The 57,671-nt window shown below is 37.7% G+C and carries 57 protein-coding genes, 12 tRNA genes, 1 rRNA gene, 2 pseudogenes, 1 riboswitch and 1 other annotated feature (1 of these 74 running past the window's edge); of the genes and pseudogenes, 15 read left to right on the forward strand and 57 right to left on the reverse strand.

The genetic code is table 11. The features are described 5' to 3' along the window. The 14 genes from F7888_RS11770 to F7888_RS11835 form a co-directional block, all read right to left on the reverse strand. Nucleotides 1-312, reverse strand: a 16S ribosomal RNA gene (locus F7888_RS11770); the annotation flags it as partial. 80 nt (nt 313-392) lie between these two features. Continuing rightward, nucleotides 393-466: transfer RNA gene (locus tag F7888_RS11775), tRNA-Gly, on the reverse strand. 18 nt (nt 467-484) lie between these two features. Continuing rightward, a tRNA-Pro gene (locus tag F7888_RS11780) sits at nt 485-561 on the reverse strand. Nucleotides 562-571: 10 nt separating this feature from the next. Beyond that, nucleotides 572-648: transfer RNA gene (locus F7888_RS11785), tRNA-Arg, on the reverse strand. Between the two features lie 84 nt (nt 649-732). After that, nucleotides 733-819 (reverse strand) — tRNA-Leu (locus F7888_RS11790). 8 nt (nt 820-827) lie between these two features. Beyond that, nucleotides 828-908 (reverse strand) — tRNA-Leu (locus F7888_RS11795). Nucleotides 909-944: 36 nt separating this feature from the next. Then, a tRNA-Lys gene (locus F7888_RS11800) sits at nt 945-1,020 on the reverse strand. Between the two features lie 217 nt (nt 1,021-1,237). Further along, nucleotides 1,238-1,312, reverse strand: a tRNA-Gln gene (locus F7888_RS11805). A 93-nt stretch (nt 1,313-1,405) separates the two neighbouring features. Continuing rightward, nucleotides 1,406-1,481: transfer RNA gene (locus F7888_RS11810), tRNA-Asp, on the reverse strand. A 14-nt stretch (nt 1,482-1,495) separates the two neighbouring features. Beyond that, a tRNA-Val gene (locus tag F7888_RS11815) sits at nt 1,496-1,571 on the reverse strand. A 54-nt stretch (nt 1,572-1,625) separates the two neighbouring features. After that, a tRNA-Glu gene (locus tag F7888_RS11820) sits at nt 1,626-1,697 on the reverse strand. 12 nt (nt 1,698-1,709) lie between these two features. Continuing rightward, a tRNA-Ser gene (locus F7888_RS11825) sits at nt 1,710-1,800 on the reverse strand. A 3-nt stretch (nt 1,801-1,803) separates the two neighbouring features. After that, nucleotides 1,804-1,878, reverse strand: a tRNA-Asn gene (locus F7888_RS11830). 138 nt (nt 1,879-2,016) lie between these two features. Beyond that, complete coding sequence (locus F7888_RS11835) at nt 2,017-2,475, reverse strand: SprT family protein (protein WP_191779731.1); 459 nt, start codon at nt 2,473-2,475, stop codon at nt 2,017-2,019. Nucleotides 2,476-2,676: 201 nt separating this feature from the next. On the opposite strand from F7888_RS11835, the gene cmpA reads away from it, so the two are divergent. Further along, nucleotides 2,677-2,790, forward strand: a complete 114-nt coding sequence (gene cmpA, locus F7888_RS11840) for a cortex morphogenetic protein CmpA (protein ID WP_191779733.1) — start codon at nt 2,677-2,679, stop codon at nt 2,788-2,790. A gap of 50 nt (nt 2,791-2,840) precedes the next feature. Here the strand turns inward: cmpA and F7888_RS11845 are convergent, their stop codons facing one another. Beyond that, a complete protein-coding gene (locus F7888_RS11845) occupies nt 2,841-5,018 on the reverse strand; it encodes a Tex family protein (RefSeq protein ID WP_191779734.1) in 2,178 nt (725 codons plus the stop codon). A 214-nt stretch (nt 5,019-5,232) separates the two neighbouring features. Here F7888_RS11845 and F7888_RS23160 point away from each other — a divergent pair. The 3 genes and pseudogenes from F7888_RS23160 to F7888_RS11860 all read left to right on the forward strand — a co-directional run. Continuing rightward, nucleotides 5,233-5,343: pseudogene (locus tag F7888_RS23160) on the forward strand (IS1/IS1595 family N-terminal zinc-binding domain-containing protein); the annotation flags it as partial. 180 nt (nt 5,344-5,523) lie between these two features. Next, a pseudogene (locus F7888_RS11855) lies at nt 5,524-5,913 on the forward strand (IS1595 family transposase); the annotation flags it as partial. Nucleotides 5,914-5,940: 27 nt separating this feature from the next. Then, nucleotides 5,941-6,357, forward strand: a complete 417-nt coding sequence (locus tag F7888_RS11860; RefSeq protein WP_191779736.1) for a DUF4304 domain-containing protein — start codon at nt 5,941-5,943, stop codon at nt 6,355-6,357. Nucleotides 6,358-6,469: 112 nt separating this feature from the next. On the opposite strand, the gene F7888_RS22575 is transcribed toward F7888_RS11860, so the two are convergent. The 6 genes from F7888_RS22575 to acpS form a co-directional block, all read right to left on the reverse strand. Beyond that, nucleotides 6,470-7,657 (reverse strand): class I SAM-dependent methyltransferase, encoded by a 1,188-nt coding sequence (locus F7888_RS22575; RefSeq protein ID WP_225228757.1) that lies wholly within the window; start codon nt 7,655-7,657, stop codon nt 6,470-6,472. A gap of 103 nt (nt 7,658-7,760) precedes the next feature. Then, on the reverse strand, nt 7,761-8,111 hold the full coding sequence (gene ndoA / locus F7888_RS11870; protein ID WP_191779738.1) for a type II toxin-antitoxin system endoribonuclease NdoA: 351 nt from the start codon (nt 8,109-8,111) through the stop codon (nt 7,761-7,763). Nucleotides 8,112-8,115: 4 nt separating this feature from the next. Further along, nucleotides 8,116-8,397: a CopG family ribbon-helix-helix protein gene (locus F7888_RS11875; RefSeq protein ID WP_078543053.1), complete on the reverse strand. Its 282-nt coding sequence runs from the start codon at nt 8,395-8,397 to the stop codon at nt 8,116-8,118. Between the two features lie 215 nt (nt 8,398-8,612). Continuing rightward, on the reverse strand, nt 8,613-9,770 hold the full coding sequence (alr, locus tag F7888_RS11880) for an alanine racemase (RefSeq protein ID WP_191779740.1): 1,158 nt from the start codon (nt 9,768-9,770) through the stop codon (nt 8,613-8,615). A 144-nt stretch (nt 9,771-9,914) separates the two neighbouring features. Next, the gene (locus tag F7888_RS11885; protein ID WP_191779742.1) at nt 9,915-10,928 is read right to left on the reverse strand and encodes a LolA family protein; all 1,014 of its coding nucleotides are present in this window, start codon (nt 10,926-10,928) and stop codon (nt 9,915-9,917) included. A 245-nt stretch (nt 10,929-11,173) separates the two neighbouring features. Then, entirely contained in the window at nt 11,174-11,533 is a 360-nt protein-coding gene (gene acpS / locus F7888_RS11890; protein ID WP_191779744.1) for a holo-ACP synthase, read from the reverse strand. A 137-nt stretch (nt 11,534-11,670) separates the two neighbouring features. Here acpS and F7888_RS11895 point away from each other — a divergent pair, with 137 nt between their 5' ends. Next, nucleotides 11,671-12,270, forward strand: coding sequence for a rhomboid family intramembrane serine protease (locus F7888_RS11895; protein ID WP_191779746.1), 600 nt, complete (start codon nt 11,671-11,673; stop codon nt 12,268-12,270). A 25-nt stretch (nt 12,271-12,295) separates the two neighbouring features. Here the strand turns inward: F7888_RS11895 and F7888_RS11900 are convergent, their stop codons facing one another. From F7888_RS11900 to F7888_RS11930, 7 genes are all read right to left on the reverse strand, one after another. Further along, the gene (locus tag F7888_RS11900) at nt 12,296-13,753 is read right to left on the reverse strand and encodes a PH domain-containing protein (RefSeq protein WP_191779748.1); all 1,458 of its coding nucleotides are present in this window, start codon (nt 13,751-13,753) and stop codon (nt 12,296-12,298) included. Further along, complete coding sequence (locus tag F7888_RS11905) at nt 13,746-14,222, reverse strand: PH domain-containing protein (RefSeq protein ID WP_191779750.1); 477 nt, start codon at nt 14,220-14,222, stop codon at nt 13,746-13,748. Before F7888_RS11905 ends, F7888_RS11900 begins: the two co-directional genes overlap by 8 nt. A gap of 144 nt (nt 14,223-14,366) precedes the next feature. Beyond that, nucleotides 14,367-15,332, reverse strand: coding sequence for a UV DNA damage repair endonuclease UvsE (gene uvsE / locus F7888_RS11910; protein ID WP_191779752.1), 966 nt, complete (start codon nt 15,330-15,332; stop codon nt 14,367-14,369). Nucleotides 15,333-15,467: 135 nt separating this feature from the next. Then, on the reverse strand, nt 15,468-16,961 hold the full coding sequence (locus F7888_RS11915; protein WP_191779754.1) for a DEAD/DEAH box helicase: 1,494 nt from the start codon (nt 16,959-16,961) through the stop codon (nt 15,468-15,470). Between the two features lie 554 nt (nt 16,962-17,515). Continuing rightward, a complete protein-coding gene (locus F7888_RS11920) occupies nt 17,516-18,886 on the reverse strand; it encodes a UDP-N-acetylmuramoyl-tripeptide--D-alanyl-D-alanine ligase (RefSeq protein ID WP_191779756.1) in 1,371 nt (456 codons plus the stop codon). Nucleotides 18,887-18,961: 75 nt separating this feature from the next. Then, nucleotides 18,962-20,050: a D-alanine--D-alanine ligase gene (locus F7888_RS11925; RefSeq protein WP_191779757.1), complete on the reverse strand. Its 1,089-nt coding sequence runs from the start codon at nt 20,048-20,050 to the stop codon at nt 18,962-18,964. 180 nt (nt 20,051-20,230) lie between these two features. Next, a complete protein-coding gene (locus F7888_RS11930) occupies nt 20,231-20,632 on the reverse strand; it encodes a rhodanese-like domain-containing protein (protein WP_318246273.1) in 402 nt (133 codons plus the stop codon). Between the two features lie 328 nt (nt 20,633-20,960). Here F7888_RS11930 and F7888_RS11935 point away from each other — a divergent pair, with 328 nt between their 5' ends. Beyond that, nucleotides 20,961-21,395: a VanZ family protein gene (locus F7888_RS11935; RefSeq protein WP_191779762.1), complete on the forward strand. Its 435-nt coding sequence runs from the start codon at nt 20,961-20,963 to the stop codon at nt 21,393-21,395. A 25-nt stretch (nt 21,396-21,420) separates the two neighbouring features. On the opposite strand, the gene F7888_RS11940 is transcribed toward F7888_RS11935, so the two are convergent. The 4 genes from F7888_RS11940 to F7888_RS11955 all read right to left on the reverse strand — a co-directional run bounded on the left by F7888_RS11940 (nt 21,421) and on the right by F7888_RS11955 (nt 25,788). Beyond that, nucleotides 21,421-22,200 (reverse strand): amino acid ABC transporter ATP-binding protein, encoded by a 780-nt coding sequence (locus F7888_RS11940; protein WP_225228759.1) that lies wholly within the window; start codon nt 22,198-22,200, stop codon nt 21,421-21,423. Between the two features lie 18 nt (nt 22,201-22,218). Continuing rightward, nucleotides 22,219-23,424 carry an amino acid ABC transporter permease gene (locus tag F7888_RS11945; protein ID WP_191779763.1) on the reverse strand — a complete coding sequence of 402 codons (1,206 nt, stop codon included), beginning with the start codon at nt 23,422-23,424 and terminating at the stop codon, nt 22,219-22,221. A 10-nt stretch (nt 23,425-23,434) separates the two neighbouring features. Then, nucleotides 23,435-24,610, reverse strand: a complete 1,176-nt coding sequence (locus tag F7888_RS11950) for an amino acid ABC transporter permease (RefSeq protein WP_191779765.1) — start codon at nt 24,608-24,610, stop codon at nt 23,435-23,437. 92 nt (nt 24,611-24,702) lie between these two features. Continuing rightward, a complete protein-coding gene (locus F7888_RS11955) occupies nt 24,703-25,788 on the reverse strand; it encodes an amino acid ABC transporter substrate-binding protein (protein WP_191779767.1) in 1,086 nt (361 codons plus the stop codon). Nucleotides 25,789-26,327: 539 nt separating this feature from the next. Between F7888_RS11955 and F7888_RS11960 the strand changes: the two genes are divergently transcribed. Beyond that, nucleotides 26,328-27,053 carry a ZIP family metal transporter gene (locus F7888_RS11960; RefSeq protein WP_191779769.1) on the forward strand — a complete coding sequence of 242 codons (726 nt, stop codon included), beginning with the start codon at nt 26,328-26,330 and terminating at the stop codon, nt 27,051-27,053. A 59-nt stretch (nt 27,054-27,112) separates the two neighbouring features. Here F7888_RS11960 and F7888_RS11965 read toward each other — a convergent pair whose 3' ends face one another. The 4 genes from F7888_RS11965 to F7888_RS11980 all read right to left on the reverse strand — a co-directional run bounded on the left by F7888_RS11965 (nt 27,113) and on the right by F7888_RS11980 (nt 30,778). Next, the gene (locus F7888_RS11965) at nt 27,113-28,081 is read right to left on the reverse strand and encodes a sugar phosphate isomerase/epimerase family protein (RefSeq protein ID WP_191779771.1); all 969 of its coding nucleotides are present in this window, start codon (nt 28,079-28,081) and stop codon (nt 27,113-27,115) included. Nucleotides 28,082-28,105: 24 nt separating this feature from the next. Further along, a complete protein-coding gene (locus F7888_RS11970) occupies nt 28,106-29,131 on the reverse strand; it encodes a Gfo/Idh/MocA family protein (RefSeq protein WP_191779773.1) in 1,026 nt (341 codons plus the stop codon). A gap of 143 nt (nt 29,132-29,274) precedes the next feature. Beyond that, a complete protein-coding gene (locus F7888_RS11975) occupies nt 29,275-29,997 on the reverse strand; it encodes a ThuA domain-containing protein (protein WP_191779775.1) in 723 nt (240 codons plus the stop codon). A gap of 22 nt (nt 29,998-30,019) precedes the next feature. Next, on the reverse strand, nt 30,020-30,778 hold the full coding sequence (locus tag F7888_RS11980) for a sugar phosphate isomerase/epimerase family protein (protein ID WP_191779777.1): 759 nt from the start codon (nt 30,776-30,778) through the stop codon (nt 30,020-30,022). 219 nt (nt 30,779-30,997) lie between these two features. Here F7888_RS11980 and F7888_RS11985 point away from each other — a divergent pair, with 219 nt between their 5' ends. Next, on the forward strand, nt 30,998-31,771 hold the full coding sequence (locus tag F7888_RS11985) for an AraC family transcriptional regulator (RefSeq protein ID WP_191779779.1): 774 nt from the start codon (nt 30,998-31,000) through the stop codon (nt 31,769-31,771). Between the two features lie 63 nt (nt 31,772-31,834). On the opposite strand, the gene F7888_RS11990 is transcribed toward F7888_RS11985, so the two are convergent. The 7 genes from F7888_RS11990 to F7888_RS12020 form a co-directional block, all read right to left on the reverse strand. Further along, the gene (locus tag F7888_RS11990; RefSeq protein ID WP_191779781.1) at nt 31,835-33,256 is read right to left on the reverse strand and encodes a polysaccharide deacetylase family protein; all 1,422 of its coding nucleotides are present in this window, start codon (nt 33,254-33,256) and stop codon (nt 31,835-31,837) included. A gap of 110 nt (nt 33,257-33,366) precedes the next feature. Then, nucleotides 33,367-34,458, reverse strand: a complete 1,092-nt coding sequence (locus F7888_RS11995; protein ID WP_191779783.1) for a metallophosphoesterase — start codon at nt 34,456-34,458, stop codon at nt 33,367-33,369. Nucleotides 34,459-34,495: 37 nt separating this feature from the next. Beyond that, nucleotides 34,496-34,990, reverse strand: coding sequence for a GNAT family N-acetyltransferase (locus F7888_RS12000; protein WP_191779785.1), 495 nt, complete (start codon nt 34,988-34,990; stop codon nt 34,496-34,498). 71 nt (nt 34,991-35,061) lie between these two features. Then, on the reverse strand, nt 35,062-35,943 hold the full coding sequence (locus F7888_RS12005) for an EamA family transporter (protein WP_191779787.1): 882 nt from the start codon (nt 35,941-35,943) through the stop codon (nt 35,062-35,064). A gap of 82 nt (nt 35,944-36,025) precedes the next feature. After that, nucleotides 36,026-36,727, reverse strand: coding sequence for an AraC family transcriptional regulator (locus F7888_RS22930; protein WP_191779789.1), 702 nt, complete (start codon nt 36,725-36,727; stop codon nt 36,026-36,028). 25 nt (nt 36,728-36,752) lie between these two features. Then, nucleotides 36,753-37,859, reverse strand: a complete 1,107-nt coding sequence (locus tag F7888_RS12015) for a threonine synthase (protein WP_191779989.1) — start codon at nt 37,857-37,859, stop codon at nt 36,753-36,755. Nucleotides 37,860-37,891: 32 nt separating this feature from the next. Continuing rightward, on the reverse strand, nt 37,892-38,266 hold the full coding sequence (locus tag F7888_RS12020) for a RidA family protein (RefSeq protein WP_191779791.1): 375 nt from the start codon (nt 38,264-38,266) through the stop codon (nt 37,892-37,894). Nucleotides 38,267-38,437: 171 nt separating this feature from the next. Here F7888_RS12020 and F7888_RS12025 point away from each other — a divergent pair, with 171 nt between their 5' ends. Then, the gene (locus tag F7888_RS12025) at nt 38,438-39,544 is read left to right on the forward strand and encodes a D-TA family PLP-dependent enzyme (RefSeq protein ID WP_191779793.1); all 1,107 of its coding nucleotides are present in this window, start codon (nt 38,438-38,440) and stop codon (nt 39,542-39,544) included. A 57-nt stretch (nt 39,545-39,601) separates the two neighbouring features. On the opposite strand, the gene F7888_RS12030 is transcribed toward F7888_RS12025, so the two are convergent. The 6 genes from F7888_RS12030 to F7888_RS12055 form a co-directional block, all read right to left on the reverse strand. After that, complete coding sequence (locus F7888_RS12030) at nt 39,602-39,916, reverse strand: DMT family transporter (RefSeq protein ID WP_191779796.1); 315 nt, start codon at nt 39,914-39,916, stop codon at nt 39,602-39,604. Further along, on the reverse strand, nt 39,916-40,257 hold the full coding sequence (locus F7888_RS12035; protein WP_191779798.1) for a DMT family transporter: 342 nt from the start codon (nt 40,255-40,257) through the stop codon (nt 39,916-39,918). The genes F7888_RS12030 and F7888_RS12035 overlap by 1 nt, the downstream gene beginning before the upstream one ends. Before the next feature lie 71 nt (nt 40,258-40,328). Further along, nucleotides 40,329-40,427, reverse strand: a riboswitch (guanidine-I (ykkC/yxkD leader). Between the two features lie 64 nt (nt 40,428-40,491). Continuing rightward, on the reverse strand, nt 40,492-40,887 hold the full coding sequence (locus F7888_RS12040) for a hypothetical protein (protein ID WP_191779800.1): 396 nt from the start codon (nt 40,885-40,887) through the stop codon (nt 40,492-40,494). Between the two features lie 169 nt (nt 40,888-41,056). Continuing rightward, nucleotides 41,057-43,459: an ABC transporter permease gene (locus F7888_RS12045; RefSeq protein WP_191779802.1), complete on the reverse strand. Its 2,403-nt coding sequence runs from the start codon at nt 43,457-43,459 to the stop codon at nt 41,057-41,059. Then, nucleotides 43,459-44,238, reverse strand: a complete 780-nt coding sequence (locus F7888_RS12050; protein ID WP_412096001.1) for an ABC transporter ATP-binding protein — start codon at nt 44,236-44,238, stop codon at nt 43,459-43,461. The genes F7888_RS12045 and F7888_RS12050 overlap by 1 nt, the downstream gene beginning before the upstream one ends. Next, nucleotides 44,231-44,809, reverse strand: coding sequence for a sigma-70 family RNA polymerase sigma factor (locus F7888_RS12055; RefSeq protein WP_318246274.1), 579 nt, complete (start codon nt 44,807-44,809; stop codon nt 44,231-44,233). Before F7888_RS12055 ends, F7888_RS12050 begins: the two co-directional genes overlap by 8 nt. 182 nt (nt 44,810-44,991) lie before the next feature. On the opposite strand from F7888_RS12055, the gene F7888_RS12060 reads away from it, so the two are divergent. After that, nucleotides 44,992-45,444, forward strand: coding sequence for an NUDIX domain-containing protein (locus F7888_RS12060; protein WP_225228760.1), 453 nt, complete (start codon nt 44,992-44,994; stop codon nt 45,442-45,444). 43 nt (nt 45,445-45,487) lie between these two features. Further along, nucleotides 45,488-45,874, forward strand: a complete 387-nt coding sequence (locus F7888_RS12065) for a DUF5412 domain-containing protein (protein ID WP_191779807.1) — start codon at nt 45,488-45,490, stop codon at nt 45,872-45,874. Here the strand turns inward: F7888_RS12065 and F7888_RS12070 are convergent. The 3 genes from F7888_RS12070 to abc-f form a co-directional block, all read right to left on the reverse strand. Beyond that, on the reverse strand, nt 45,868-46,263 hold the full coding sequence (locus tag F7888_RS12070; protein ID WP_191779809.1) for a nucleoside 2-deoxyribosyltransferase: 396 nt from the start codon (nt 46,261-46,263) through the stop codon (nt 45,868-45,870). The genes F7888_RS12065 and F7888_RS12070 overlap by 7 nt on opposite strands. A 71-nt stretch (nt 46,264-46,334) precedes the next feature. After that, nucleotides 46,335-47,093: a class I SAM-dependent methyltransferase gene (locus tag F7888_RS12075; protein ID WP_225228761.1), complete on the reverse strand. Its 759-nt coding sequence runs from the start codon at nt 47,091-47,093 to the stop codon at nt 46,335-46,337. Between the two features lie 214 nt (nt 47,094-47,307). Further along, entirely contained in the window at nt 47,308-48,948 is a 1,641-nt protein-coding gene (gene abc-f, locus F7888_RS12080) for a ribosomal protection-like ABC-F family protein (RefSeq protein WP_191779813.1), read from the reverse strand. 464 nt (nt 48,949-49,412) lie between these two features. On the opposite strand from abc-f, the gene F7888_RS12085 reads away from it, so the two are divergent. The 4 genes from F7888_RS12085 to F7888_RS12100 all read left to right on the forward strand — a co-directional run bounded on the left by F7888_RS12085 (nt 49,413) and on the right by F7888_RS12100 (nt 51,627). Then, nucleotides 49,413-50,183: a DUF817 domain-containing protein gene (locus F7888_RS12085; protein WP_191779992.1), complete on the forward strand. Its 771-nt coding sequence runs from the start codon at nt 49,413-49,415 to the stop codon at nt 50,181-50,183. Nucleotides 50,184-50,210: 27 nt separating this feature from the next. Beyond that, nucleotides 50,211-50,573: a hypothetical protein gene (locus F7888_RS12090; RefSeq protein ID WP_191779815.1), complete on the forward strand. Its 363-nt coding sequence runs from the start codon at nt 50,211-50,213 to the stop codon at nt 50,571-50,573. Nucleotides 50,574-50,695: 122 nt separating this feature from the next. Beyond that, nucleotides 50,696-51,283: a LysE family transporter gene (locus F7888_RS12095; protein WP_191779817.1), complete on the forward strand. Its 588-nt coding sequence runs from the start codon at nt 50,696-50,698 to the stop codon at nt 51,281-51,283. 17 nt (nt 51,284-51,300) lie between these two features. Further along, the gene (locus F7888_RS12100; RefSeq protein WP_191779819.1) at nt 51,301-51,627 is read left to right on the forward strand and encodes a YnfA family protein; all 327 of its coding nucleotides are present in this window, start codon (nt 51,301-51,303) and stop codon (nt 51,625-51,627) included. A gap of 72 nt (nt 51,628-51,699) precedes the next feature. Here the strand turns inward: F7888_RS12100 and F7888_RS12105 are convergent, their stop codons facing one another. From F7888_RS12105 to F7888_RS12125, 5 genes are all read right to left on the reverse strand, one after another. Further along, nucleotides 51,700-52,755 carry a DUF1835 domain-containing protein gene (locus F7888_RS12105; RefSeq protein ID WP_191779821.1) on the reverse strand — a complete coding sequence of 352 codons (1,056 nt, stop codon included), beginning with the start codon at nt 52,753-52,755 and terminating at the stop codon, nt 51,700-51,702. Between the two features lie 100 nt (nt 52,756-52,855). Continuing rightward, on the reverse strand, nt 52,856-54,292 hold the full coding sequence (gene proS / locus F7888_RS12110; protein WP_191779823.1) for a proline--tRNA ligase: 1,437 nt from the start codon (nt 54,290-54,292) through the stop codon (nt 52,856-52,858). 273 nt (nt 54,293-54,565) lie between these two features. Further along, nucleotides 54,566-54,777 (reverse strand) — a binding site (T-box leader). A 124-nt stretch (nt 54,778-54,901) separates the two neighbouring features. Further along, nucleotides 54,902-56,005, reverse strand: a complete 1,104-nt coding sequence (locus F7888_RS12115; RefSeq protein ID WP_191779825.1) for a 5-methyltetrahydropteroyltriglutamate--homocysteine S-methyltransferase — start codon at nt 56,003-56,005, stop codon at nt 54,902-54,904. A gap of 336 nt (nt 56,006-56,341) precedes the next feature. Beyond that, nucleotides 56,342-57,253, reverse strand: coding sequence for a LysR family transcriptional regulator (locus F7888_RS12120; protein WP_191779827.1), 912 nt, complete (start codon nt 57,251-57,253; stop codon nt 56,342-56,344). Nucleotides 57,254-57,268: 15 nt separating this feature from the next. Continuing rightward, a protein-coding gene (locus F7888_RS12125; protein ID WP_191779829.1) for a GNAT family N-acetyltransferase crosses the window boundary here: on the reverse strand, nt 57,269-57,671 show its 3' portion. The gene runs 71 nt beyond the window's last position; only the last 403 of its 474 coding nucleotides appear in the window; its start codon lies off the right edge, out of view — the gene reads right to left on this strand; it ends in the stop codon at nt 57,269-57,271.

Raw genomic sequence — 57,671 nt, forward strand, 5'->3', positions numbered from 1 at the left:
TCACCCTCTCAGGTCGGCTACGCATCGTCGCCTTGGTGAGCCGTTACCTCACCAACTAGCTAATGCGCCGCGGGCCCATCTATAAGTGATAGCCGAAACCATCTTTTAAAATAGAACCATGTGGTTCTATTTATTATCCGGTATTAGCTCCGGTTTCCCGAAGTTATCCCAGTCTTATAGGCAGGTTGCCCACGTGTTACTCACCCGTCCGCCGCTAATCTTAGGGAGCAAGCTCCCTAAGATCCGCTCGACTTGCATGTATTAGGCACGCCGCCAGCGTTCATCCTGAGCCAGGATCAAACTCTCCAAAAAGAGTATTGATTGCTCAATAGTTTGTTACTTGATAAAACGTTGACGCTTGTTTATTGTGTTCAGTTTTCAAAGAACTTAATTGGAGCGGGTGATGAGAATCGAACTCACGACATCAGCTTGGAAGGCTGAGGTTTTACCATTAAACTACACCCGCATATTTATATTTTAAAACTGGTCGGGAAGACAGGATTCGAACCTGCGACCCCTTGGTCCCAAACCAAGTGCTCTACCAAGCTGAGCTACTTCCCGCAAATTTATATGGCGCGCCCGAAAGGAGTCGAACCCATAACCTTCTGATCCGTAGTCAGACGCTCTATCCAATTGAGCTACGGGCGCATTACTTAAATTAGCGACTTTTCTATAATAACACCATCAACTCAGCAAGTCAACAAGTTTTTTAAAAAAGTTTTAAAGAGTTTTTGGTGCGGTCGAGAAGACTCGAACTTCCACGGGATCAACTCCCACTAGGCCCTCAACCTAGCGCGTCTGCCATTCCGCCACGACCGCGAGTAAAGTGCGGGTGAAGGGACTCGAACCCCCACGTCAAAGACACTAGATCCTAAGTCTAGCGCGTCTGCCAATTCCGCCACACCCGCATACTATGAAAGTTCTTTTTGCAATGTGCAAAAAAATGGTGAGCCATGAAGGACTCGAACCTTCGACCCTCTGATTAAAAGTCAGATGCTCTACCGACTGAGCTAATGGCTCAAAATAAAATGAATTTTGATGTAGTACTCGGTTTTGTTTTTATGTTAAAGAAAGAGCATCTAGTGACGTCCCACTCTCAGAAAGCTTAATCAAGCAGCAGCTCGAGTGGTACTCTGTAGAGTCTCAGTGAAGCATATTCATTCGTGCTCTACCGACTGAGCTAATGGCTCAAAATAAAATGAATTTCGATGTAATACTCGGTTTTAACGAAATAAAATGGCTGGGCTAGCTGGATTCGAACCAACGCATGACGGAGTCAAAGTCCGTTGCCTTACCGCTTGGCTATAGCCCAATGAAGATGTTTCATGTATTGCTTCCTCAAAACCAAGAAACTCAATATTACATTATTATACTCTAACTTTCAAGAAGTATTTTTTAGTAATAATGGCGGTCCCGACCGGGATCGAACCGGCGATCTCCTGCGTGACAGGCAGGCATGTTAACCGCTACACCACGGGACCAAAATATATATAAATGGTGGAGGATGACGGGATCGAACCGCCGACCCCCTGCTTGTAAGGCAGGTGCTCTCCCAGCTGAGCTAATCCTCCTAATATAGAAGAGAAATGGGAGGTGAGCAATGATCACTCACTTCCCATGATTTATGACCCGTACGGGATTCGAACCCGTGTTACCGCCGTGAAAGGGCGGTGTCTTAACCGCTTGACCAACGGGCCATATGAAAATGATGGCGGAGAAGGAGGGATTTGAACCCTCGCGCCGCTTACGCGACCTACACCCTTAGCAGGGGCGCCTCTTCAGCCACTTGAGTACTTCCCCGTATGGCTCCACAGGTAGGACTCGAACCTACGACCGATCGGTTAACAGCCGATAGCTCTACCACTGAGCTACTGTGGAATAATAAGTTGTCTTACTTAAGACTCTTTTTATTATAGAAACAGCTTACTATCTTGTCAAGACTGTTTATATATTTTTAAATCTGCCGTTTTATGCGACGGCTTATATAATTTATCATATGTTAAAGTCAGAGTCAACTCATTGTTTAATTTCTTTTAATTTCCCTTTACACTTCCCACAGACATATCTGCTAGTATCTACTTTTCTCTTTCTAACATACCTTTGATGACACGCACTGCACTCATAGAGATATTGTGTCATGACTCTTCTTTTAGTTACTGAATCCAACGGTTTACAAAATCGTGGTGCATCAACTTTCTTCATAAGCTCACGAAAATCTCGATCGCGGTGTTTGTAGCCTTTTCCTTCTATATGTAAATGATAATGACATAGCTCGTGCTTGATTATACCTATTAACTCTTCTTCTCCACGCTCTACGTAATATTTAGGATTTAATTCAATGTCATGACTTCCAAGAAGGTATCTTCCACCTGTGGTTTGCAATCTATTATTGAATCTTGCTCTATGCCTAAAGGGTTTATTGAAATCACGAATCGATATCATTTCAACAAGCTCTTGTAACATTTTTTCATTCATTACTATCCCTCCAAAACCAAAACAACTGATTAGTCTTGTCTAATCACAAACAAATTCTACTCTCTTTCCACATTAGAACGCAAATTAAAAATAAGAAGAATGATTCTTAACCAGTTGACAAAAAATAAATGAACGGGACATCCCGCATTTGCATACACTACATATACACATACCCATTTAACTAAAAGGAGGTATGATACAATGCCCTCTTGGCTAAAGAACCAGATGCAACGCGCGTATTATGAGAAAAATCGATATCAAATAAAATTACTTAACCAATGCTGGTACTTTTATAGAAAGAAAAACTGCTCATAACAGCAAGCAGTTTTTCGAAGTTAAAGCACTGCTCATAAGCAGTGTTTTTTCTATTCACTTGGTGGAATCATTGACAATGCCACTCTTCCTTTTTTGGCATCGACATCCTCAATCCACACTTTCACAACATCCCCAACAGCTACTACCTCTAATGGATGCTTCACAAATCCTTTTTTCAACTTTGAAATGTGTACAAGGCCATCTTGCTTCACACCAATATCAACAAACGCCCCAAAATCAACCACATTTCGAACAGTACCTTCTAATTCCATTCCTTTTTGGAGATCTTCTAGCTGTAAGATATCCTTCTTAAGTAATGGCTTTGGCAATTCATCACGCGGATCTCTTGCCGGGCTAATGAGCGCATCGGTGATATCCTTCAATGTAATTTCACCAATATTCAATTCTGTTGCCACTTCCTCAATCGATAGTGCCGATAAAGCTTCCTTCAGCTTCTCACTCCCGATATCTTTAGTAGTTGCACCAAGCTTCTTCAGTAAGCTTTTAACCTCCGAATAGCTTTCAGGGTGAATCCCTGTACGGTCTAACGGCTCATCACCATCAACGATTCTTAAGAAACCGATACATTGCTCATAGGTTTTTGCACCTAGGCGAGGGATTCCTTTGAGCTCTTTACGGTTCGTGAATTTCCCCTTTTCCTCCCTTTGCTTAACAATATTATTTGCCACTGCTTTTGATAATCCTGATACATATTGTAATAGAGAAGGAGAAGCTGTATTTACATTCACCCCAACTTTGTTAACAACCGTTTCGACCACGAAGGTGAGGGAATCATTTAACTTCTTTTGTGATACATCATGCTGATACTGACCGACTCCAACTGATTTTGGATCAATTTTCACCAATTCAGCTAATGGGTCCTGAAGACGTCTCGAAATTGAAACCGCACTTCTTTCCTCTACCTGAAGATTAGGGAATTCTTCTCTAGCAATTTCAGACGCAGAATAGACACTTGCACCTGCTTCATTGACAATCAAATAGAAGATGTCTCGATCGATCTCTTTTAGAATCTCTGCAACAAATTGTTCTGATTCTCTTGAAGCTGTTCCATTTCCAATCGCAACCATCTCAACTTGATACTCTTGTATAATTTTCAGGAACTTGTCCTTTGCTTCAGCCTTTTTATTCACTGGTGGGTGAGGATAGATCACCTCAATCTTCAGAACCTTTCCTGTTTCATCAACAACTGCCAATTTACAGCCTGTTCGATAAGCTGGGTCCAAACCTAGCACAATCTTTCCTTTTAGTGGCGGCTGTAATAAAAGATTACGCAAGTTTTCTGAAAAAATATGAATAGCACGGTCTTCTCCCTTTTCAGTCAACTCTTTACGTATTTCACGTTCAATCGATGGCTCGATTAATCTCTTATAGCTATCTTCAATCGCTTCAATAATATATGGAACGACCTGAGAATGATCATTTTTAATGACTTTTCTTCGAAGATAATTTGTCATTCGGTCTGCGGGTGAAACGATTGATACTCGCAGCACATCCTCCTTCTCACCACGATTTAACGCAAGCACTCTATGTGGAACAATCTTATGTATTGGCTCTTTGTATTCATAATACATTTCATATACTTGCTTCTCATCCTTTTCCTTGTCCTTCACGCTTGTTTCAATCGTGCCTTTTGAAAAGGTTTCTTGGCGGATATATTGTCTGAATGATGGCTCGTCCGCAATCCATTCAGCAATAATGTCCTTTGCTCCTTGTGTGGCATCCTCCACTGTTAATACTTCTTTTTCTTCAGAAATAAACCCAGCTGCATACTCTTCTACATTCGCGTTTTTCGGAAAAGTATAGAACCATTCAGCAAGTGGCTCTAATCCTTTCTCCTTTGCAACGGTTGCCTTTGTTCGTCTTTTCTGTTTATAAGGTCGATAGAGATCTTCAACTTGCTGAAGCTTTGTTGCTGCAACGATATCTTTGTTAAGTTCCTCAGTTAATTTCCCTTGTTCAGCAATAAGACGGATAACCTCTTCTTTTCTTGCTTCTAAATTCTGCATGTACTGCCATTTGTCTTGAATATCTTTAATTTGCACCTCGTCTAGTGACCCTGTCACTTCCTTACGATATCGTGCAATAAACGGGACTGTATTTCCTTCATTTAATAATGAAATAACATTTTGAACTTGTTTTTTAGTAATGTTTAACTCAGTAGCTATGATGTGAACAAGACGATCATCTTTTTCTAATGTTTGAACCAATCTAGTTTCCTCCTACTTAAATCAACTTTCAGCCTATCCTATTATTTTAACAAATGCTTCAATATATTTGTAGCTAAGTCAATTTTTTCAACAACTATCTCTTTTTTTATTGTTTGGCTCTGTTAAATTTAATTGTTGATTTTTTACTAAAAATAATTTTTAATTGGCTATAATCGTTATATCAAGGTACTGCGAGGAGGAGAGAAGCGCTTTAAAACAAAGCTTCGAGTGCCCTCATTGCTCTTCAGAACACGTTGTTCGATTGGGTAAATACAATGGTCGCCAACGCTACCGTTGCAAGTGTAGTATTAAGACATTTACAGATACTACTATTACTAAAACAAAGGCTGTTTTCTCAAAGTTTGTTGTTTTTTGAGGTGAATTAATTGAGAATAGATTTCTAGCAGACTGAATACACGGAGACTCCCGTGGGACTAGTTGGCTCCCACAGGACGCGGAGTGTATTCAGGCTGCGGGATCAAAAGCAACAATATATACGAAAACAGCCAAAACAAAAGTCGAAAAGATGATTGGCTCTAAACTGACACTAAACAATGTGCTTGTTACAGATGCTTGGAGAGCATATAAAACATACGCCAAAGAAAAAGGACTAGAACATTATCGGATTAAATCCAATGACAGGAAGCACGTTACTAAGGGTTTATACCATATACAATATGTTAACGGTCTCTATTCTCGTTTGAAGCAATGGATTGAACGTTTTAAGGGAGTGGCAACCAAGTATCTGGACAATTTTCTTGCCTTGTTCCTGTTTATTGATAACCACAGCAATGAAAATACTAAACACAATATTAAAGATTTCTTGCTGTCATCATTCGTATATGAAATGACAGATACATACAATAGTTTGCGTCAATCAAAATTCTCTGTTTAACTATCACCAACTAAAAGGAGCAATCAAATGTCTATATCTGAAAGAACAATGATGGTTACTGCCTTAAAACAGGTAGTAATACCAATTTTGAGAGAACAAGGATTCAAAGGATCCTTTCCTCACTTTAGAAGGGCCAATGAAAACAATATTGATTTGATTACCTTTCAATTCAACAAATGGGGTGGCTCATTTGTTATTGAGGTTGCAACGTGCCCTAAAGAAGGAACAACGATGTATTGGGGAGAGAAAATCCCGCCAAACAAAGTTACTGCCCACCATATAAATGAACGGTTTAGGTTAGGTGCAAAATCCGTAGAAGAGGACGGAATATGGTTTAGTTACGAAAATGCTCTAACTGAAGAAGATTATACGAAAGTTGCAGAACAAGTCTTCAAATTACTTAAAACATCCGATGAATCTTGGATTACGTCACTATTTCTATAAATTTTTAATGGGGAATTCCTTTTCTATGGAACTCCCTTATCCTTATAATTTTTTCAACATTACACTTTAACAGAGCCTATTGTTAAAAAAAGACCGGTTCCCCGGTCTTCGCTTATATCTTCTTAGCTACTATTGTATATGTTTTCGGTAATCCAATATCATGAACTTTATGATTTGGCTCTTCCTCTAGCACCTCCACATAAATCCCCGCTTTCGCGAAGGAGGTAATTACTTCTCCTATCGTCCACTGTCTTTGGTAGACCTTCGCCAAGTCCTTCTTGTTTTCTTCTGGCATATGCTTTGTGAAGGCAACATCTAATGTTACAAGCGTCGGGTCAAAATAATTTCCTGTTACCTTATGTTTTTTCCCGCTTGAGCTAATTAATTTTGTAGATATCGGATGAAATTCGTGCAGAATAAAGATTCCATCCTTGTCCAACAAGCGACTGACAATAGAAGCCAGGGATGTAAGACTGATGAAATAATGAAGTACACCTAGTTCCATTAGAACTACATCATATTGTTGACCGCTTTTTTCCTGTAATGACATCACATCTGAACGGATATACTCCATCGAAACTCCTGCTTCTTCCGCAACTTCACGCGCAAATCGTTCATTTTCTTTAGAAAAATCAACAATTGTTACCTCTGCTCCTAGCAAAGCAAGGGCAACACCCTTTACTCCATTTGAACCTAGCAAGTGAATCGCTTTTTTCCCTGACACATCTCCAAAGTATTTCCTAAATGGATGTAATCGCCATTCTGGATTTTCTTTGATTTTTCTAGCGGTTACCTCAGGATCTCCAAATCGATTCAACAGTGCCTGATAATTATTCTGATTCCACGCCTGTTCATTGATGACATTCATTTCCTGCTGCTTTGCTTCTAGATATGCCTCAATGTCTGCAGCGTACTTCTGATTATTCTCGTAAAGGTATGCATATAGTGATTTGCACCATACCTCCCCCCGCCCCGTGGAAACACTTATGCGATAAGGGTCGGTTTTTATCGTAGTATTGAAATGGCAGCTGATTGTTACTCGGGCACCGTTGTCCATAAAAGTAAAGCATGCTTGCGATTTAGCTCGTTCAATGGCGGAAGGATTAAAAGAATCAAATAACTTGTATGTCGTCTCTAATAAATCCCATTGAATCAGAATATTAATATGTTGTCTCTTTTCATTCAGTTGAACTCCCTGAATAATAAGTGCTGTTTGGTCTGTGTATTGATAAGGTATGTTGGCTTCGTCAAGTGATATTGCGAATTTCTCAACCGTATGTAAGAAAGTATTTCGATCCAATTCGACCATCCTCCGTTGCTGAATTCCTTAGATTTTCCCTGCATATACTAAAAAAAGCCACCCAATTGGCAGCTTCATCATGATATATTGAATAAAATAATACCTAAAAATCGATGAGTCCCAAACTAATCTGTAAGGCTTCATCCACTCTGTCCATCATCTCTTCGTCAAGATGGGTAATTTTGTCGGTTAGACGTTGCTTATCAATTGTACGAATTTGCTCTAGAAGAATAACTGAGTCACGCTCAAAGCCATATTTCTCTGCATCAATTTCTACATGAGTAGGCAATTTTGCCTTCTGGATTTGCGCCGTTATTGCTGCAATAATGACTGTGGGACTAAACCGATTCCCAATATCGTTTTGGATGACAAGAACTGGACGAACGCCGCCTTGCTCTGAACCAACAACTGGGGAGAGGTCAGCAAAATACACGTCGCCACGTTTAACAATCAATTGATTACCCCCCGCTAACTAAGCGTTCCACGGTGTGGTCTGCCTCAGATTCTGCTAGGAAAGCCTCTGATGCGATGTTTAGATTAATTTTGGCCATTTCCATATAACCACGTCTCATAGACTCACGAATATGACGCTTCTTTCTCTCACGAAGGTACATTTTAGTCGCTTGATAAATTAGTTCATTACGATTTCCATTTTCTTGCTTCACTAGTCCGTCTAATTCACTAATTAAGTTCTGTGGTAAACGAATTAATATTTCAGTTGTTGCGCTGGATTCAGACACAAACATACACCTCCACCATAACTACACACCATAATTATTCTATTCCACCTTCAATAATACCATTAAAATAAGGAGATGCAAAGCGAATTCCTTTATTCCCTCACTATTATCGACATCTACTCTTACGTTTTATGCATGAAACATAAAGATTAACACATTTTCATCAACTATATACCAAGATTTTTGTTAATACACTTTAATTGATTGAAGTCATCCTATAATAGGATTGTATTTCTCACTTCAATTATACTCTGTTTTTTCAAAAAAATACGAGGTACCCGAAAATTAATTGTGCATGGCACTTCATAGTTAATCGTTTCAAGCCTTGCTGCGACTTCATCAATCGAGATTGTTTCGTTCTCTTGAGTCCCAATCAGAGTAACCTGTGTACCAATTGGTAATTTTTTCGGGAGGCGTACCATTAATTGATCCATACATACGCGACCAATGATTTCACAGCGAACACCAGAAACTAACACTTCGGCTCCTTGATGCTTTCTAATCCAGCCATCAGCATATCCAATCGGAACCGTCCCTACCCATTCCTCCACTTCTGCCGTATATGTTGCCCCATAGCTGACCTTATCACCCTTAGCCAGCTTTTTGACATGAACTAACTTACTGTGAAGTGAAAATGCCTCTTTTAGTGGATAAGGAATGATTTCCTTCATCTCCATAGATGGCGTTAAGCCGTACATCGCAATCCCTAATCTAACCGCATTAAATGTTTTCTCAGGAAAACGCAATCCTGTAGCACTATTTCCAGTATGAACAAGCTCCGGTCTTACCGGTAAGGTTGAAAGCAGCTCATTAAACCGTTCAAACTGCTTGATAAAATAGGACAGATCAAGTTCATCTGCTGTTGCGAAATGAGTAAATACACCCTCTAAATGGAAATGTGATCCGTTCTCAATAACCTCGAAAATTTCCGAAATTTCCTGTTCAGACCTTACACCTAAACGGCCCATGCCACTGTCAATCTTCAAATGAAATGTCAGTTTCTTATCGTCCTTAATATATTTACTTGCCTCGATTAACCACTCTGCATTGTACACCGTTAATGAAATCTGGTGCTCTGCAGCAACATTTGCATCCTCTGGTCTGGAGGCACCTAGCACAAGAATTGGAGCTCCTATACCATGCTTCCTTAAAGAAAGGGCCTCGTCCAAAAAAGCAACAGCTAAATATTGAGCACCTGATTCAAGCGCTACTCGTGCAACCTGTACATCACCATGTCCATAACCATTTGCTTTAACAACAGCAATCACCTTTTGTTCAGGTGACAGATGCTTAATCATTGAACAAACATTTGCAGCTATACAATCTAAATCAACCTCAACCCATGTATCGCGATAAAAAGAAGTACTAGTCAAATCCAACACATCCTTACACCCAAATCATATATGTTAGATTATTATCCTAATGGTACTCGATGTCAATTACTTAACCAGCAAAAAAAAGAGGCTGCCAGAAAGCAGTATACACTTACTTTCTTGACAACCTCTTACTCATTAACCTTATTTCACCGCTTGCCCTTGAACAGAACGAGCAATATTCAATAACTCTTCCTGAGTTAAATCTTCTGATGCAAGCATGAAGTCAACTCCATCATATGACCAAGATACCGTTTGATCTGTTAATGCACCAACTGTAAATCCAAGGTCAACAGGCTCACCACTTACAGTTGTTGTTGTGCTCACTTCAGATACTTGTGCCTTTTCTTGAATTAATGTATATGACTTGTCTCCACCACTAAATGTCATAACAATACGCTTTCCATTCTCAGTGTCGATTTCTTTTTCTTCAACAAGCTCTACACCTTCAATTTCTGCTTCTGGGTACATGACTGCCATTGGCTCAGAATCTACGCCACCCATAACAGGTACTTCTATTTTTGCTCCAGTCATGTTCTTATCAACAGTAAATGCATTATCATCAAATTTAGGATCGAACTCTGTTTTCGAGAATTCTACAATCAGTAACGGATTGCGATCTGGATCCATTACCTTCACCATAACAGGTGTTAAATCCTTTTTATTAAAGATGATTTCCTGTGTAGGAAGCATTTTATTATTTTTATAATTCGTTTTAGTTTCAAATACATACGTTTCCTTGTCGGCAGTGAACTTCGCTTCTGGGTCATTCTTAATATCTTCAACGAGTGATTCATATAAATAAGCCTGACTGCTATTTTGCGGCCAATCACTTTGGAATCTAAAGCTCTTATTAAGTGCTGGTGTTAAAACAAATACCCCTTCATCGTTACGTAGGATCATTTGACTTTGATCTTTTTCGGCATTCTTAAGATTTACTCGGTAATAATCAGGTGTTTTATGCCAAATTTCCACTTCATATACCTGTGACTCATTGCCTGTTTGTAACGTCATTTTTGCATCTGCCTTGTAACCAGTAAGACTTTGTACTTTTTCGTCAAGTGCTTTAACGACATCCTCCTGAGACTTTTGCCCACATCCCGCAAGTGCTAGGATCGCGAATATTGCAAATACTGACATTAATAACTTCTTCTTCATTCCTTCAACCCCTTTGCCTCATTTCGACGAAATAAAGAGCTAAGGTGGATTAATGATGAATCGTTCACTTAAAGGTGTTGTACCGTACTGATAGAACCCCCAGTTATTCTAGGATGTACATTCACTACATACATCTTGTCTATTCCCCGTTATAACGCTACCCTTTATCAACGATTCATCACCAACTACACCTTGTCTCCCCTTCTGCAATCATTTATATGAGGCAAAGTTGGAGAATATGCAGACTAGCTTGACAAGCTTTCAATAATTACTTGAGCAATTGCATATTCCTTACTATGAGAGATAGATAAATGAACGATTTCGGCGCCTTTTCCTTCGATATGAGGCTTTCCAAATTCATCAGAAAAAATTTCAATATCCTGAAAGCTTAGATCCTTCCCAATACCCGTACCTATAGCTTTCGAATAAGCTTCCTTCGCCGCAAACCTTCCAGCAAGATATTCAATTTGTCTATGTCCTGTATATTGATGGTATTTATTGATTTCTTTTTCTGTTAGGATACGTGAAATAAATTTTTTTTGCCGTTCTGCAATTTTTTTTATCCGATCTAATTCCACAATATCTATTCCGATTCCAACTATCATCGTTAGAGAAACCCTTCCTTCTATTTAAACTATTTTTACATATAATGTACAAACACCTCTTAATGGATGGAAAACAGTTATATGTGCTACCATTCTTATAAGAGTATACCTAAATGCCATGAAAAAGGAGTTTTTTTATGTTTACACGAACAGAGAGCTTTAAAGAATTTTTAAGATTTTATCCTATTATATCAGTCATAATCGCCATCCACATCTTTCTCTGGGTTCTCCTAGCTCTTCCAGCACTTGGCGGCGGCCCTCTTCTTAATCAGATGGTTGGATACAATGTGTTAATCACTGAAGGAGAGTATTGGCGTCTTGTTACTCCGATTTTCGTTCATGCTAGCTTCACTCATATGCTGTTTAATTCCTTTTCATTAGTTCTCTTTGGGCCTGCATTAGAGAGAATGCTTGGAAAAAGCAAATTTATCGCACTCTATCTAAGCACAGGTGTGATTGCGAATATTGCTACCTACATTATACAGCATGAGCATTTCAGACATGTCGGTTCCTCTGGCGCTATATTTGGTCTGTTCGGTTTGTATTTATATATGGTAGTGAAAAGAAAAGATTTAATTAGTTGCGCAAACTCACAATTAATTATGACCATCCTTGTGATTGGACTTGTTATGACATTCCTAAATTCCAATATCAATATTACCGGTCATTTATTCGGATTATTTGCTGGCTTCTTACTAGCCCCATTCTTCCTTGGCAAACGTCGCCGGTATATATGAAAAAAAAAGAGAAAGGCCGCTATCATTAAGCGTCTTTCTCTTTTTGTTGTCCTTGACTAGAATACCACTTATATATCTCTTCTCCTTGTCCCTCTGAAACATCCACGACTTTGAAATGCTTACCCGCGACACTTGATTTGATGGACGCTTGAATGGTAGATAGAGATCTTCTTTTTTGAAAAAATGATTGTTGCTGTTCCATCGCCTGGACCCTTTTCTTCTTCATAATGACGGTCACTCGACTTATAAAGCGATAACGTAGGACAAGATGTTCCTCGCCCTCTCTGAAGCCTACCGCCGCATCACGGTATCTAAGATAGCCAATGAGCATCATGATAGGAATAAGAATTACACTCCAAGCACCTCTCGTATCAAAAAAATAGGTGAGAGGAATGACAAGAAGCAACACTGGTAACGTAGCTCTCAACATATACCTTATTAACGAACGATGTGGTATAGAATTGATATCCATTTCTCCATCAAATTCAGGAATAAATTCAGCCAATTTCCTCTCAAAACCTTCCCTCTTAATCAGTGGAAAAAGAACCGTTGAAAAACCTTCTGATTTGTCTTCCGCCGAGCCCCCAGCAGTTTCCAACACCACTGTGGCATAGCCTAAAAATTGCCTTACTGGGTTCTCTACCAGCCTTACAGCTTGTATTCTTTTCAATGGGATCGTTAGCTTTCTTTTTTCAAAAAATCCTTGAGTCACGATTAACTCTTGCTCCCTTTTGGTAAGCGAGAAGTTTGCATACCTTAAAACAACGATCAACATTCCAATAAGCCAGGCTATTACAAGAAAGACAATTGAAAAAAGGATGGCATATACGATCAAATTCACTTGAAACCACTTATTGACCCCTTCAAAAATAGTGTCATATGGGATAAGGTCATCAACTTGAGTGAAGAGAGCAATAAATCCAGACAGTACTATACCAATCCCACCAGAAGTTGTGGCAGCTAGAAGTAACTCTTTCTGACTTAGATGATATGTAGAGGGTGTCTTCTCTTCCACGACCACTTCATCTTCATCCACCTTCGAATGCTGAATAATATCCTGAAGACGTTCTGCTTCTTCTTCGGTAATGGCCGTTAATACCGCTTCCGCCTCCGCTCCACCACCAGCCGTTTGGAGCTGTAGCTTAACAACACGAAACATTCGTTGTATTAATCCTGAAGTCACATCAATTGTCTGTATTCGTTCAAGTGGAATATAGCGTTTTTTACGAATGAACACGCCATATTCAATTCGAAATTCTCCTTCTTCAACTCTGTAGGTAAACCGATACCAATGAAGAAATCCTGCTATTAACAAACCTACCAAAAGGAGTATGATTCCTATAATCTGCAATAATTCTGCTAACGGACTACTTCCTCTTCCACTAAAGAAAAAAAGAAACACGAACGGGATAAGTAGTTCTCGGATTCGCTGAAAAAAGGTAATGATTGCTGCAAAGGGATGCATTCTTTTTGCACTAAACATCATCATCCACCCTTGCTAGCCTGGAAATAAAGTCTCGTAATTCATCCGCTTCATCCAAATCAAGTGCTGGAATCTCATGAACTGTTGCAGCCGTTGATATTGTAACTGAGGCTAAGTCATAAGCTCGCAAAATAGGCCCTTGTTTTGTATCAACATGCTGGACACGCATCATCGGAATAATCGTCCTTTTTACCACAAATACCCCTTGTTGAATTTCAACCTCATGTTCAAATACTTCGTATCTCCATCTCTTCCATCGAACATTTGGTATGATAAATACCGATACAATCGTCTCTATGATTGAAGCTGATAATAACAATAGAAATAACCAAAATGGCCAATCAAACATCCTGTTCATGATAAATGCACCTATAACAATCAGCCAACCAACAGCTGAGCTAATCGTTGCTGAAATTCTCCATGCTGGTAGTGCACGTTTACTTATTTGCTTTCGAGGAGCTTCCCTCATCATTTACCCCCATTTCTTACAACATTCTCTGTTTGCTTAATAGTATAAACGAAGATATCTATTCATGAAAGGATATGCAGATTTGACCTAGCCATTCAACTAGGTTGTTTGGGTAGCAAATTTTTGTGACGGCTTTTCAAGGATTCACCTAATTCTAAAGCTAGCTCCATCAATCATTTCAATTTCAGGATATTTTTTCAAATCGTCCATTAATCTAAATAAAGCATTATCCTTTTCTTTCGCTTCAATCATGCAGTCTATTTCTGCTATACTTCCTTTGATTGATGATAAAAAGTCCATAAACATGGATGGATCAATGAAGTCAGCATGAGCTCTAAATTCTTTTTCATTACGGGGACTGGAAATATGCATTTTCATCGGGAGGCTTGAATGCTTCCAGGTACCCACCATCCTCTCCCACTCACCTTCCCATTCTATACGCTCATGATAGGCTAAATGATGGTGATAATCGAACACAATTGGCACCGCCAACTTTTCACATAGATAGAGTGTATCCAAGAGGTTAAAGGTTGTATCATCATTTTCTAACATAATCATTTTTTGAACTTTAAGTGGAATAGTACCCCAATTACTAATAAACTGTTCTAACGCCATTTCCTTATCATCATAAGCTCCACCAATGTGTATGACACAACGATGTTCTTGGTTGATTCCCATCCCTCGTAGTAGTGCTTCATGAATAGTTAAGTTTTTAACAGATTGTTTAATGATTTCCTTATCATTCGTAGTGAATACTACAAAGTGATCTGGATGAAACCCAATTCTCATTGGATGCTTTGTTAAGAAATCTTTAATTTCGTTTAAGGATTCCTTTAATGGCCTCATAAATTTCCAATCTTCCACTTCCTCATGACCAGCAAGTGGAATTAGCCTTGAACTAAGCCTGAAGAATTTAATATCGTTTGCTACATTATATTTTAATAGGCGTAAACAATTATGAAGATTGCTTTTAGCTATTCGTTCAAGTTTTGCGATTGCAGCGTCACGGTCTTTTATTTTTTTAAATTGGGCTAGTGTCATCGTTTGAGACGGGGAGCTATTTTGCAGATTCATACTCATTGCAACGTATCCTAATTTAACAATTGTCACGAGTGGCACCTCATTAATTTCTGTGTGATTTTACTTATTATGTCCTACCACTCTATTAGCTAATAAAGGAAAAATTGTTATGTCCCAAAATACGCAAAAAAAGAACAGTGTTTTCACACTGTCCTCTTCATCATATTAAGCTTCAGTTTTGCGGAAATTTCTGCGTTTTCCTCCACCAGTGGATTGTCTATTTCTATTTTGACCTCCACCTTGGCCTGAACGGTTTTTACTTTGTTGTTGATTTCCTTTATAACGGTTTCTACCGCCATCTCTGCTACCACCACGGTTATCAGAACGATCTCTTCTTGAACGCATTGGTGCTTCTTCAGTTAGTTTGATTGGAGTTTGATCAGGCTCTTTTGTCATCATCTTAATTGCAGCTGCGACAACTGATACTGAATCATGCTCTTCTAACAACTCTTCAGCAGCACTCTTATAGTATGAGATATTTTCATTTGTAATCGTGTTAGTTAGCTTTTCAATTGTTAATTTTTGTTGACCTTCTAGTGCCTCATCAAGAGTTGGAGGAGTTAGACGCTCCATCTTACTCTTTGTTGTTCTTTCAACATTCTTCAGCTGACCCATTTCTCTTGGTGTTACGAAAGTCATCGCTAAACCATGTTTACCAGCACGACCTGTACGTCCAATACGGTGAACATAGCTTTCTGGATCTTGAGGAATATCAAAGTTGTATACATGTGTTACACCGGAAATATCTAATCCACGTGCTGCCACATCCGTTGCAACTAACACTTCAATTGATCCCTCTTTGAACTTACGAAGAACTGAAATACGTTTCGCTTGGCTTAAATCACCGTGAATTCCTTCAGCTGCATAGCCTCTTAAAGTAAGTGCTTCTGAAAGCTCATCAACACGACGTTTTGTACGCCCAAATATGATTGCAAGCTCTGGTGACTGGCTATCTAACAAACGAGTTAAATAATCAAACTTTTTCTTTTCTTGAGCTTCAACATAGTATTGCTTAATGTTTGGTGTTGTCATTTCTTTTGTCTTCACCTTAACAACTTGAGGATCCTTCATGAATCGCTCTGCAATTCGTTGAATTGGACCTGGCATTGTAGCTGAGAACAGTAATGTTTGACGATCTTCAGGAATTCCCTTTAAGATAGCTTCGATATCCTCAATGAATCCCATGTTTAACATTTCATCTGCTTCATCTAATACAACTGTGTGTACATTCTGAAGACGTAATGTTTTACGATTAATATGGTCAATAATTCGTCCTGGTGTTCCAACAATAATGTGTGGACCTTTTTTCAATGAACGAATCTGACGACTAATGTCTTGTCCACCATAGATTGGTAGGATATTTACACGATTGAATTGACCAATTTTATTTAACTCTTCAGCTACTTGAATGGCTAATTCTCTAGTAGGTGCTACAACAATACCTTGAACACTGTTATCTTTAACATCAATTTTTTCAATTAACGGGATACCGAATGCAGCTGTTTTTCCTGTACCTGTTTGTGCTTGACCGATTACGTCATTACCTTCTAACGCAAGTGGAATTGTTTGTGATTGAATTGGTGTTGCCTCTTCAAACCCCATCTTACTGATTGACTTCATTAATAATTCGCCTATACCTAATTCTGAAAATGTTGCCAAATTATTTCAAACTCCTTTTTATTAACATATATTACAATGAGAAAATGACTTGTCAGACGGTAAACTTATAGTTACTTGACTAACGCCCCGTTAGGTCAATTATATGTTTCACTTCGGTCACTTCACTGTAAGGCAACTATATGTATTCCATCATCGTCACTCGATGAATTAAAGATACGTACGTTCTATATAAAACACCTTACACTTCTGTACCCATTTGCGAAATCACCTATTTAATCATAATTATAGGCGATTGCCAGTTCCTAGTAAGAGCAATTTCTCTTTTTGCTCTTAAAAAAAGGACATTTCCGATATACGGATAGTATGCCCAAGGTTCACGTCCAAAAAGTTAATAGGAGGGTTTTTACTCCTTTTTTTGCAAACTCCCTCTTTTAACACTGTAAATGTTATCTTAACACTTCATATTATTAATTGCAAACTTGGGTCTATTCATTTAACGTAAAGATTGATTATATTATCCACTTAAAGACGTTCAATTATGTATAACTTTTTTCACAACAAAACACTCCAACGCTTCCTGGAGTGTTCCATTCCTAACTTAAGGCCTCAACCACTTCTTCAAGCTTCATTCCACGAGATCCTTTGACCAACACAACATCTCCGCTACCTACTACTTGTTTCAATTGTTCTATTAATGCTGTTTTATCCTCATAAGAAAATACTTTTCCCTCTGGAAAGATTTCCCTTGCACCAAGTGCAATGTTTTGAGCAAGTGATCCATACGTAAAAACGTAATCAAGGTTATTCGGTTGTAAGTTTTTACCAACTTCGTAATGGAAACTGATTTCATTTTCTCCCAGCTCTAACATGTCACCAAGCACGACAATTTTCTGTTTGAAGCCTTTCATATCCTCCAATAAACCAACAGCAGCTTTCATTGAAGTTGGACTTGCATTGTAGGCGTCATTTATAATCTGAACTCCATTTTCCCCTTGAATTAACTCAGTTCGCATTCCTGTAAGTGTCAAAGTCTTCAAGCCTTCTATGATTTTTTCACTTGGAACTTCAAAAAAGTCCGCGATCGCTATAGCTGCTAAAGCATTATTTACATTATGCTTCCCTAAAACTGGAATATAGTAGCTAGGCTCTTTTTTTCCATTTACTGCAAAATACGTACCTTCGTTCTTTTGCTCAACCGAACTTGAGTAATAATCACACGTATTTATTTGTCCAAATGTTACCTTCTTATAAGACATACTTTGTACCCTTGTTTCAAGTAGTGGTTCTTCACCGTGGTATATGAGAAGCCCATTTGGAGATAGACCGGTTGTGATTTCTAATTTAGCGTCCGCGATTCCATCTCTTGACCCTAGATCAAGCAGATGTGATTCACCGATATTGGTGATAATCGCTGCATCAGGATGAGCAATTTGTGAAAGAAGCTCAATTTCACCCTTACCACTCATCCCCATTTCTAATACAGCTATTTCTGTATCGTTTTGAAGTCTCAGAATCGTTAGTGGTAGGCCAATATGATTATTTAAATTCCCTTCAGTTTTCTGAACTTTATAAGTTGTTGAAAGGACAGAAGTGACCATGTCTTTTGTTGTCGTCTTTCCATTACTACCAGTAATCCCAACCACTTTGACGGAAAGCTGAGCAAGGTAGTTTTTTGCTAGCTTCTGTAGAGCACTTAATGTTTCTTCTACAATAATCAAAGGAATTCCTGCTGGTGGATTCGGTTGGTCTTTTTGCCAAAACGAAGCGACAGCACCTTGTTTAATTGCATTCTCCACAAATTTATGTCCATTAAAATTCTCGCCGATTATTGGAACAAATAAATTACCTTGTTTAATAGTTCTCGTATCTATGGATACACCAACTACTTCAATTTGATTGAATGCTTTTTCTAACCCATTACCATCCACCATGTTACTGATCTCAAGCAAACTCTTTTTAATCAATCCTGCCACTCCCTTTTATCGACTAAAGTATATGTAAAGAAGGCTGACTCTTTTATTGAGTCAACCTCTCCAAGCTTAAAACGTGTGCTTGATCTTTTGTTTTTCTTGATGTCGTTCGATCGCAAGGCTGACAAGCTTCTCAATCAATTCAGGATATGATACTCCTGCTTCCTGCCATAATAATGGAAACATGCTAAATGGAGTAAATCCTGGCATTGTATTGACTTCATTCATAATCACTTCACCATTTTCCGTTAAGAAGAAGTCCGCTCTTACAAGTCCGGAACAGTCTAGTGCCTTGAATGATTTAATTGCCACTTCTTTAATCTTATTATATTCATCTTCAGTAATGTCAGCAGGTATGATTAACCCTGTGTCACCATCTTCGTATTTCGCTTTATAATCATAGAAGTCTTTCTTCGGTTTGATTTCTCCAACGACTGAGCATGTTGGTTCATCATTACCTAACACTCCGATTTCAATTTCTCTTCCTACAATTCCTTCTTCAACAATGACTTTACGATCATAAGTAAATGCTTCATAAAAAGCAGCTTCTAAACTCGCACGGTCTTTACATTTACTAATCCCTACACTTGAACCTAAATTCGCCGGTTTCACAAAGCAAGGATAACCTAGATCTGCTTCAACCTTTTCATAAATATCTTCCTTCGCCTTCTCCCACTCGCTTCGGATATAAGAAACATAACGAGCCTGTGCGATTCCTGCTTGTGCAAAGATATTTTTCATAATAACTTTATCCATTCCAGCTGCAGAAGCAAGAACCCCATTCCCTACATAAGGAATATTCATTAATTCTAATAAACCTTGTACTGTTCCGTCTTCACCATTTGGTCCGTGAAGCAATGGAAATATAACATCAATAGCATCATTCGTTTGTTCATTTGAAGCTGTTGGGAAAATCTCATGATTAAGTGCCACAGGAGAAACAACATTTCCAGTTTCTTGTAACTTTAAAGTTTCAACCTCTTCAACAGGCCCTTCTAACTGATTTCCACGTTTCCATTCGCCATTTTCAGATATATAAATAGGATGAATTTCGAATTTTGATAAGTCTAACGCTTTGATAACTGCTCTTGCCGTTTGTAAAGATACCTTATGCTCAGCAGATTTCCCACCATATAATAAACCTAATTTGATTTTCATCATGGTCCCCCTAACACTTCTTCTCACTTTTATTTTACCATCAATGAAGCTTATTTAAATAGAACGATTCACAAAAAAACTGTACGACTCGATTGTTCACATTATATGTAATCACAAAATAAATGGGCATGGCAAATACAGATTTATTCGGATAAAAACTTAGCATATTCGAATTACATGCTATTTACTACTGTCCTTTTTCCTATTTCTGCTCGTCACCATACCCTCCCACTCATATAATCCGCCCTTCAAGTGCGATAATGACGATAGTTTATGGTTCTTTTTTATTAGTCGGGCAGCGTTTTTACTTCTTATTCCTGTTTGACAATACAGAATAACCTCTTTATCTTCAGGGATCTGTTCATTTTTCTTCTTTAATTTCGAAACAGGTATATTAATAGCACCAGGTAGATGCTTAGATTTATATTCATACGGCTGCCTAACATCAATTAGCACAACATCCTTCGGTTTCTTCAATTTCTCCCTGATTTCTTGTTCACTCAATTGATTCAACCCTTTAACCGGCTTAAACCTGTCATAAATAATATAGAGCAGAACAGAAACAAGGATAATATTAATCACTGTTTGCAAGCTTACCACCTCTTTCCAACTGAATTATTCCCCTTAAATATTTCCCGACAAATATTTAGATAATTAAGAAAAATATTTTTTGTAATTATACACCTTTTATAATGCGCATCCTCAAAGTAGTGAGAATGCTAACAAAACAATTGAAACTCCGTTTACAGCTAGTATAATTAATGAAAGAGTATTTCAAATAGCTCCTATCATGTCAAATCTCCCATTAATTATTACTATTGTATAGTATTTTTTTACTTGTGAAAATGAAACTATTGTTGAATTACTGAATAAGTGTGTAAGATTTATTTTAGATAGGTGGCTAGTATAAATGAATGATAGATATATAAAAAGGATCGCAAGAGGAATTTTGTTCACCTATTTGCTAATATTAATCTATTGGATGTTTCTAGGTTTTTCAAGATCTCAATCAGAGTTCTACTCTTATAATCTAGTTCCTTTTTCAACTCTCAAGAATTACTTTTTCTATTTCTCTCATTATCCTTTTATGATTTGGGCTATTAATATCATTGGAAATGTTGCTGTATTTGCTCCGTTCGGGTTATTAATTCCTATAGCATACAAGAAATTTATGCATCTCGGCTCCTTCCTTACTTTATTCATCCTTGGAATCACCACTTTGGAATTACTGCAATTCGTAACTAGAATGGGTAGTTTAGATGTGGATGATATCATTTTAAATACAGTCGGGGCACTTATTGGTTTTATAGTTATAAAGGTATTCCTTAGATTCAGAGCATATTAAAAAGAGTCCACTGCGGACTCTTTTTCTATAATATTTGAGATAGAAAAGCTTTTGTTCTTTCATGCTGTGGATTATCAAACAATTCTTCCGGGGTTCCTACTTCGACAATTTCACCGAAATCAAATAGGATGATTCGGTCTGCTACTTGACGAGCAAATCCCATTTCATGCGTTACGACAAGCATTGTCATTCCAGATTCCGCTAGCGTCTTCATCACATCCAAAACCTCTTTTACCATTTCTGGGTCAAGGGCTGATGTCGGCTCATCAAACAGCATGATTTTCGGCTGCATCGCCAGTGCCCGAGCAATTGCTACACGTTGTTGCTGTCCACCAGAAAGCTGACCTGGATATTTGTTTGCTTGCTCTGGTATCCCAACGCGGTCAAGAAGCTCTTTTGCAATTTGCTCCGCCTTATTCTTTTTCCACTTTCTCACCCAAATTGGCGCTAAGGAAATATTCTTCAAAATGGTCATATGCGGAAATAGGTTAAATGATTGGAATACCATTCCTGTTTCTTTGCGAATTTCCTCTATGTTTTTAATATCATTCGTTAAATCTATTCCATCGATATTAATTGTTCCCTCTTGAAACTCCTCTAACGCATTCAAGGTGCGGATAAATGTTGATTTCCCTGATCCTGAAGGACCAAGAATAACAACTACCTCCCCCTGCTTAACCGTGACATCTACATTTTTTAATACATGGTGATCACCGAACCATTTATTTAGCCCTTTAACTGTAACGATATCTTCTCTTTCTTCAAGTGGAGTTGTTAATTTTTCGACTGCGAATACACTCTCCATGAATCATCTCTCCCTTTCCTATCGTTTACCTAACCCTAATGAGACCTCTAGTCGCTTACTTACATGGGACATTAAATAACAGAAGATAAAATAGATCACCGCAATAAATAACAACACTTCCATTTGTTTACCTAAAAATTCCGGATTTGCAATTAACTTTTTTCCCATCCCTAGCAAATCAGTTAAACCTACAATTGCAACTAACGAAGTATCTTTGAATATCCCGATGAATTGACCTACCATCGCAGGAATGACAGCTCTTAATGCTTGTGGAAGAATGATTAACCCCATCATTTTCGGTTGACTTAGCCCCAAAGCTTGAGCAGCCTCAAACTGCCCCCGCGGTAGTGATTGCAAACCACCCCTGATGTTTTCCGCTAAATACGCGGCACTAAACAACGTAAACCCAGTCATTGCTCGAACAACATTATCTATAGTGATTCCATCTCCCAAAAACAACGGAAGCATTAATTGCATGACGAATAAAACAGTAATCAATGGAATGCCTCGAATGAACTCAATATAAATAATGCAAAACCATTTAACGATAGGAAGCTTACTTCTTCTCCCTAAAGCGAGTAATACACCAATCGGAAAGGAAAGAACAATTGATACACTAGCAATTAATAACGTTAATAAGAAGCCACCCCATAAACCCGTTCTAACAGGAGGGAGTACACCAAATCCATTCAAAATAGTTATGACAATCGGAATATACAAGATCCATAATACGAAAATTCCTATTTTCACTTTCGGCAACTTATGACCAATGAAGAAGGCTCCTAGCATCAATACTATATTCATAGCCAGTAATAATCTTGTGTTCATAGTTACAAAAGGAACGATAGCCATAATCAGCATCAAAACACCAATTGTCATCGCAACATGACCAATCGACCCTTTCCAAATCCCCCATGAAAATCCTAAAAGGACTGAAAGTAATGTTAAACCTACCCATATCCGCCAGATTTCTTCAATTGGGAATTGTCCTACAAGTAATAATCGAAAGTTAACTGAAATAACTGCCCAATCAGCAGAAACAATAAATCCTACCGTTTTATACCCAATTGTCCCGATTACAACAGAAGCAACAATGGTTAATAGCGAGTTAATCCAACTACTAAATAAATTCGCTTGAATCCAGCCTACAACTCCTAAGGATGAGCGAGGTGGTTTCTTCGCAACTGTTTCACTACTTCTATTCACTTCAAGCTGTTGTTCCAATACCACTCACCTACCTTTCAACTAATTGGAATTTTTTGTTAAAGAAGTTCATAAATAAGGATGTTAATAAACTAAATGTTAAATAGACTAGAATCATAATTAAGATCGCTTCCACTGCACGCCCCGTCTGATTCATGATTGTCCCACCGATACTCACAATATCCTGATAGCCTACCGCTACTGCTAAACTTGAGTTCTTAGTTAAATTTAAGTACTGACTAGTCAGGGGTGGGATGATGATACGGATAGCTTGTGGAAAAATAACCAACCTTAGGGAGGTCGAGTTCTTAAAACCTAGCGCTTTCGCTGCCTCTACTTGCCCCTTTGGAACTCCCATAATACCCGCACGCACAATTTCCGCAATAAAGGTTGAAGTATAAATAACAAGTGCAACTAAGATAGAAGCAAACGTTTCAGATATAATTAATCCACCAACATATCCTTTCCCAACAATCGTTGGTGTAGTGATCGAAATGGGCCCTGTTCCTGTAATCGCAAAGGCCACTAAAAAGACCACTAACAGACCAACTATCGAAGAAATAACTGGATATTTTCTTTTTCCAGTTTCAACTTCTTTTTTCATTAATAGCTTATAAAGGACAATTGCTAATACAATTCCAGCTAGAATAAAAATCCCCCAAACGAGTGAACTTCCATGCGTTTCAAACCAAGGAACTGCTGTTCCACGGTTAGAGAAATAAATAGGGCCAACCTTCAATACTTCTTCAATTCTTGGAAGTGTTAAAAATACTGCAAAATACCAAATGAAAATTTGAACAAGTAAAGGTGTATTTCGAAATACCTCGATATACACAGTTGCAAGCTTACTAACGAGCCAGTTATTTGATAGTCTAGCAATTCCTACAAATATCCCAATGATTGTTGCAAAAATAACCCCAAAAAACGCTACACGAAATGTGTTCAACAAACCTACTAAGAATGCTTTTCCATACGTGTCTGTGGGTGAATACTCAATCAACGTTTCAGAGATTGGAAAGGATGCCGTATTTTTCAAGAAATTAAATCCAAATTTCATCCCCATTTGGTTTAAACCTGCAATGGCATTCGTAACAAAGTAGTAACCAGCTATAAATACGATTACCGCAAATAAGATTTGGAGAATGATAGGGATAACTTTTTTATTTCGCCAAAAAGGAGTTGTAACAGTAGAAGTGTTTTTAGGCATTTATGCAGACCACCTTTCAAGTAAAAATAGACCTGCCATAGAGATAGCTCAAACAGCAGGCCTTTGTAAACTGTTACAGAAAACGACTAATCTTAACGGAATGGCATTGAATATAAAATCCCACCATCTGTATATAGAGCATTTAATCCACGGTCTAACTTAAATACCGAACCTTCACCTAGGTTGCGATCATAAATTTCTCCGTAATTTCCTACTTGCTTAATGATTTGATATCCAAAATCAGCTGGTAAACCTAGTTGTTCTCCTAAGTTCCCTTCAGTACCTAATAAACGCTTAATTTCAGGATTATCACTATCTAGGAATTCATCTACGTTTTGAGAAGTAATTCCCCATTCTTCAGCTTGGATGGTTGCGTACGTCATCCATTTAACTGCATCATATAACTTGTCATCTCCACCTTTTACAGCTGGTCCAAGTGGTTCTTTTGATAAGTTTTCTTCTAAAATCTTATGTGCAGCCGGGTCTGCCATAATTGATTGACGAGATACAAGTCCTGATTTATCCGTTGTCCAAGCATCAATACTTCCAGATTCATACGCAGCTACAACCGCATCAGCATTATCAAACACAACTGCTTCATAGTTAACACCTGCAGCACGCATTTGGTCAGCTAGGTTTAACTCAGTTGTAGTACCAGTTTCAACACCGATACGAGCGCCCTCTAAATCTGCAATACTATCAATCCCACTATCAACAGGCACCATGATTCCTTGCCCATCATAGAAAGTTGGAGGAGCAAAGTTTAACCCTACTTCAGTGTCGCGGTTAGTTGTAAAAGTTGTGTTACGAACAAGCACGTCAACTTCTCCTGTTTGAACAGCAGTAAAACGTTCTTGAGCTGATAAAGGGCGGAATTCAATCGCCTCAGCATCCCCTAAAATACCTGCAGCAAATGCCTTCGCAAAATCAATGTCAAATCCTGTATTCTTTCCATCAGTTCCTACATATCCAAATCCAGGAAGAGTATCATTCACACCAGCTACAAGCTTACCTTGTTCCTTAATCGTATCTAGTAATGATCCACTACTAGCTGCTGGTGTATCTCCTGATGTTGAATCACTTGGTGTTTCAGTACCAGCCTCATCACTAGAGCATCCTGCTAACACAATAATCGCTACCATAAAAATACTCAAAAATAACTTTAATGATTTTCCCATTGAATTTCCCCCTTTTATTTATGTTGTAAATATCAGTTTTCAAGCATCAGTATCACCTTCAAAACTGATAGCACTACTAAAGTCACACAAAAAATTCCATAACTCACTAGGATTTAACATATTAACTCGATTTTATGTAAGGTAACTTAACGTTGTCTGTTATGTTAATTATTATACAGACTTTTCAGATATATGCAAATATTTTATTGTTTAAATATGTAAAAAATTTAAAACTTTTTGTGTCTGACTTTAAAAACTCTTTAAAAATGCTTTCGGAACCCGAAATAACTATCGATTTTTGCATAAATTGAGGGGTAATCATTGGCTGTCTATATGCAACATAAAAGTTTCTAAGCTCAATAATTGTTATTCAAATATACTGGATCTTTAGCAGATTGCATTCAATAGTTACTTATGATGTAACATTTCCTCACTCATTAAATATAAGATAAAAGTCTCATCTCACTTTTCTTTGATATGAGTAAAAAAATGGGAAGTCTCCATACTAAGAGTAAGATTTCATTAAAGTAGGGATTTGTATGTGGAATGCATTTTTTTGGGGTTGTATAGCTGGTTCTGCCGTTTTTATAGGAGCATTATTCGGGCTTTTTCTCACAATAAAAAAGAAATGGATCGCAGCTATCATGGCATTCGGTACAGGTGTACTGATTGGCGCAGCTGCTTTTGAGCTCCTTGAAGAATCAATTGAAAAAGGAGGCTTACTTTCTACTTCAATCGGTTTTTTAATTGGAGCCCTATTATTTACAATTGTAGACCTCGTAATTGCAAAGAAAGGTGGACATGAACGGAAACGGTCTGGGGAGAATCCACAAGGACATTCTGGCCTTGCAATTTTTTTCGGGACATTGTTTGATGCGATTCCAGAATCGATTATTATCGGCTTAAGTATTCTTGAAAGTCACACGGTTAGCTTCCTGTTAGTCGTTGCAATCTTTATCAGTAATTTTCCTGAGGGGTTATCGAGTAGCGTTGGGCTTAAGAAGGATGGGTATTCGAAGAAAAAAATCCTTTCCCTTTGGTTTATCGTCCTCATTCTATCTGGTATTAGTTCATTTGCTGGCTACACCCTGTTTCAGGATGCAGCCGCAGTTATTGTTGGTGGAATCGGTGCTTTTGCTGCCGGGGGAGTTATCGCCATGGTTTCTTCGACCATGCTACCAGAGGCATTTGAAGAAGGAGGACCCATTGTTGGATTTATTACGGCTTTAGGGCTGTTAACTTCATTAATTATGAGCTCCATTTAAAAAAGACCGAAGAAAACAGGAATCCCCGTTATTCTTCGGTCTTAAATTAATGGCGCAGATTATACCCACCATGCTTGAGAAGGCTTTTGTTCAATAATGACCGATTTCAAATTAGAAACCGCTCGCTCGAATCCTTCCTCAATTGACATGATTGGATCTTCATGCTCAATACTTACAACATAGTCATATCCAAATGTTCTTAGTGCACTTATAATGTCTGACCACTCTTGAATGCTATGACCACAACCTACCGAACGGAATGTCCAAGCTCTTGTCTGAACTTCTCCATATGGCTGCATATCTGTTAAGCCGTACATATTGACATTATCTTGATCAATATACGTATCCTTCGCATGGAAATGGTGAATTGCATTCGCTTTCCCAAGGATTTTGATTGCTGCAACTGGGTCAATTCCTTGCCACCAAAGATGACTTGGGTCAAGATTAGCTCCGATCGCATCACAAGTTGCCTCACGTAATTTCAGCAGTGTATATGGAGTATGGACTAAAAATCCGCCGTGAAGCTCCAGTCCGATCTTCACATTATGATCTTGAGCTAGCTGTCCGACTTCCTTCCAATAAGGAATTAACTTTTCTTCCCACTGCCACTTTAATACATCGCCATATTCATTTGGCCATGGTGTCACAGGCCAGTTTGGAGCTTTTGCATCTTCGTGATCGCCAGCTGTTCCTGAGAAACAGTTAACAACTGGTACATTCATTAGACTAGCTAGCTTAATCGTTTTTACTAAAGTTTCATGTGATTCAGCAGCAAACGCTTTGTCTGGAGAAATAGGGTTCCCATGACAGCTGAATGCACTAATTTGCAGGTTGTGTGCTTCTACCTTTTCTAGATAACTTTTACGTAATTCTTCGCTCTCCAATAGCTCATCTAATTTACAGTGAGCATCACCAGGGTAACCACCTGTTCCTATTTCAACTGCACTAACTCCTGCTTTTTGTACGATATCTAACATCTCTTCAAAGTTGTTTTGAGAGAATAATACTGTAAAAACACCTAATTTCATGTCATAAACCTCCTTGTATAATGACTAGATTCTTACTATTTTTTTCGTTTCATTTGACTCAAGCGCAGCTAAAACTACTTGAAGTGACTTTAATCCTTCAGCACCTGAAACTGGAGATTCTCCATTTTCAACGATTGACTTTACAAACTTATCTATGACTTGCGTACTTGTTTGCCCACCAGAGTCATTTGTTTGAATACCACCAAGCTCATATTTAACAACTGCACCATTTTTATATTGAAGGATCAATGAATTGACTGGATCATCAAGTAATCTAGCAATTGCATTTTCACCATAAATGATTGTTGAGTTATCTTCCTTCGCTACATATGACCAGCTTGCTGCTAATGTACCAATAATGCCACTTTCTGTTTTAAGGACACATACTGCTGTATCATCTACATCTGCATTTTCCTTTGCACTTGTTTCAACAAATGCACCTACCTCAACAAATTCTTCGCCTAAGATATAGCGTAATAAATCTGTCTTATGGACACCTAAATCACCCATCGCACCGATAAATGCCTCTTCTTTCTTGAAGAACCAGCTATCTTTTCCATCAGCACTCCAACCTTCTGGTCCACCATGTCCAAACGCCGTACGGAAGCTATAGATCTTACCAAGCTCACCTTGCTCGATTAATTCTCTTGCTTTCTGATGAGAAGGAACAAAGCGCTGGTTATGTGCGATCATCAGCTTTTTACCTGACGCCTCTGCTGCTTTGATCATTTCCTCTCCATCTTCCTTTGACGTTGCCATCGGCTTTTCACATAGGACATGCTTCCCTGCTTTTAGTGCTGCAATTGAGATTGGTGCGTGTAAATAGTTTGGTGTACAAACACTCACTGCATCAATTTCTGGATTTGCTAATAGTTCCTCATAGCTTGTATATGGTTTCGCTTCATACAGCTTTGCGAACTCATTTACACGTTCCTCGACAATATCACATACAGCAACAATTTCGACTTGCTTGTTCCCTGCATATTCAGGAAGATGACGATGCTTTGCAATACTTCCGCATCCGATAACAGCTACTTTTAATGTACTCATCATTTATCTCTCCAAATCTCTTATTTTTTACGTTCGTAGTATATTGTTCTATAATTGCCGCAACCTGAACCCACTCCGCGTCCTGCGGGGTGACCACTGGAGTCTCCGTGTATTCAGCCTGCTAGAAACTTTGAAAAAATAACTTAGTTTTTTGGTTTAATTTCTTCTAACGGCTTTGCATTACCATAGATTGGTTTCGGTAATTGTGTTGGCTTTGCCCACTGAACCGCATTCTTAATAACCGTTTGGATATCCTTGTTGTAGTATGTTGGATACGTTTCATGACCTGGACGGAAGTAAAAGATTTTACCTTTTCCACGTTGATACGTACATCCACTTCTAAATACCTCTCCACCTTCAAACCAGCTCATAAATACAAGTTGATCTGGTGCTGGGATATCAAAGTGCTCCCCGTACATTTCTTCCTTCTCAAGCTCAATGAATTCTCCAATTCCTTCAGCAATTGGATGGCTTGGATCAATCACCCATAATCTTTCCTTTTCATCCGCTTCGCGCCACTTCAAATCACAAGTTGTTCCCATTAGTGTTTTGAATATCTTTGAGAAATGGCCTGAATGAAGTACGATTAGACCCATTCCATCAAGTACCCTTTGCTTCACTTTTTCAACAATCACGTCATCTACTTCATCATGCGCAATATGTCCCCACCAAATTAATACATCCGTTTGCTCTAGAACTTCATCTGTTAATCCATGAACGTCTTCATCCAATGTCGCTGTTCTTACTTGAAAGTCACCTTCTAGGAAGCTAGCAATTGCTCCATGAATTCCTTGTGGGTAAATCTCTCTTACTACCGGATTTTTCTGCTCATGACGAAACTCATTCCATACTGTTACATTCAACATATCTATCTCTCCCTATTTCGATTTAATGGTTCAACTGTTTCTTCAAGTAGTTTATACTTATTTCAATACTCTCTAATGGAGATCGCCTGCTCATATCCTGCTCAACAATCCACCATTTCACTCCTATCTCTTCACCTAGGGTCACTACTGATTCAAGATCAACCCCACCTGTTCCAAGCTCTGCAAAGAATTGTTCCTCATCCATCGTCATATCCTTCAAATGAACAAGTGGACTCCTATTCTCATAGCGTTTTAACCAAGCAACAGGATTCTCTCCCGCTTTGGTTAACCAGTAGATATCAAGCTCTGTCTGAACAAATCGTGGATTTGTATCATCAAAGATTACTTCAAGTGCTTTTCTACCATCTTCTAAGCGTTCAAGCTCAAAATCATGATTATGATAACAAAGGGTTATCCCCTCTTTTTCACAAATTTCACCTGCTTCATTCAAAAAGGAGATGAGCTCCTTGTAATCTTCTTCTTTTCGCTGATCTGGCATTAAAAAAGGAACAACAATATATTTACTTCCAATAAGCTTCTGCTCTTCTATCACCTTGTTCAGATTGTTTCTCAATTCTTCTAAAGGAACATGACTAGATGCCGCCTGAAGACCATATTGATCTAATAACTCTTTCACTTCTTTTGCAGCTAAGCCACTAAAACCTGCAAATTCAACTCCAGTGTATCCAAGCTCAGCTACTTTTCTTAACGTCCCTGCAAAATCCTTCTTTGTTTCATCACGTAATGTATAAAGTTGTACAGCGATTGGAATGCTTGTCATTTTACAACCTCTTTTCACAAGATATAAAACGCTTACACTTTTGCCTTGTACATGTACTTTTTTGTCTAAATTAGAAGATATAGCATGAAACATCTTTTAATTAGTCGTGAGTTATTCTTTACTCACTCTGACCCTATCATAAGTTATCTAGCTATAAATAAAAATAGATTATATAATTAAAACATATACTATTTGGCTATTTCTTTGAAAGGAGAGTCTATGACAACACATATTGGATTTTGTGGTTATTCTTATCATACTGCACGGTATTATTCCTCTGATAAAACAAGGATGAAGGGTTACCTTTTTCGATTACAAACGGAAGGACATTGTGAAATTATCGTAAATGGAAGAAAGCTGGAGGTAAAAAAAGGGCATATTCTACTTGTTAAGCCTGGAGATTTCTATGAATTGAGAGTAGAGGCTGACCAAAAAAGTGGTGATTATCACTTGTTTTGTGAAGGAGAATGGGTTGAACAGTGGTGGAAGCGTTCTGTAAAACCGACTCTTACGAGAATTAATCTTGACGAAAAGCTTCTTTCATTATGGCGTCATATCATCATTGAAAAAAGAAGACCTTCCTCTGAATCTAATACAGAGCTATCCGATTACTTATTAAAAGCACTATGCATTAATCTTGAACGAGCAGTAAATGAAACAACCTCAACGGTGACTAGACCACCAGCTGTCACACAGATGATGAGATATATTGAGGAGCATGCAACAAACCCTCTAAAAGTGGAAGAAGTGGCAGATTACGCGGGGCTTAGTGTATCTAGAGCTGTCCATTTATTTAAAGATAGCCTTGGAAAAACAATTATTGAATACACTCAAGAAATTCGTCTCTCGACCGCCATTAATCAAATGAAATACACAGCAATGACTCTCGAGCATATTGCCGAAAACTGTGGATTTGGTACATACCCTTATTTCTACAAAGTGTTTAAGAAGAAATTTGGCATTGCTCCAGGTGCTTATCGAGATCAGGAATAACAAAAAAATGGTTTCAGAACCAGGATGTCCTGAAACCGTTTTTCACTTAGAATCCGCATAAATCTACAATACTTCTGAAACAGTCACACACTGATAGCCTTCTTTTTGCAAGTACTTCAACACAAGCTCTACAGCTTCAACAGTCGATCCATGAATATCATGCATGAGGATGATTGAGCCATCCTTAACATTGTCTTGTACAATTTTCAGTACCTGGTTGGGATCATGTGATTTCCAATCTAAAGTATCTATGGTCCATAATACACTAGGGATTCCAATGACTGATTCAACAGATTTATTTGTGGCACCATATGGAGGGCGAAATACAGAAGGAATTTGTCCTGTGGCTTCTTGAATAATTCTATTCGTGTCTTTGACCTCAAGCTCAATTTGATCTGAGCTAAGCAATGTCAAATCCTTATGATTCCATGTGTGATTTCCAAGTTCATGACCCGCTTCTGCCATCTTCTTCACAATGTTCGGATAGAAGTCCACCCTGCTTCCAAGCATGAAGAAGGTAGCTTTCGCATCATATCGTTCCAATAAATCTACTATTTTTACCGTATTTTCAGGATGTGGGCCATCATCAAAGGTTAGGGCAACTCTTTTGCCAGTAGTTCCCTCTACCTTTGCTGGCCCTTTGTTATCTGTTTCTTTCTCCGTAACCTCTTCCTTTGGTTGGTCAATTTCAGCATTACCGACACTGCCCTTAATCTCTAATCGTTCAACCCATTCAGTTGATAAGATCTCTCTGACTTGATCATAAGGGAGCTCAATTTCTGGCATGCCTGCTACTCCTGCAGTCACTTCATATTTATCGAATTTAAATACCATCGCTTTATTCGTAAGATACATATTTGAGAACGTATTGTCTTTACGATCAATCCAGCTTTTTAAGTCTTCTTCAAATAGATAATCACTGTAGGTCTCATGCTCTTTAAAAGCATTTAACAAAAGGGCGTATAATTTCTCTCTCGTTTCCTTTGTATCATTTATGATGTCGGTTTGTTTAATCGATTGGTCCTTACTAACATCTGCAAGGAAAATTCTCGTGCTTTGAAGAGAGTTGGCTCCACCAAAATAGCTTTCCTCCGAAAATACAATAGAGTATAGCTGTTCTTCTACAGGATAGATATCAAAGGTTATGTAAAAATTTGCCGGACGCATCTTTAACCTTTGTTTGTCCTTTTTAGCTAATTCCTCACGAAAACTTTGTTGGCTACTTTCTAAATACTCATTAATTTCATGATTTAATTGTTCACCTTCAAATTTCGGATAATGGATCGCCTTATGATAGGTTTCTTCCTCCATTGTATTTGTAATAATATCCACTCCAGGATATTTGGATAGTTCTATTTGCTCATTTTCTCCCTTTGTTCCCTCAGAAAGATCTTCTGTCTCGAGGATAAAAAAATAGGAAAGTAGGGCAACTCCGACTATTCCAAAGATGGTTAATAGTAGGTAAGGTAGTCTAGTTGTCTTCATTAAATTACTCCTTCTATGATGGTGTTACATTGAAAATGTATTATCTCCTCATCTATCTTAACCTTTAGTGTATTCGTTCACAATATGCTCCACAAAGAAAATCAATCACACTAGTTCCTGATTACTTCTCTCGGTATCCAGCCTACTTCTCCATTGGATCGCTTAATAAGCACATATCCCGAGCATTCATTGTCTATTACCTTCACTTTTTCTCCCTCATTGACTGATAAAAAAGTGGTGCTAAGGTCATCCTTACAATATGTCATATTGTCCTTTAGCTCTAGATACTCATTTTTAATCCATTGTTGAATTCCAAGTCTTGTATTTTCACAATAGGTGAAGAATTCTTCCTCGTCCATCATTTTCATTTCATAGTTGGGATATGTCACTGCCCCAGTTCTTCTCGTACTGTCCACATGTGTCTTAGCTATGTCGATTTCATCTGATAATTCGTCAACGTATGATGTTGAGTATTTGTCATTTTCAATAATTAATGCATTTAATTGTCCATCTGTTTTAATTTGATTACCACCATCTATAGCGATGATTTTTTTATTCAAATCAATCAATGGGTTATTGGAACAGTCTTGATTTGACCGATAATTGATTGCTGGCCAATGACCCACAATGACGTTCTTATGTGCATGATGTTCTTTCTCATAGAACGATGGTGTAGACAATGCAAATTCCTCAGACGTATGATGCCAGTTATCCAGATCATCAATCCCTGCATGTATAATGATAAATTCTTCTGTTTCATATGCAACTGGTAGCGACTCAAGCCATTCTAGTTCATCTTTGAAATGCTGCTGATAAAAATCCGTCATTGCTTCTATGTTATGAAAATCATCTATCGATCTATTATGCTGCTGAAGCATCTCATTTAATATTGAATTATTTTGTTTTTTCATATAAGAAATGATTCCATCAACACCTTTGAATACGTAACGATATAATATATCGCAATTTCCTTTCGTTACATAGACATGGTCTGATTTCTGTGTCAGCTGTCGAACGTATTGAACTACATTCAAGCTGCTTGGCCCTTTCTCACAAAGGTCTCCATTAATAAATAAGTAGTCTTCTTCTGTATAATTTAATTGATCTAGTAGCTTTTTAAATAGCTTTATATTCCCGTGGATATCTGAAATCACAATGATTCGTTTGTTTTTATCAAGCTGTAGCTTCTTTACTTCTATCATATTTATACTCCTTTTTTACTAATAGACTCCATTGGACTTATAGCAGTTTATAAAGATAATATTCATTCACTGGTTTGCCATCGATGATTAAGGAGTGAATTTTTTCTCCCTCTAGAATGAAGCCCATTTTTCTATATAGGTTGAAGGCTTTTGTGTTATCTTTGATTACGGTTAGCTCTAATCTTGATATCCCAAGTTGATTTGCCCATTCGAACATTTGCTCAAAGAGTTTTGTCGCGATTCCTTGACCTTGATAATCCTCTTGAACACCTAATACTAGATAGGCAGAGTGTTGATTTCGTTTGAGGTTACCACCTAATGCAGCGATAAAACCTGCGAGTTTATTCTCTACCTCAGCAACAAAGATGACCGATCTCTTTTCACCCGAGATTCGTTCAATTGATTTTCTTTGTTGTTCAACAGTCGTCTCACGTTCCCCCGGTTCAAACAACATAAAACCAGATTCATCTATTTTCTTACTTAAAGCTAAGAAATCTTCTGCATCTCCTACTTCAATTGGTCTGATGATCATGTTAGTCCACCTCTTTTTTATCATATTTTACCATATATTCATATTTCATCTTTTTTAACATCATCATAAACCTAGGTCTTTTCTGCTATTAGTTTCGAATGAGATGACCTGATTAAAATACCGATTCCTACCAATAAAAGAAACATCCCTACCCATGACGTCAAGCTCAAGTATTCTCCTACAATAAAGACCCCTAATAACGCTGCTGTTAATGGCTCTGCCAATGAAAGGGTAACAGCAGTTGAAGAAGGTACATGGACTAGAGCTTTATTAAATAAGAAATAGGCAATTCCAGTAGTCACAATTCCAAGCTGTAGACTCACACTCACACCACGTAGGCTCGTTACCCAAGACATATCATAAACAAATAGAAAAGGAGATAAGCAGATTGCACTAATCGTAAAGACTACCGCCACGACCGATAATGAAGAATGCTTTTCAACCAACTCTCTACTTACAAGAGTATAGCTTGCAAATGATAACCCAGCCCCTAAAGCCATAATGATTCCTATAGGGTCTACAGATACTGATTCTTTATTCAGAAATAACATCAGACAGCCTGTGATAGCTAGAATTGTCGAGTACCACCAAATGATAGTCGGTCGCTTCTTCAAAACAATCCATTCAATAAAGCCTGATAACATAGGAGCACTCCCGATAGCGACAACTGTCCCAATAGCTACCCCCGTTATAGAAACGGCCGAAAAGAATAACGGCTGGTATAGTGCCATGCTTAAAGCTGCCAGAATCGTTGGTTTGATGGCCCAGTTTCTACTATTAAACTCCCCTGATATGAGAAGTAGACATAATAAGAACAGACCGCCTACCGCTAATCGCGTCGCACCAATTGCAATCGGATGCGCTGTTTCCGGTGCAAATATCTGAGTTGTGCCTGTTGACCCCCACAGTATTGCTGCAAATAAAATAAAGAATGGGGCGAATTTTCTTTCCATGCTGCTCACCTCGGGTAAAAAAGAATTAAACTTATCATAGAAAATGCCTTAAAAAAATTCTTTACCAAGTTTAATTTCTCTTTTATCCATTATTAAGGATTCTATATTTTTGTGGCGATACACCTTCACACTTTACAAACCATCTTGTAAATGATGAAGAATTCTCAAAGCCCACTTCCTCACTAATCTTTGATATTGTCCATGATGTTGAAATTAAGAGATTCTTAACCTCCTTCAAACGAAGTTCAGATATATAAGCTTTTAGACTTTTTCCCGTTTTTTTCTTAAACCATGCTGAGTAATATACTGGATGATAATGCTCTATTTTCGCTAGGTCTTCTAAGAGAATGATCTCCTTATAATGTTTATGTACATATTCGATCGAAGGAGGTTCCGATCGTTTTAGCTTATTTGTTACATACTTAGTTAAATCTACTAAGGCGGTAGGATCCTCTTGATTCATCGTCTCTTCTAATAGTAAATAACGAATGGCTGCCCATTTCTTGTCTAATCGCATATACATACAGCTTGTATTTGCCGGTAGATATTTCAAAGGAATGTCTACTATTAAAAATTCATTTCTATCTTTGGATCGATAATTATGCTCGTACGTTGGAGGAAGATAAAAACAATAATCTGGAGTCAGATTTAACTCCTGCCAATTTGTTTGAATGTCTAAGGATCCTTGTAACGGGAAAAGAAATTGACCAAATTCATGTTGATGCGTTGTAAACTCTCTTGAATAGGACCGTTTCTCACAAGCTACTTGTTTGAGACTATCCACTTTACTCCTCCCCTCATCCTTCCATTTAACTCGATTTAATACCCGCACCACAAAGTGGGATAATTATTTTTTCATTTGTTCCTTTTTGATATTTTAAGTAGCCTGCATAATTGGCCGCTGACGTTATTTCAACGTAAAATCCTTTATCAGCAAGCTGTTCTCGTGCTTGTAGGATTTCATCCTCTTTAATCTCAATAAAATGACCCTTTGTCTCACGTACAGCTGCTAATATCTGTTTTGAACGGGCTGGCGCAGCAATGGCAATTCCTTCAGCCAAGGTACCTTTATTGGTCACTGGTACAGCTATGGCCTCCCCTTTTTCGAATGCTTGAACAAGTGGTGCACAGTTCGCTGCTTGAATGGCAATGATTTTCGGTATTTTTTCAATCAATCTGTTCTCAAAAAGCTCCTTGAAACCATAATAGGCACCAAGTAAGAGAGTACCATTTCCAACTGGGACGATTAATGTATCTGGGGCTTCTTGCTTTAATTGCTCATATATTTCATATGCATAGGTTTTTGTGCCTTCATAGAAATAAGGATTATAGACATGACTCGCATAAAAGACCTTCTCCTCATTTACTGCTGTTTGTGCGGCTAATGCAATGTCCTCTCGTGTGCCATGGATTTCTTTAATGGTTGCTCCATGTGCTTTTACTTGAGCGATTTTCTTCGGTGATGTTTCATCACTTAAATAAATATCACATGCTATATTACACCGTGCTGCATATGCGGCAATCGCAGTTCCAGCATTCCCACTACTGTCTGCAATCACTTTTGATACCCCTAATTCTTTTGCCTTTGTCATCAGAACAGCGGCTCCTCGGTCCTTAAATGACAGGGTAGGCATCATATAATCAACTTTTACATATGTATTTGGTTCACTGGGGTCAAGAACAATCGTCGGAGATTGACCTTCTCCCAGAGTAACTGACTCCCATGTCTTTGAATCTTTGGCAAATGGCATCGTATTAATATATCTCCATAATGAATTAGGATCGTTATTCCATGTTGAAACGTCTATTTTTGGCGTATCTTTTACTAGGTCTAATACGCCTCCGCAATCACATTTCCAAATGGTCGCAGTTAATTGATGCGTTTTCCCACAACTGCTACAGCTGTATTGTTCCACCACTTATCGCTCCCCCTCTTTTGAATAAACAATTAAATATAAGCAATCGCCTCAATCTCTATTTTGAATCCAAAATGTAATTCATTAGTTGGTACCACGGTGCGAGCTGGTTTGTGCTCACCGAAGAACTCTTTATACACAGCATCCACCTTATCCCATAGTTGTACATCTGGAATATAAAGTGTCATCCTCAAAATTTGGTCCTTCTTGCTACCCGCTGCTCCCAAAATCATTTCGACATTTTTTAGTGCCTGAAGGGTTTCTTCTTCAATGGTGCCGAATTTCTTTTCACGCGTAACTGGATCTATGGAAAATTGACCTGATACATAGACTGTATCATTATGAACCGTCGCTAGAGCATAATGACCATTTGACTTTAAGTTTCCTACTTCAAAAATACTTTGCATGGAACTACTCCCTTTTCTAGTTTTATCGTTTAAATCTTGAACTACTATAAATCCTTTAATTAATATCTATTTTATTATATAAAAATTTATAATTCATTGAATTTTATATATAATTTAACTAGGTACTCTTATTTTTAACAAGTTCAGGTTGAAAAAAAGGAGATGGATAACATGAAGTATGATGAAATTGATACACCTGCTCTATTAATTGATCGAGATACGATGATGGGGAACCTTCTTTCTATGCAAGATTATGCTAATAAGTACAATGTGCATTTACGTCCACACACAAAGACTCACAAAATGCCCAAGCTTGCTAGTCTTCAAGAGGAGCTCGGTGCAAAAGGGATTACGGTAGCTAAGGTGGGAGAAGCCGAGGTTATGGCACAAAACGGGTTAAACAACATTTTTATCGCCAATGAGATTGTCGGAAAAACAAAACTAAATCGAATTAGACAGTTAGCCGAGACGATTGATATTTCATTTGGCATCGATAACACCTATCAGGTGCGAGAAATTGAAGATGTGTTTGATGGAGCGAAAAAAAAGGCACAGGTCCTTGTCGAAATTGAAGTAGGCGAACAGCGCTCAGGGATTATTGAGGAAAGTGATTTTCACACCTTATTAGAATGTGTAAAGTCTTGTAACAATATCGAGCTACTAGGGATTTTTTCTCATGATGGACATTCCTATAAGGCTGAAAATTGGGATGAATGCAAGGAATTATACCTTGAGAGTGTACAACGAACCTTGCACTTTGCAAAACTAGCAGAAGACATGGGGATGAAGCCTAAAGTCGTTAGTATTGGTTCTACCCCTCCCTTTATGTTAAAGTTCGATATTCCAAAAGGGATAACTGAGATCAGACCAGGGACATATATTTTCATGGATGCCTCTCAAGCTAATATGATTGATACATATAATCGTTGTGCCGCAACAGTCTTGACAACCGTCATTAGTAAGCCTACTCATGAGCGAGTTATTACGGATGTTGGTGCAAAGGGAATTACTGCCCAATCAAGAAATAAAGGCCTTACAGCTACAACAGGCTTTGGTCGCATTAAGGAATACAATGATGTCTATATCAATGGAGTGTTTGACGAGCACGCCATCATCTATCATGAGGAATTTCGCAATCAAGTTCAGATTGGAGAAAAAGTACAAATCATCCCAAATCATATTTGCCCAGTCTGTAATTTGTACGAAAAAGCTTACTTGATTTCTAATGGTGAAGTTGTAGATGAACTCCCAATTGATTGCAGAGGGAAATTGCAGTAGTGATTGTGTGAACTACAAATATTTGTGCAAGGGACATGACTATATGTCCCTTGCATCTTATGACACAAGCTTCAGTCCAATCGCTGCACTTAAAACTAAGGCTATGCATACTAGCCTTTTCCAATCTCTTGGTTCACCGTATAGGAGCATTCCCAAGATTGCTCCACCAGACGCTCCAATTCCTGTCCATACGGCATAAGCGGTGCCCATCGGAAGTGTTTCCATCGCATAAGAAAGAAATAAGAAGCTAGCACCAAATCCAAGGATTAGTAAAAGAGCAGCCTTCCAATTACGATCATGATGCAGCTTATTAATCATCACAACACCAAACATTTCAAATATACCAGCTAACACTAAGGCAACCCACGCCATTAAGAATCATTCCTTTCCTGTGCATGTTCCTTCGTCACTAACTTCAAGCCAATAACTCCTACTAGCAGGATTAAAATCAACAGGATTTTACTTAATTTGAATGGTTCACCAAAGAATAGGATTTCTGACATCACTGTACCTGCTGTCCCTAATCCTACAAATACGGCGTAGACTGTTCCCACCGGAAGCTTTCTCCCTGCCATAATTAACACATAGAAACTAATCAGGATCGATATGATTGTTCCAGTCCAAGTCCAAAAACCATCTGCGTGTTTCAACCCAATGACCCAAAACACTTCAAAAAACGCTGCAATAAATACTTTCATCCAGTCTGTATTCATGTAACAATTACCTCCAATCTTATAATTCCCAATAAAACAAAAAAAGCCCGAGAAACAACTGTTAAAACAGTTCCTCCCAGGCTTTTATCCTTCCGTGACACAGCATCGCACTGTGAGTTTTCTCTCGGACCAGTCCAACAAAAAGTTGCGGAACCCTAGAAAACCTTTAAATATACAATTGGTTTCCATTATACACACTTTTCATAAGAAATCAATTTATAAAAATGATTACATTCAGTTACGAACTAACTTTTCTATATACTCATAATCAATTAAATAATCGACAGATGTATAGAAAAACCCCTTATATCTAATCAGTGAATCCGAGTTAATAATCATCTCTTTCTTCACTTTTCCATCAGTATCAAATATAGTTGTTCTAAAACTATATCCCATATACCCTATTGAAGGCTTCCCCTTTTGGAAGGTTACTTTGTTCAGATTATTAATAATATGTTTTATATCACTTTCATCTGTGACTTCAATCTCATTACCAGTATTCCCATCAAATACTGTTATTTTGGACACAGAGGATGCATCTATTTCCAAAATCTTCTCTGGGATATAAGTCAACGCAATAAAAAGGAAAACGGTTAAAACACCGGTGATCCACCATTTTAATTTATTCAAAAAAACCACTCTTTCTATATGGGACCATATATCATTTGTTTTTTCTGACAGATTACTAATTTAATATTAACATAAAATCCCATATAAAGAGGACAAACTTTTGGAAAAATAAATAATTTTTCCCTTAATTTTCAATGTTTAGTTTCTTTATGTTCCAACAAATACTTTCTTAAACCTGCTGTGTCACTTCTTCTGATAATCTTCTCCTACTGATCCAAAAGCCTTGTATCCCAAAGACACTTAACATGAATAGTAGCAATGTTAGACTCACTATTAGAAGATGTTTGAAATCAAATAAGGTCTGGCTATTTGCATCAACTAAGAATAGTAATTTAGTAAATAACAAACCAAGCATCGTACCTATTGAGAGACCGTATAGTACAAACGACAGTACTTGAGTGAGTATTAATTTAATTAATCCATTTGGAGATAATCCTAACAATCGTTGGATTGTATATTGCTCACGATTGATATACACCATATGAAGTAAAGTTTGAGTAATACCAACAGCCGTTGCAATTATTAATACTATGAAGATACCAATGAATAAGCTCCATCGTTGATAAAATAATTCATTTGCCTGATCAATTGCCGTTTCTTTGTCATTGAGGACTAGCGTTGGCCAATATGCCAGCAACTCCGATAGTTCCGCTTTTGCTTCTTCTAAATCAACTGGTTGAACCATGATATCGTATATCATTAATGTTTCTTGTGCCAATTGAGAGGACCAATCAATATAGGCTCCTTCATATCCATTTTCACCTTCAACAATCGCAGCAAGTTCAAACATTCCATACTCTACTAATTCTTCACTCCCGCTTACATAGAATCCTGGTTCCACGTGATCTCCAACATTAAGGTGATTCTGTTTTGCTAAGCGTTCTGTCATGATCATTTTCTTATCCTTATCCTGTAGAATCCCCATTTGCTCAAAATCCAATGTTTGATAATCTATGTATCTCTCATCTATTTCCATAAGATTGAAGTTACTTTCTGCATATACCTTCTGCACGCTTGGTAATGCTGTCATTTCCTCTAATAGGTCATGTGTTACAGCCTTATCCATTGTTTGATTAGATATAATGATATCCGTCTCATATTTAGCCTGTATATAGGACTGTTCATTGATTTGCACGGTTTTCAACACAGAACTACCAAATATTAGAATCACCATTAATCCTATTAGACTTAATACGACCTTCATATTATGCTGAATTTGTGGAATCAATTGTTGACACGCCAAAAAGGCTTCTTTCCCAAACACTCTACGTATTGGTTGAATCATTATTTTTAATAACAACTGGAAAATAAAAGGTATCACAAGTAGTGCAAATAGTGTAAAAAGCAAAGAACCAATTAATATCATTAATGCGTCTTTATCCGTTGAGCCCTGTAGGCCTGAATTCATGCAAAATACACTGATCATTAAGAGAACAAGCATAAAAATACCTTTTACTTTTGAAAGGCGGAGTTCCTTTGACTGCTTGTCTCCTTCTATTTGCATTGGCAGCAACTGCATTGCTTTTTTGATTTGCCATTTTGTATAGCTAAATAATAAGATACTCATAATAGCTACAATACTTACTACTAGAATAATAGGAAATTGTGCTTTCGCTTCTGGTAATTTTAACAATTCAATTATTTGTGGTAATGCAAACTTAATGATTGCAAAGCTTGCGATTACCCCTCCAGTTAAGCCCATATAAACAATGCATTGCAATTGAACCTTAACAATTTGACCAATTTGGCTAGCTGTAGCCCCAATTGACCTCAGAATCATCAATTGCTCCTTGAGCTTCATGAACAATAATTGGAATGTTGATAATAGTAGCAAACCTGTAATGAGTAAAATAAATACAGATAAGACAATCATGAAGATACGCAATGTCTGAAGATTTAGCTGTACAAACTCATACTCATTGACGATATCAATTCGTAATAATGAGTCGAAAGCTTTCAGTTGCTTTGCCACCTCTTGAACATTTTCTGTTTTAATCAAAACAAATAGTCCCGCTTCATCTCCAACTTTTACCAAATTATTGTTTAAATAGACAACATTGCTTTCCTCTGCACCTAGAGGTGTCGGGATAATTTCAATAAGTGTAAATGCTTGTCCATCAACTTGCAGTGTATCTCCCACACTAGCTTTTAACACATTCGCTAAGCCCTCTGAAATACTTACGGTAGTAGCAGTCAATTCTTTTTCAAAATGATAACGACTCTGTACAAGAGGATCATTTTCAACTCCTAATGTGTAAACTCGTTCAATATGCTCCACATTTGAGCTTGTAATTGATACTGGAGAGGTGGCCTCTACCCCTTCAATCTCTTTGATTTGCTGAAAAAGCTGGTCAGAGACCCATCTATTTTGTTCTGGGTTATAGCCTGCAAGAATGTCCATGTCCCCAAACATCGAATATATTTCCTCTTTCATATTCTCTTCTGCATTCCAACTATAGACACCCATTGAAACAATTAAACATACAGAAATCGCGATAATACTGATGCTTGTAAGGACATGCACTTTCGCTGCTCGAAATAGCTTCATCCCGATTGATTTCAAACTAAACACTATGCACCACCTCTTGAAATCACTTTAATTTTTTGCAAAATAGCTTCAAGGTCTGCTTCACTGTTCTCGTTAGAGTAGCTATCAATCATTTCACCGTCATGAAAGAACAATACGCGATTGGCATAAGTTGCTACATGAGGATCATGTGTTACCAAGATAATGGTTTGTCCTTGCTGTTGTAATGATTGTAGTAGCCTTAAAATATCCTCTGTTGTGTTCACATCAAGAGATCCAGTTGGTTCATCAGCCAGTAAAATGGGGGGGTGGTTAATGATTGCTCTAGCAATAGCCACTCGCTGCTTTTGTCCTCCTGATAATTCTTGAGGTCGATGCTTTCTCCATTCATAGATTCCAAGCTGTTGCATAACCTCAGTTACTCGGACTTTTATTTCCTTATTTGATACATCACTCAAAATAAGTGGCATCGCAATATTATCTTCCACATTTAAGTCCTTTAAGAGATGGAACGATTGAAAGACAAAGCCTATTTGCTCTTTGCGAAATTGTGAAGAGCGTGGTTCCTTGTATATGTGATTTGCTTCCTCACCGAAAAGAAATATCGTTCCGGCCGTTGGTTCGTCAATCGCACTTATCATATTTAGCAAGGTGCTCTTTCCAGACCCACTTGTTCCCATGATTGCAACCATCTCTCCTTTATAAATGGAGCAGTGGACATTTTTTAACGCATGTACTTTATGATTTTGTTGTTGAAATACTTTAGACATCCCCTCTAGCCTAAGGACTTCGTTTAGTGGAGGTACAGGGATTTTATTAATCATGTCCTTCAACGGATTGAATCCACTCATCTTCATAGACCCCCTTTAAACATAGCTTTAATTGTTTTAACCCTCTTCGAATATGTGTTTTGACTGTACCTTCTGGACACTCAAGAATCCGTGCAATTTCTGGAACGGTATAATCTTGATAAAACCGAAGCAATAATACTGTTTTATATTTTTCCTCTAATGTACTCAAGGCTTGCCACAAGTCCATTTCTTCTTCAACTAAATTGGAACCGTCCATTTGTATTTCCTGTAATTCACTTGGATCAACAAGATCAAAGTGTTTCCTTTTCTCTATGTATGTTTTACTGCAATTAATCACAATTCGTGTTAACCATGTTTTTAAATACTTGGGTTCTTTTAAATTTCTCATCCCTTCATACGCACGAATTAATGTCTGCTGCAGGATGTCTATTGCATCATTTTCATTATGTGTGTAGACAAAGGCCATTCGATACAGTTCAGCTTGAATCGGTTGAATAAGTTCATAGAATGCCTCTTCATCTCCTTCACATACACGTAGGATTAAAGATTCTTGATCATCTATCTTAATCGCCCCCCTACCTATTAGACTTGTCTAGCAGCCTTTTCGATTCAACAAAAGGAAAAAAAGATATTGGTTTTGTAGATTCCGATAGTTATAGGTTTATTTCCAATGTCCAATTAGAGGAAAATGACCATTCGTAACGAATATTATCTTAATCATATCAAATGTAAGGTGATTGAAGGAACTAGATGGGAAGTGAGAAATTGAATAGACCTCTACTAAGAGCGGAAGCTATCATTTTTAACGAAGATAAAAGCCAGGTACTAATACAATGTGATATCGATGAAAATTTTTATCGTCTTCCAGGCGGGAGCATTGAATTCGGTGAGACTGCTACTGAAGCAATAAAAAGAGAACTTATTGAAGAATTTGACTTAGATATATATGTTGGTGAGTTGGCTTGTGTGAATGAAAGTTTGCTTGAATACGACGGGATGGAAGTGCATCATTGCACCTTAATCCATTGGTGTGCGGCACCGAGTGTAGAACATATGACTGTCATAACACACAAAGAAGAGCATAATCAAAACATTATCTTAACTTGGAAAACCCTTGAAGAACTTAGTACAAGACCAACCTATCCAGAAGGCATCTTACATATGATTTCAGCTAACAGTAATATTATTGAACATTTGGTCATTAGAAAGAAATATTGATACTAGATTTATAAGAATTTCATTAAATGGTGGAGGTCAAGACATGTATGCTAACCTAAATAAAAATAAAAAACGGATCCTTAAAACAGCTCTGATTGTTAGCCTATTATTTATTGGTTTCATTGGCTATGGAGTATATTGGGCGTTCTTTGATATGAGTAGGTTACCAACTGGAGAATATCTTACTGAAGAATCATCTCCAGACGGCACATATACATTAAAAGCGTTCGTTACAAATGGGGGCGCCACAACATCCTATGCTATACGAGGAGAATTATTATTTAACAATCAACCAGGTAAAACAAAAAACATCTATTGGAACAATGGTGAAGATACAGTCAGTATTGAATGGGTCGATAACGATACAGTCATTATTAACGGACATTCACTTCATGTTCCAACTGATAAATTCGACTTTAGAAATCAATAATCCTTCGTTTGCTTTATCACTTCATGCACCAATTCATCCAGTGTTCCAAAGCACTTTTTCACCTCTGACAAATGATAAAAAGTACTGGTTGTAGCAAAATTATTTAGTTCTTCATTTGGAGAATACAGAAAGATTTTTTTACCTTGCCCAAGTGCTATTCCGAGTTCAATATGGCTTCCCTTCCCTGCAGGCAGCAGAACGATGATGACATCTGCTGCTAGTACTGCATTTTTTTCAGCCTGACCAATTGACTTTAACTCTTCCATTGTTGAAGCTCTTTCATGTTGAGTCCAGTCATATGTATGCTTATAACCATTCTTTTTTAATTGATCACTAACATATCGCACATTTTCTATATTCTTAAAGCTAGATGCAACATAGAATTTCAACGTCATTTCCTCCTTTATTAGCACCGCAAACACATGACACTTCTACGTTTTGCGGTGCTATCTTATGACAGCTATTTCCTAACTTTAAATACAATGAAATTAGCTATCTTTAAGTCTTCTTCGAACTGCGGATATTTATCGAGCATCTCTTTGGACGGTTTTGGTTCTACTAACGCTTCTAGCGTAAAACCAGCTTTAGTGATTGCTTTCATATAACTTGTTAACGTTCGGTGATAATATACTATTTTTTCTTCTGCCTCTGACAGCATATTCTGCTCGTACATGCCTTCGTGAAAATAATGATCAGCTTTCCAATACTGTTTTTTCCCTTCCGAATTTCTTATCCATCCACTTTCCGGTGTGATAAAACATGGATGAAGAATCGAAAAGATGAAATATCCATTGTCTTTCAACAGACGATACATTTCACTTAGTGCTGCATCATAATCAGCCAAATCTTGAATCACCATATTTGATATAATCATATCGAAGGTTTTAGTACTTAAAAAAACTAGATTTTCACAATTTCCATAATGATAGGATATCCCACTCTCAGCGGTTGTTTTCGTTTTGGCGAGTTCAAGCATTTTTGTAGAATAATCAACAGCTGTAACATTTGCTCCTCTTTCAGCAAGCAGTCTACTTAAATATCCTTCTCCACAGCCTGCATCAAGAATAGTTGTTCCATCAATTGTCTCTATTAATGAGAAGATTGATGGATTGAGCAATACTTTTCTATAAATATCTCCATGTTCGTTATAACTTGCTGTAAATGCCTCTGCATTCAAATCCCATCGTTTAATGGCTTCATCGGTTGTCAGTTGTCTCATGATATTACGCCTCATTTCTAAGAAAGTCGTAACGTTACGCTATCTGTGCACAACTTTATTTTTTCATATTTCAATAAAAAGAAATAGACTTATAATTTAATTTTTTGTATCATTTAGATTGAGGCATGCCTTCTTTAAGTGACATACAATCATTGATTAAAACAATACAGACTCTGCAACAGGGAATCCTTCATTCGGATTCCCTTTTTTCATCTCAATCCTTGCTATCTTTCCCAATACTGTTTAATTGCTTTGTGAGATTTTTGAATTGTTCATCATACTTCGAATAGTCTGCATGGTTTGGGGTTAGTAAGCTTAATTTGCCTAGGACAAATTGAACCTCAGTTTCTAGTCGCATTCTTTCCATTTGGCTATTATTAATTGTTTCTACCACTTGGGTTCGAGTTAATACCTTCCCTTTGATTTCAAGCGAGTCATCTACTACTTTTTCACGGAAATAGCGATCATGACTGACAATGATGCACGTACATGGGTAAGCCTTAAGTGTTTCCTCTAATTGTTCCCGGGACGGTAAATCTAAATGATTCGTTGGTTCATCTAAAATCAATAAATCCGTTGCTTGTAAGATGTACTGCATTAATTTTATTTTTACACGCTCACCCATACTCATTTTCTGGATTGGTTGCTGCCATTGATGAGCTGAGAAGCCTAAATTCTTCATCAGGGTCTGAACCTTTCCACGTTCATCAAATGTTTCACGCTCGAACAGTCTTGCAGGTGTTTCTTTAAGCGGTAAATCATAGACTGTTTGTGATAAATAGCCAATCTTTGCTGAAGGTGTTATCCAGACCGTACCTGAGTTAGGCGTAATACGTCCAAGTAATACTTTTAGCAACGTTGTTTTTCCTGCTCCATTTGGTCCAATGATCGCCATTTTCTCTCCATGCATCAGCTGAAATGTTGCTTCTTTTATTACGGTTTGATCACCATATGAAACGGATACCTGTTCACATAGAATCATCCGATTCCCTCTTTTTTCAACGGGGTTAAATTCAAATACCACTTGATGCTCTTCAGAAACAGCCTCAACTTTTTCTTTTTCCAATTGCTTCCCTAGTAATTTTCGTTTCGATTTGATTTGTTTATCCATTCGCTTTGCCGCCAAACGTTCGTACTCTTTTGCACCCATAACCCCTGCATTTTCATTTCTTGTTGAATCACGATGAGCCACATGTGACCAGCCCTTCAGTTGATTTAATTGCGATTCAATCATAGCGACTTTTTTCTGCTGCTTCTCATAAGCATGTTGTTGTGCTTTACGACGCTCCGTACGAACTTGCATATAATGAGAATAATTCCCCTTCTGCTCGAATATACTCATGTCCTCGATAGACCAGATTTTCGTTGTCACTTGGTCCAAAAAATATCGATCATGACTTACAATGACGACAGTTCCTTTATACATCCGAATTTCCTTAATTAAACGAGCTACTGATTTCTCATCTAAGTGGTTTGTTGGCTCATCAAGTAGTAATACTGGGGAACGTCTCTGTAAGCCATTCACTAAACGATACTTTAATTGTTGACCACCACTTAGTTCATTATATGGCTTATTTGGTACATTCCATTTTTGATGCATAGGAGTGTAAGTCATCTTTTCTACACTCTCGACCTCCTGCTCAACAAATGTCACTTCCTTTGAATCAACCCACTTAATTGTTCCAGATGTAGGTTGTATCCTTTCAGTTAACATTTGTAAAAGCGTTGATTTACCAGTACCGTTTGCTCCGATGATACCGACAATGTCTGTTACTTGAAGTGAGATATTTACTTCTTGAAATAAGATTTGTTCTTCAAAAGCCATTGATACATGATGAAATTGACATAATTCCATAAGATTCACCTCTACACGAGGATTAGCCTTCCAGAAAATGAAAAAATCCTACCGATCATGCATGGTAGGATTCGTCGCAAAATACACCTACTTACTGTAGGTGAAACCGTTCATTGTAGATAAATGGGCAGACTAATCCTGTTTGTTTTTTTACGTTATATACGTTTTTTTAAACAATAGGATTAGTTATACATCGATCACCCATCATCCCTTCTCAATTTATTGTCTCAACTATAACACAAGAATTTAGCGCTTTCAAATTAAATTTGAAAATCACCCCCATATACCTCACACCTATAAATTATCTTTTTAACAATAAAAATAACATAAAAATTAATAATTATTTATTGCAAAACGATAAATTTTATTTTAATATTTATCTTAACAAAGAGATTTGATAGGAGTTAGTTATGAATTCACCTGCTCAACCTATGTCTCAGAAAAAATTATTTAAAACTCAGATGATGGTATCTTTCCATCAACTCATCCGTTTTGGATGGATACAGGCACAATCATGTCTGTTTCCTGTCGTTATTTTTGGTTCCTTGGCTTTTACAAAATTCATTCCATTGCCATTCCTCCCACGTTATGATTGGCTACTAGTCATCTTCCTTTTGATGCAGTGGTGGATGGTGCATTCCGGACTAGAGACACGGGATGAATTAAAAGTGATTACCTTGTTCCATCTTATTGGGCTTGCACTTGAAATCTTCAAGACTCATATGGGGTCCTGGTCATACCCAGAGGAAGGGTATTTCAAGGTTTACGGGGTACCCTTGTATAGTGGATTCATGTATGCCAGTGTGGCGAGTTATCTTTGTCAGGCTTGGCGGAGAATGAAAGTTGAACTCATTCAATGGCCACCATTTTTGATCGTTGTTCCACTTGCATCAGCCATTTATTTAAACTTTTTCACTCATCATTATTGGATAGACATTCGTTGGTGGTTGTCTGCACTTGTCATCATCATCTTTTGGAAATCTTGGGTTGCATATGAGGTAGGTGGAACTCGTTACCGAATGCCGCTTCCACTTTCCTTTGTACTGATTGGATTTTTTATTTGGATTGCGGAGAATATTGCAACATACCTCAGTGCATGGAAATATCCAAACCAAATTCAGACATGGAGTCTCGTTCATCTTGGAAAAGTGAGTTCCTGGGTCTTATTAGTCATTGTCAGTTTTCTAATTGTAGCGACATTGAAGCTCGTTAAACAAAACATTCCACAGCGTTAAGGAAAATAGATATTGGAGGGTTTAGAAATGATCACAAATAGTAACCATATAACAGGTCAACTGAATGATTTTTCATTACAAAATATAGAGTCAATTGTTGGTTTCCATCTAAATTTCGAAAGAAGCAAACCTTTTGAAAACCATTGTCTACTTGATATTGATTTCTTAATTTGGAAAAAAGAAAAGCAATACATTGCTAGCTTCCGTTTCTACCATCCAAATAGCATCCACTTTGAAAGTGGCGGACTCTTTCAGCAACTCTCAATTGGAATTTATGATATTAGTGACAGAGGTTGGGAAGATAAGAAATATGAAGTGATTGACTATGAAGGAGAAACCTTACACTTTTATTGTACTGAAATAGAATTAATGAATGTGAAAGAAGCATAAATCCTAGATTAAAACCTGCCTACTCTTTATTTACATTTTTTAAATATTTAATTTATTTTTCACTCCAAGGGATGAATATAACGTACAATATAACAAAAATCATATAAAGGAGTGCTTCCATAATGCCTTTATTATCATTCTTGTTATTTGTATTCATCAGTAGCTTTACTCCAGGTCCCAATAACTTTATGGCGATGACTTTTGCTAATAAATTTGGATTTAAGAAATCAATGGAGTTTTGTCTTGGCGTAGCAGTAGGTTTTTTTATTCTTACCTTATTATGTAGTTTTTTCAACCATTTACTTATTACTATATTGCCAATCATCAATATTCCTTTAACTATTTTAGGAGTAAGCTATATGTTATATTTAGCTTATAAGACACTTACAAGCAAGGACAGTCCAAATGAGGATAATGAGAATTCTACTAAAAGCCTTTTTCTGATTGGGTCTTTCGTTCAATTCATAAATCCTAAAGGGATTCTTTATGGCATTACAGTCGTTTCAACTTTTATTCTCCCATATTACTCTTCCTACATAAATTATGTGATTATCTCGCTTTTTCTAGGGTTTGTAGGGTTAATCAGCTCAGCTTGTTGGAGCCTATTTGGTTCTATTTTTCAAAAAGTACTTTTACAACATAGGAAACCATTTAACATAATTATGGCTTTGTTGTTAGTATATAGTGCTGTTTCAATTGTTTTTCATTAAAGGATGGTGGACATTGGTTGATTTATGCCATTGTATTATTTTTGTTAGCAGGAATTGCTGAAATTGGTGGTGGGTATCTTATTTGGCTATGGTTAAGAGAAGGAAAGCCCTATTATTGGGGCGTGTTCGGAGGAATCTCCTTAGCTTTATATGGTGTGATTGCCACATTCCAAATATTCCCTTCATTCGGTAGAGTCTATGCTGCTTATGGAGGAGTTTTTATCGTTCTTTCTGTATTATGGGGATGGGGAATTGATCGCAAAACTCCTGATTTATATGATTGGGTAGGTGCTGGAATATGCTTATTGGGTGTTTCAGTAATGTTATTTGCTCCAAGACAATAAATGTCATTGTGAAGAAAGAATTGAATAGGTTTGTCCCTCTCATTTCTTCCTCACAATCAATTAATTTGAATCTCATATGTGATCGGCTAGTCGCACGCTGTAAAACCGCATCGCCTTCATATCGCCTTTCATCTCAAAAACACCCTTGTCTACCAGCATTCTTAGTCGATATTCGAAGAATTGATCACCAATATATTGATCCAAATGCCCTATCACTTCTCCTATTAACCTTGCGGACTTCATGAATAACTCTGTCTCTTCATCTCTACCTCGTTTTAACTGAAGCTTTTTCGCCAAATTTATGATGTATTTGTCAAAATAATCCTCTTCAACACTTTTAATCTGTCCATTTCTCCAAATTCGTAAGGTTTCATTCGTTTCAGCAAGGGCTAGCCACTCTTGTTCTAATTCTTTTCTTTCATCTTCTGATAAAGTCTTTGGATGACTTTGTTCATATATCATCTGTAGTTGTTCGTGGAAAAGTTCTCCTGAAGATAGAATGGTATATTGAATATCCGGGCGACTAAAATGTTCAGCATGTGCTTTAGTAGTATTGATCACTTTAATGTCATTTGTTTTGTCCTTTAATAGATAGAGAGCATATCTTAACCCCATCTGTTCATGCGCGCTATCAGAAGTCCAAATCATAATTGGCACATGTTCCGGAATTGATGTTATTAGATTGATTGTGTTATAAAATCCAGTAAGATAGTCTGGAAAATCATCATCTGCATTCATCACTTTGTTCATCCAGTGAATTCTTCTTTCCTGCCCACTTCTTTCATGTAGTTGCTCAATCGGACCAATCGAAAAGATATCCCGAAAGGAAATAATCTGCTCCGCTTCATGGACCTTCATTTTCTTTAAAGCCATTCTTAACGAGCCAGCACTAGAAAGACCAAAGAGAATATGAACCTTCTCGGCTTGTACATGCTTCTTCACGTCTTCTCTTTCATTTGTTAATTTAGACACCGTTTCGAAAATCTTTCCCACATCGTTTATAAATTCCCTCTCTGAGTAACCTGTTTCCTTTAAAAGATTCATTCGTAAATACATTTGAAAAAGTAGCGATTTCGCTTCCTCTGCAGATAATTCTGCTAGACTCTCCCTCATTTCTTTCATTTGCATAAACTCTGTCTCCTTAGACTTTATTTAAAAGTATTATATATATCGAAAGACACTAACTTTGTTAGTGCCTTTCTCTTGCGAAACTTACCTTATATATAAATTAGTAAGCACGTGCAAACCAAACAGTATGTTTAGATTCTTTGCCACAATTTAAGCATGTGTGCTTTGTTGTAGGTGGGTTAAATGGTATGTTACGTGTAGTGAATTTCAGTTCATCTTTTACATTTTCTTCACAAGCATTGTCTCCACACCAACCTGCTAATACCCAACCTGGAATAGTTTCATTTTGTTCTGATTCTTCAATATGATTTTTTAGTTGCTCTAAAGAGTCAATATGAGTATGTGAATTCTTCTCACGGAAAGCTTTTGCTTTTTCAAATAGACGAGTTTGCATTGTTTCAAGTTCTTCTACAATGCGCTCAACAATTGATTCTAAAGGTACAGAAATTTTGTCAGCTTCATCACGAGCTTTCATTAACGCTTGATTATTGTCTAAATCTCTAGGACCAAGCTCAACACGAACAGGAACACCTTTTAATTCCCACTCATTGAACTTATAACCTGGTGATTGATCAGAATCATCCAGACGGACGCGAATTCCTTTAGCCTTTAATGCAGCAAAGACCTCATCTAATTTCTCAATGATTGCAGGATTCTTTTTCCATGGTCCCACTGGAATTAACACTACTTGAGTTGGTGCGATTCTTGGTGGTAATACAAGACCTTGATCATCCCCGTGAACCATGATTACTGAACCAATTAAACGTGTTGATGTACCCCAAGATGTTGTATGCACGTGTTGATGCTTATTTTCTTTTGTTAAATATTTGATATCAAATGCTTCTGCAAACTTAGTACCTAAGTAATGTGAAGTACCCGCTTGAACAGCTTTTCCGTCTTTCATCATCGCTTCAATTGAATACGTATCAACCGCACCAGCAAAGCGTTCTAATGGAGTCTTCTGACCATCATATACTGGAATCGCAAGTAAACCTTCTACCACTTCTTTGTAGATGTTCAACATTTGCATTGTTTCCTTACGCGCATCCTCTTCATCAACGTGAGCCGTATGACCTTCCTGCCATAAGAATTCAGACGTACGGATGAATGGTAGAGTCTTCTTCTCCCAACGGAATACATTCGCCCATTGGTTGATTAGAACCGGAAGATCTCTATAGCTCTTAATCCAATTTGAATACAAGTGTCCAATCATTGTTTCTGATGTAGGACGTAATGCTAGACGCTCTTCTAATTTCTCTCCAGCCGCTTCAGTTACCCATGGAAGCTCTGGTGAGAATCCTTCAATATGGTCCTTTTCCTTTTGGAAGAAGGATTCTGGAATTAACATTGGGAAATAAGCGTTACGGTGGCCCGTTTCTTTAAAGCGCTTATCCATCTCTGTTTGAATATGCTCCCATAATTCATAGCCATCAGGCTTGAAGGCAATACAACCACGAACTGGAGTGTAATCCATTAAATCCGCTTTTTGAATTGTGTCAATATACCATTTTGTAAAATCATTTGTGTTCTGTGACATCTTTTTTCCTCCTGCAAAATGTAAAATAAATGTAGTCATAAAAAAGGTTATTTCTTATGATTTGTTGCTTTCATATAAAATTTGAAAAAGAAGTACTAGCAGCCTGAATACACGTAGACTCCCGTGGGACTAGTGGCCAAAGTGAGACCCCGCAGGAGCTTGCGACGAGGAGGCTCACCAGTCACCCCACAGGACGCGGAGTGTATTCAGGCTGCGGATTTGAAAACAACTCTTTATGAAAAACAGCCTAAATAAAAAAGCATAAAGAGTCCAATAAAGGACGTCCTTATGCTTCTAGACGTGGTACCACCTTAGTTCGACATAATCACATTATGTCCTCTAACGTTTATAACGAAACGACTCGGTTAGTTTTGATCTAACATCTCCGTGGTAGGTTTCAATAAGAAGCGGTGATATAACTCTCAGCCAAGGTTATATTTTCTGTTTCACAATTCTTATTTACTTGATCACTTCATAGATTACTTATGTATAAATTAATATACCAATTTAATGATAGTATTTCAATTATAACTGTAATATAAACTTGTGTATTGTAAACTTCCAAAAAAAAAGCAAACAACCATCTACTGGTGTTCGCTCTCTTCATCCTTATCCCCAAATCTCTTTTGAAATATCAACGATGTATTTCAGCTTTGCCCATTGCTCATCTTCAGTCAGAATGTTTCCATGATGAGTAGAAGCAAATCCACATTGTGGGCTGATGCATATTTGTTCTAATGGCACGTATTTCGTTGCTTCTTCAACACGAGCTTTGATATTTTCCTTATCTTCAAGTTGACCATGCTTGGATGTGAAAACACCTAGTACCACACGTGGCCCGTCATTTGGAATGAATTCCAATGGTCCGAAATCACCAGAACGGTCATCATCATATTCTAGGAAAAATCCATTTACTTTTTCTTTCGCAAATAGAGTCGGAGCGATTTTTGCATAGCTACCTTCAAATGCCCACTTTGAACGATAATTCCCACGGCAAAGGTGAGTAGTTACAGTAAGATCCTCTGGCTTATCCTCTAATACACCATTTGCCACTCGTAAAGCTAGGTTAATTAATTCTTCACGTGAATAACCACTATCATTAAATGGAATTTCCGGTGCGTTAAGACCCGCAATATACACATCATCTAATTGTAAGTAACGGCAGCCAGCATCATAGAATGCTTTAATCGCATCACGGTATGTTTGAATTACATCATTTGCAAACTCTTCAAGATCTGGATAGATTTCTAGATTACGAATTCCTGCATTAAATAATTGATTAGGACTTGGAATCGTTTGTTTTGCAACAGCACGATCTCCAACAATCTCTTTGAATTCGATAAAGTCTTTGATATGTGGATGATCTTGGTTAAATGAGATTTTCCCAATAACACGAACATCATATCTTTCTGTTTCCTCACCTTTGAAGGCAAACCCAGTGCTAGGAACATAGCCCTCTACACCATTTAAATGTTCAAGGAAATCAGTGTGCCAGAATCTACGGCGGAATTCTCCATCTGTTACTGCTTGCAATCCAACCTCAATCTGCTTATCAACGATTTTTTTGATTTCTTCTGTTTCAATTGCATGCAGCTCTTGAGCCGTAATTGTTCCTTGTTGGAAATCCTTTCTTGCCTTATGAATTGATTCTGGTCTTAATAAGCTTCCAACATGGTCCGCTCTGAAAGGAGCTTTAACTAACGTTTTTGTCATACATAATCCCTACTTTCATTTTTTGCTGTTTTCTCAAGTTTGTTGTTGTTTTGAGATGAATTAATTGAGAATGATATTTCTAGCAGCCTGAATACACGGAGACTCCCGTGGGATACGTGGGCAAAGTGAGACCCCGCAGGAGCACTAGCGACGAGGAGGCTCACCGGTCACCCCACAGGACGCGGAGTGTATTCAGGCTGCGGTATTAAAAGCAACAATATATTCGAAAACAGCTTTTTTATTATCATGTGATTTAATCTAAAGTAAGTGTAGCATGACAAGCGCATTATAATGTAACACGTAAAAACTATCTCTTGTTATAGCTTAAAACTATAACTAACTTAGCTCTACTTCAACGCTTTCCTTTAAATATTGAATATAAATATCCGCAAGCATACTATTCGTCACATTCTTATGTGTAATATAGCCAACATTAATCCGTTCATCGACCTTCAGTGGTACAGCAATAATGTCTTTTCCATTTAACTTCTGACTGATGACTCCTGTTGAAATAGTATATCCATTTAATCCAATCAGTAGGTTGAATAACGTGGCCCGATCGCTCACCCTTATATTCTTTGGACGTGACAGGGTACTGAGGATTTCCTCAGAGAAGTAGAAGGAATTGTAATCTCCCTGTTCAAAGGATAGATACGGGTAAGGATCCAAATCGTCTAATGTCACATAATCCTGCTTCGCCAAAGGATTTGATGAGCTAATAAATACATGTGGCTTTGCTTCAAACAGCTCATGGAATTTCAAATTTCCTTCTCGCAGAAACTTTTGAATCACATTCTTATTGAAATCATTCACATATAAGATACCAATTTCACTTCGCAGATTCTTCACATCATCAATGATTTCATAGGTCTTTGTTTCTCGAAGGGTGAATTCATATTCCTCACGGTCATAGTCCTGTAATAATCGGACAAAAGCACTTACTGCAAAGGCATAGTGTTGTGCAGATACTGAGAAATTCTGCTGTGGTGACCTTGCATTCGTATACCGATTTTCAAGCAACTCTGCCTGTTCCACCACCTGTCTTGCATAACCTAGAAACTCAGAGCCTTCAGGTGTGATCACAATCCCCTTATTCGTTCGGGAAAAGATTGATATCCCTATTTCCTCCTCCAGCTCCTTTAATGCATTCGAAAGACTTGGCTGACTAATAAATAACCTCTGTGCCGCTTTATTAATGGAACGACTTCTCGCTACTTCAATTACATATTTAAGCTGCTGTAATGTCATGGCTTCTCCTCCTTCTTATGATTCTAGTGACTTAGACATATCCAACATATCTTCAAATCCAAGATCTTCATAAACCTTTCTTCCTTTTATGCTTGACCACAATCTTGCTCGTGTTGCTCCCTTTTGTTTAAGCCACAAACAAATATCATCTACCAGTTGATGCGCTAACCCATTTTTTCGGTGATTTTCTACAGTATATACTGCTATTACCCAACCAAACAAACTTTGCTCCTCTGCAAGTGGAAAGGCATATTCCTCCCTAAGTAATCCTCCTGCACAAGCAACAATATGATTATCTTCAGCTACTGCGACTCTGAATCTAAGAAGACCGGAATCAAATTCTCTTTGAAAGAGCTTTTCAACTTCTTCTTTTCTAGTTACATCAGGCTTTGGTATACCATCTACCTCACCCATTTCA

It is taken from the genome of Litchfieldia stipae (genome assembly GCF_014837155.1).
In the GTDB taxonomy this organism is placed as follows: domain Bacteria; phylum Bacillota; class Bacilli; order Bacillales; family Bacillaceae_L; genus Litchfieldia.

Excerpts from the sequence above, each read along its gene's own strand:
- F7888_RS11835 (WP_191779731.1), bottom strand. The coding sequence starts at position 2,475 with ATGAATGAAAAAATGTTACAAGAGCTTGTTGAAATGATATCGATTCGT.
- cmpA (WP_191779733.1), top strand. The coding sequence starts at position 2,677 with ATGCCCTCTTGGCTAAAGAACCAGATGCAACGCGCGTATTATGAGAAA.
- F7888_RS11860 (WP_191779736.1), top strand. The coding sequence starts at position 5,941 with ATGTCTATATCTGAAAGAACAATGATGGTTACTGCCTTAAAACAGGTA.
- F7888_RS11885 (WP_191779742.1), bottom strand. The coding sequence starts at position 10,928 with ATGAAGAAGAAGTTATTAATGTCAGTATTTGCAATATTCGCGATCCTA.
- acpS (WP_191779744.1), bottom strand. The coding sequence starts at position 11,533 with ATGATAGTTGGAATCGGAATAGATATTGTGGAATTAGATCGGATAAAA.
- F7888_RS11895 (WP_191779746.1), top strand. The coding sequence starts at position 11,671 with ATGTTTACACGAACAGAGAGCTTTAAAGAATTTTTAAGATTTTATCCT.
- F7888_RS11900 (WP_191779748.1), bottom strand. The coding sequence starts at position 13,753 with ATGTTTAGTGCAAAAAGAATGCATCCCTTTGCAGCAATCATTACCTTT.
- F7888_RS11905 (WP_191779750.1), bottom strand. The coding sequence starts at position 14,222 with ATGAGGGAAGCTCCTCGAAAGCAAATAAGTAAACGTGCACTACCAGCA.
- F7888_RS11925 (WP_191779757.1), bottom strand. The coding sequence starts at position 20,050 with ATGAAAATCAAATTAGGTTTATTATATGGTGGGAAATCTGCTGAGCAT.
- F7888_RS11935 (WP_191779762.1), top strand. The coding sequence starts at position 20,961 with ATGAATGATAGATATATAAAAAGGATCGCAAGAGGAATTTTGTTCACC.
- F7888_RS11940 (WP_225228759.1), bottom strand. The coding sequence starts at position 22,200 with ATGGAGAGTGTATTCGCAGTCGAAAAATTAACAACTCCACTTGAAGAA.
- F7888_RS11950 (WP_191779765.1), bottom strand. The coding sequence starts at position 24,610 with ATGCCTAAAAACACTTCTACTGTTACAACTCCTTTTTGGCGAAATAAA.
- F7888_RS11955 (WP_191779767.1), bottom strand. The coding sequence starts at position 25,788 with ATGGGAAAATCATTAAAGTTATTTTTGAGTATTTTTATGGTAGCGATT.
- F7888_RS11960 (WP_191779769.1), top strand. The coding sequence starts at position 26,328 with ATGTGGAATGCATTTTTTTGGGGTTGTATAGCTGGTTCTGCCGTTTTT.
- F7888_RS11965 (WP_191779771.1), bottom strand. The coding sequence starts at position 28,081 with ATGAAATTAGGTGTTTTTACAGTATTATTCTCTCAAAACAACTTTGAA.
- F7888_RS11970 (WP_191779773.1), bottom strand. The coding sequence starts at position 29,131 with ATGAGTACATTAAAAGTAGCTGTTATCGGATGCGGAAGTATTGCAAAG.
- F7888_RS11975 (WP_191779775.1), bottom strand. The coding sequence starts at position 29,997 with ATGTTGAATGTAACAGTATGGAATGAGTTTCGTCATGAGCAGAAAAAT.
- F7888_RS11980 (WP_191779777.1), bottom strand. The coding sequence starts at position 30,778 with ATGACAAGCATTCCAATCGCTGTACAACTTTATACATTACGTGATGAA.
- F7888_RS11985 (WP_191779779.1), top strand. The coding sequence starts at position 30,998 with ATGACAACACATATTGGATTTTGTGGTTATTCTTATCATACTGCACGG.
- F7888_RS11990 (WP_191779781.1), bottom strand. The coding sequence starts at position 33,256 with ATGAAGACAACTAGACTACCTTACCTACTATTAACCATCTTTGGAATA.
- F7888_RS11995 (WP_191779783.1), bottom strand. The coding sequence starts at position 34,458 with ATGATAGAAGTAAAGAAGCTACAGCTTGATAAAAACAAACGAATCATT.
- F7888_RS12000 (WP_191779785.1), bottom strand. The coding sequence starts at position 34,990 with ATGATCATCAGACCAATTGAAGTAGGAGATGCAGAAGATTTCTTAGCT.
- F7888_RS12005 (WP_191779787.1), bottom strand. The coding sequence starts at position 35,943 with ATGGAAAGAAAATTCGCCCCATTCTTTATTTTATTTGCAGCAATACTG.
- F7888_RS12020 (WP_191779791.1), bottom strand. The coding sequence starts at position 38,266 with ATGCAAAGTATTTTTGAAGTAGGAAACTTAAAGTCAAATGGTCATTAT.
- F7888_RS12025 (WP_191779793.1), top strand. The coding sequence starts at position 38,438 with ATGAAGTATGATGAAATTGATACACCTGCTCTATTAATTGATCGAGAT.
- F7888_RS12030 (WP_191779796.1), bottom strand. The coding sequence starts at position 39,916 with ATGGCGTGGGTTGCCTTAGTGTTAGCTGGTATATTTGAAATGTTTGGT.
- F7888_RS12035 (WP_191779798.1), bottom strand. The coding sequence starts at position 40,257 with ATGAATACAGACTGGATGAAAGTATTTATTGCAGCGTTTTTTGAAGTG.
- F7888_RS12050 (WP_412096001.1), bottom strand. The coding sequence starts at position 44,238 with ATGATTAATAAAATCCCTGTACCTCCACTAAACGAAGTCCTTAGGCTA.
- F7888_RS12065 (WP_191779807.1), top strand. The coding sequence starts at position 45,488 with ATGTATGCTAACCTAAATAAAAATAAAAAACGGATCCTTAAAACAGCT.
- F7888_RS12075 (WP_225228761.1), bottom strand. The coding sequence starts at position 47,093 with ATGAGACAACTGACAACCGATGAAGCCATTAAACGATGGGATTTGAAT.
- abc-f (WP_191779813.1), bottom strand. The coding sequence starts at position 48,948 with ATGGAATTATGTCAATTTCATCATGTATCAATGGCTTTTGAAGAACAA.
- F7888_RS12085 (WP_191779992.1), top strand. The coding sequence starts at position 49,413 with ATGGTATCTTTCCATCAACTCATCCGTTTTGGATGGATACAGGCACAA.
- F7888_RS12090 (WP_191779815.1), top strand. The coding sequence starts at position 50,211 with ATGATCACAAATAGTAACCATATAACAGGTCAACTGAATGATTTTTCA.
- F7888_RS12095 (WP_191779817.1), top strand. The coding sequence starts at position 50,696 with ATGCCTTTATTATCATTCTTGTTATTTGTATTCATCAGTAGCTTTACT.
- F7888_RS12105 (WP_191779821.1), bottom strand. The coding sequence starts at position 52,755 with ATGCAAATGAAAGAAATGAGGGAGAGTCTAGCAGAATTATCTGCAGAG.
- proS (WP_191779823.1), bottom strand. The coding sequence starts at position 54,292 with ATGTCACAGAACACAAATGATTTTACAAAATGGTATATTGACACAATT.
- F7888_RS12115 (WP_191779825.1), bottom strand. The coding sequence starts at position 56,005 with ATGACAAAAACGTTAGTTAAAGCTCCTTTCAGAGCGGACCATGTTGGA.
- F7888_RS12120 (WP_191779827.1), bottom strand. The coding sequence starts at position 57,253 with ATGACATTACAGCAGCTTAAATATGTAATTGAAGTAGCGAGAAGTCGT.